This window comes from Scytonema sp. HK-05 (assembly GCF_963872035.1).
Taxonomy (GTDB): Bacteria; Cyanobacteriota; Cyanobacteriia; order Cyanobacteriales; family Nostocaceae; genus Kalymmatonema.
In genome coordinates this window covers 1-48045 of the sequence record NZ_CAWMYC010000152.1, presented here as the reverse complement: position 1 = coordinate 48045, position 48045 = coordinate 1, and the positions used below count along the sequence as shown (strand labels likewise).

54 protein-coding genes and 3 pseudogenes are annotated in these 48045 nt (G+C 45.5%); 16 read left to right on the top strand and 41 right to left on the bottom strand.

The window, feature by feature from the left end:
• From AACT52_RS35350 to AACT52_RS35310, 9 genes are all read left to right on the top strand, one after another.
• The coding region (locus tag AACT52_RS35350) for a Zn-binding domain-containing protein (RefSeq protein ID WP_143172951.1) at positions 1 to 1273 on the top strand (1273 nt) is incomplete at its 5' end.
• 90 nt (positions 1274 to 1363) lie between these two features.
• Entirely contained in the window at positions 1364 to 2143 is a 780-nt protein-coding gene (locus tag AACT52_RS35345) for a hypothetical protein (RefSeq protein ID WP_339375021.1), read from the top strand.
• A gap of 110 nt (positions 2144 to 2253) precedes the next feature.
• Positions 2254 to 3147 carry a bifunctional DNA primase/polymerase gene (locus tag AACT52_RS35340; protein ID WP_233154152.1) on the top strand — a complete coding sequence of 298 codons (894 nt, stop codon included), beginning with the start codon at positions 2254 to 2256 and terminating at the stop codon, positions 3145 to 3147.
• A 59-nt stretch (positions 3148 to 3206) separates the two neighbouring features.
• A complete protein-coding gene (locus AACT52_RS35335) occupies positions 3207 to 3512 on the top strand; it encodes a hypothetical protein (RefSeq protein ID WP_233154151.1) in 306 nt (101 codons plus the stop codon).
• 138 nt (positions 3513 to 3650) lie between these two features.
• The gene (locus AACT52_RS35330) at positions 3651 to 4433 is read left to right on the top strand and encodes a hypothetical protein (RefSeq protein WP_233154150.1); all 783 of its coding nucleotides are present in this window, start codon (positions 3651 to 3653) and stop codon (positions 4431 to 4433) included.
• A gap of 47 nt (positions 4434 to 4480) precedes the next feature.
• A complete protein-coding gene (locus AACT52_RS35325) occupies positions 4481 to 5683 on the top strand; it encodes an RNA-guided endonuclease InsQ/TnpB family protein (protein WP_073635087.1) in 1203 nt (400 codons plus the stop codon).
• A gap of 254 nt (positions 5684 to 5937) precedes the next feature.
• Positions 5938 to 6627 (top strand): hypothetical protein, encoded by a 690-nt coding sequence (locus AACT52_RS35320; protein WP_073635086.1) that lies wholly within the window; start codon positions 5938 to 5940, stop codon positions 6625 to 6627.
• A complete protein-coding gene (locus AACT52_RS35315) occupies positions 6624 to 6944 on the top strand; it encodes a hypothetical protein (RefSeq protein ID WP_073635085.1) in 321 nt (106 codons plus the stop codon). Before AACT52_RS35320 ends, AACT52_RS35315 begins: the two co-directional genes overlap by 4 nt.
• Positions 6925 to 7995, top strand: coding sequence for a methyltransferase (locus AACT52_RS35310; RefSeq protein WP_073635084.1), 1071 nt, complete (start codon positions 6925 to 6927; stop codon positions 7993 to 7995). The genes AACT52_RS35315 and AACT52_RS35310 overlap by 20 nt, the downstream gene beginning before the upstream one ends.
• Here AACT52_RS35310 and AACT52_RS35305 read toward each other — a convergent pair.
• Positions 7987 to 8550 (bottom strand): transposase, encoded by a 564-nt coding sequence (locus AACT52_RS35305; protein WP_073635083.1) that lies wholly within the window; start codon positions 8548 to 8550, stop codon positions 7987 to 7989. The genes AACT52_RS35310 and AACT52_RS35305 overlap by 9 nt on opposite strands.
• Positions 8551 to 8590: 40 nt before the next feature.
• Complete coding sequence (locus tag AACT52_RS35300; RefSeq protein ID WP_143172950.1) at positions 8591 to 8932, bottom strand: helix-turn-helix domain-containing protein; 342 nt, start codon at positions 8930 to 8932, stop codon at positions 8591 to 8593.
• 270 nt (positions 8933 to 9202) lie between these two features.
• Between AACT52_RS35300 and AACT52_RS35295 the strand changes: the two genes are divergently transcribed.
• The gene (locus AACT52_RS35295; protein ID WP_073635082.1) at positions 9203 to 9670 is read left to right on the top strand and encodes a hypothetical protein; all 468 of its coding nucleotides are present in this window, start codon (positions 9203 to 9205) and stop codon (positions 9668 to 9670) included.
• A gap of 412 nt (positions 9671 to 10082) precedes the next feature.
• Here the strand turns inward: AACT52_RS35295 and AACT52_RS35290 are convergent, their stop codons facing one another.
• Both AACT52_RS35290 and AACT52_RS35285 read right to left on the bottom strand, forming a co-directional pair.
• Positions 10083 to 11051 carry a zinc-dependent alcohol dehydrogenase family protein gene (locus AACT52_RS35290; RefSeq protein WP_073635081.1) on the bottom strand — a complete coding sequence of 323 codons (969 nt, stop codon included), beginning with the start codon at positions 11049 to 11051 and terminating at the stop codon, positions 10083 to 10085.
• Between the two features lie 77 nt (positions 11052 to 11128).
• Positions 11129 to 11344, bottom strand: coding sequence for a nuclear transport factor 2 family protein (locus AACT52_RS35285; protein WP_198941052.1), 216 nt, complete (start codon positions 11342 to 11344; stop codon positions 11129 to 11131).
• A 16-nt stretch (positions 11345 to 11360) separates the two neighbouring features.
• Here AACT52_RS35285 and AACT52_RS35280 point away from each other — a divergent pair, with 16 nt between their 5' ends.
• Positions 11361 to 11594, top strand: coding sequence for a hypothetical protein (locus AACT52_RS35280; protein ID WP_198941051.1), 234 nt, complete (start codon positions 11361 to 11363; stop codon positions 11592 to 11594).
• Between the two features lie 55 nt (positions 11595 to 11649).
• On the opposite strand, the gene AACT52_RS35275 is transcribed toward AACT52_RS35280, so the two are convergent.
• The 18 genes and pseudogenes from AACT52_RS35275 to AACT52_RS35190 all read right to left on the bottom strand — a co-directional run bounded on the left by AACT52_RS35275 (position 11650) and on the right by AACT52_RS35190 (position 23093).
• The gene (locus tag AACT52_RS35275) at positions 11650 to 11973 is read right to left on the bottom strand and encodes a putative quinol monooxygenase (RefSeq protein ID WP_073635080.1); all 324 of its coding nucleotides are present in this window, start codon (positions 11971 to 11973) and stop codon (positions 11650 to 11652) included.
• A 90-nt stretch (positions 11974 to 12063) separates the two neighbouring features.
• On the bottom strand, positions 12064 to 12816 hold the full coding sequence (locus AACT52_RS35270) for an SDR family oxidoreductase (protein ID WP_073635079.1): 753 nt from the start codon (positions 12814 to 12816) through the stop codon (positions 12064 to 12066).
• 49 nt (positions 12817 to 12865) lie between these two features.
• Positions 12866 to 13033, bottom strand: a complete 168-nt coding sequence (locus AACT52_RS35265) for an SDR family oxidoreductase (protein WP_083630726.1) — start codon at positions 13031 to 13033, stop codon at positions 12866 to 12868.
• Positions 13034 to 13081: 48 nt separating this feature from the next.
• Positions 13082 to 13861: an SDR family oxidoreductase gene (locus AACT52_RS35260; RefSeq protein ID WP_073635078.1), complete on the bottom strand. Its 780-nt coding sequence runs from the start codon at positions 13859 to 13861 to the stop codon at positions 13082 to 13084.
• Positions 13862 to 14073: 212 nt separating this feature from the next.
• Positions 14074 to 14655 carry an ester cyclase gene (locus tag AACT52_RS35255; RefSeq protein ID WP_073635077.1) on the bottom strand — a complete coding sequence of 194 codons (582 nt, stop codon included), beginning with the start codon at positions 14653 to 14655 and terminating at the stop codon, positions 14074 to 14076.
• 96 nt (positions 14656 to 14751) lie between these two features.
• Positions 14752 to 14970: pseudogene (locus AACT52_RS35250) on the bottom strand (oxidoreductase); the annotation flags it as partial.
• A gap of 122 nt (positions 14971 to 15092) precedes the next feature.
• Positions 15093 to 15470, bottom strand: coding sequence for a hypothetical protein (locus AACT52_RS35245; RefSeq protein ID WP_073635075.1), 378 nt, complete (start codon positions 15468 to 15470; stop codon positions 15093 to 15095).
• Positions 15471 to 15487: 17 nt separating this feature from the next.
• On the bottom strand, positions 15488 to 15775 hold the full coding sequence (locus AACT52_RS35240) for a hypothetical protein (RefSeq protein ID WP_073635074.1): 288 nt from the start codon (positions 15773 to 15775) through the stop codon (positions 15488 to 15490).
• 12 nt (positions 15776 to 15787) lie between these two features.
• Positions 15788 to 16825, bottom strand: coding sequence for an NAD(P)-dependent oxidoreductase (locus tag AACT52_RS35235; RefSeq protein ID WP_073635073.1), 1038 nt, complete (start codon positions 16823 to 16825; stop codon positions 15788 to 15790).
• A gap of 150 nt (positions 16826 to 16975) precedes the next feature.
• Complete coding sequence (locus tag AACT52_RS35230) at positions 16976 to 17098, bottom strand: SDR family oxidoreductase (protein ID WP_233154148.1); 123 nt, start codon at positions 17096 to 17098, stop codon at positions 16976 to 16978.
• Between the two features lie 33 nt (positions 17099 to 17131).
• On the bottom strand, positions 17132 to 17305 hold the full coding sequence (locus AACT52_RS35225; RefSeq protein WP_198941050.1) for a hypothetical protein: 174 nt from the start codon (positions 17303 to 17305) through the stop codon (positions 17132 to 17134).
• 32 nt (positions 17306 to 17337) lie between these two features.
• Entirely contained in the window at positions 17338 to 17775 is a 438-nt protein-coding gene (locus AACT52_RS35220; RefSeq protein ID WP_073635072.1) for a salicylate esterase, read from the bottom strand.
• Positions 17753 to 19291, bottom strand: a complete 1539-nt coding sequence (locus AACT52_RS35215; protein ID WP_073635089.1) for a GMC family oxidoreductase — start codon at positions 19289 to 19291, stop codon at positions 17753 to 17755. Before AACT52_RS35215 ends, AACT52_RS35220 begins: the two co-directional genes overlap by 23 nt.
• Positions 19292 to 19490: 199 nt before the next feature.
• Entirely contained in the window at positions 19491 to 20216 is a 726-nt protein-coding gene (locus tag AACT52_RS35210; RefSeq protein ID WP_073635071.1) for an alpha/beta fold hydrolase, read from the bottom strand.
• Between the two features lie 95 nt (positions 20217 to 20311).
• Entirely contained in the window at positions 20312 to 21172 is an 861-nt protein-coding gene (locus tag AACT52_RS35205; protein ID WP_073635070.1) for an oxidoreductase, read from the bottom strand.
• Positions 21173 to 21429: 257 nt separating this feature from the next.
• A complete protein-coding gene (locus AACT52_RS35200; protein ID WP_073635069.1) occupies positions 21430 to 22320 on the bottom strand; it encodes a CPBP family intramembrane glutamic endopeptidase in 891 nt (296 codons plus the stop codon).
• 29 nt (positions 22321 to 22349) lie between these two features.
• Positions 22350 to 22727 carry a nuclear transport factor 2 family protein gene (locus AACT52_RS35195; protein ID WP_073635068.1) on the bottom strand — a complete coding sequence of 126 codons (378 nt, stop codon included), beginning with the start codon at positions 22725 to 22727 and terminating at the stop codon, positions 22350 to 22352.
• A gap of 72 nt (positions 22728 to 22799) precedes the next feature.
• A complete protein-coding gene (locus tag AACT52_RS35190) occupies positions 22800 to 23093 on the bottom strand; it encodes a hypothetical protein (protein ID WP_073635067.1) in 294 nt (97 codons plus the stop codon).
• A gap of 79 nt (positions 23094 to 23172) precedes the next feature.
• On the opposite strand from AACT52_RS35190, the pseudogene AACT52_RS35185 reads away from it, so the two are divergent.
• Positions 23173 to 24439, top strand: a pseudogene (locus AACT52_RS35185) (IS701 family transposase).
• Positions 24440 to 24730: 291 nt separating this feature from the next.
• Here the strand turns inward: AACT52_RS35185 and AACT52_RS35180 are convergent.
• The 15 genes from AACT52_RS35180 to AACT52_RS35110 all read right to left on the bottom strand — a co-directional run bounded on the left by AACT52_RS35180 (position 24731) and on the right by AACT52_RS35110 (position 35240).
• Positions 24731 to 25306, bottom strand: coding sequence for a TMEM175 family protein (locus AACT52_RS35180; RefSeq protein WP_073635066.1), 576 nt, complete (start codon positions 25304 to 25306; stop codon positions 24731 to 24733).
• 169 nt (positions 25307 to 25475) lie between these two features.
• On the bottom strand, positions 25476 to 26417 hold the full coding sequence (locus AACT52_RS35175) for a DUF5996 family protein (RefSeq protein ID WP_073635065.1): 942 nt from the start codon (positions 26415 to 26417) through the stop codon (positions 25476 to 25478).
• Positions 26418 to 26487: 70 nt separating this feature from the next.
• Positions 26488 to 26763, bottom strand: coding sequence for a UBP-type zinc finger domain-containing protein (locus AACT52_RS35170; protein ID WP_073635064.1), 276 nt, complete (start codon positions 26761 to 26763; stop codon positions 26488 to 26490).
• A 157-nt stretch (positions 26764 to 26920) separates the two neighbouring features.
• Positions 26921 to 27322 carry a RidA family protein gene (locus AACT52_RS35165; protein WP_073635063.1) on the bottom strand — a complete coding sequence of 134 codons (402 nt, stop codon included), beginning with the start codon at positions 27320 to 27322 and terminating at the stop codon, positions 26921 to 26923.
• Positions 27323 to 27356: 34 nt separating this feature from the next.
• The gene (locus AACT52_RS35160; RefSeq protein ID WP_073635062.1) at positions 27357 to 27947 is read right to left on the bottom strand and encodes an ester cyclase; all 591 of its coding nucleotides are present in this window, start codon (positions 27945 to 27947) and stop codon (positions 27357 to 27359) included.
• Between the two features lie 76 nt (positions 27948 to 28023).
• Complete coding sequence (locus AACT52_RS35155) at positions 28024 to 28179, bottom strand: hypothetical protein (protein ID WP_176727097.1); 156 nt, start codon at positions 28177 to 28179, stop codon at positions 28024 to 28026.
• A 17-nt stretch (positions 28180 to 28196) separates the two neighbouring features.
• Positions 28197 to 28586: a cupin domain-containing protein gene (locus tag AACT52_RS35150; RefSeq protein ID WP_073635061.1), complete on the bottom strand. Its 390-nt coding sequence runs from the start codon at positions 28584 to 28586 to the stop codon at positions 28197 to 28199.
• A 58-nt stretch (positions 28587 to 28644) separates the two neighbouring features.
• Positions 28645 to 29058: a hypothetical protein gene (locus tag AACT52_RS35145; protein ID WP_073635060.1), complete on the bottom strand. Its 414-nt coding sequence runs from the start codon at positions 29056 to 29058 to the stop codon at positions 28645 to 28647.
• On the bottom strand, positions 29051 to 29944 hold the full coding sequence (locus AACT52_RS35140) for a pirin family protein (protein WP_073635059.1): 894 nt from the start codon (positions 29942 to 29944) through the stop codon (positions 29051 to 29053). The genes AACT52_RS35145 and AACT52_RS35140 overlap by 8 nt, the downstream gene beginning before the upstream one ends.
• A gap of 347 nt (positions 29945 to 30291) precedes the next feature.
• Positions 30292 to 30780, bottom strand: a complete 489-nt coding sequence (locus AACT52_RS35135) for a lipocalin-like domain-containing protein (RefSeq protein ID WP_073635058.1) — start codon at positions 30778 to 30780, stop codon at positions 30292 to 30294.
• A gap of 30 nt (positions 30781 to 30810) precedes the next feature.
• A complete protein-coding gene (locus AACT52_RS35130; RefSeq protein WP_073635057.1) occupies positions 30811 to 31674 on the bottom strand; it encodes a dioxygenase family protein in 864 nt (287 codons plus the stop codon).
• A 146-nt stretch (positions 31675 to 31820) separates the two neighbouring features.
• Positions 31821 to 32576, bottom strand: a complete 756-nt coding sequence (locus AACT52_RS35125; protein WP_073635056.1) for an SDR family oxidoreductase — start codon at positions 32574 to 32576, stop codon at positions 31821 to 31823.
• Between the two features lie 381 nt (positions 32577 to 32957).
• Positions 32958 to 33515, bottom strand: a complete 558-nt coding sequence (locus AACT52_RS35120; protein ID WP_073635055.1) for a DsbA family protein — start codon at positions 33513 to 33515, stop codon at positions 32958 to 32960.
• 422 nt (positions 33516 to 33937) lie between these two features.
• On the bottom strand, positions 33938 to 34354 hold the full coding sequence (locus AACT52_RS35115) for a hypothetical protein (protein WP_073635054.1): 417 nt from the start codon (positions 34352 to 34354) through the stop codon (positions 33938 to 33940).
• Positions 34347 to 35240 carry a pirin family protein gene (locus tag AACT52_RS35110; RefSeq protein ID WP_073635053.1) on the bottom strand — a complete coding sequence of 298 codons (894 nt, stop codon included), beginning with the start codon at positions 35238 to 35240 and terminating at the stop codon, positions 34347 to 34349. Before AACT52_RS35110 ends, AACT52_RS35115 begins: the two co-directional genes overlap by 8 nt.
• 124 nt (positions 35241 to 35364) lie before the next feature.
• Between AACT52_RS35110 and AACT52_RS35105 the strand changes: the two genes are divergently transcribed.
• The gene (locus AACT52_RS35105) at positions 35365 to 35919 is read left to right on the top strand and encodes a PadR family transcriptional regulator (RefSeq protein WP_073635052.1); all 555 of its coding nucleotides are present in this window, start codon (positions 35365 to 35367) and stop codon (positions 35917 to 35919) included.
• A 198-nt stretch (positions 35920 to 36117) separates the two neighbouring features.
• Here AACT52_RS35105 and AACT52_RS35100 read toward each other — a convergent pair whose 3' ends face one another.
• From AACT52_RS35100 to AACT52_RS35090, 3 genes are all read right to left on the bottom strand, one after another.
• A complete protein-coding gene (locus AACT52_RS35100) occupies positions 36118 to 36753 on the bottom strand; it encodes an isochorismatase family protein (RefSeq protein WP_198941049.1) in 636 nt (211 codons plus the stop codon).
• 285 nt (positions 36754 to 37038) lie between these two features.
• Positions 37039 to 37668, bottom strand: coding sequence for a response regulator (locus tag AACT52_RS35095; RefSeq protein ID WP_073635050.1), 630 nt, complete (start codon positions 37666 to 37668; stop codon positions 37039 to 37041).
• A gap of 7 nt (positions 37669 to 37675) precedes the next feature.
• Complete coding sequence (locus tag AACT52_RS35090; protein ID WP_073635049.1) at positions 37676 to 44005, bottom strand: PAS domain S-box protein; 6330 nt, start codon at positions 44003 to 44005, stop codon at positions 37676 to 37678.
• A 468-nt stretch (positions 44006 to 44473) separates the two neighbouring features.
• On the opposite strand from AACT52_RS35090, the pseudogene AACT52_RS35085 reads away from it, so the two are divergent.
• The 3 genes and pseudogenes from AACT52_RS35085 to AACT52_RS35075 all read left to right on the top strand — a co-directional run.
• Positions 44474 to 44756: pseudogene (locus tag AACT52_RS35085) on the top strand (transposase); the annotation flags it as partial.
• Positions 44757 to 45857 (top strand): RNA-guided endonuclease InsQ/TnpB family protein, encoded by a 1101-nt coding sequence (locus AACT52_RS35080; protein ID WP_233154147.1) that lies wholly within the window; start codon positions 44757 to 44759, stop codon positions 45855 to 45857.
• A 152-nt stretch (positions 45858 to 46009) separates the two neighbouring features.
• Entirely contained in the window at positions 46010 to 46255 is a 246-nt protein-coding gene (locus AACT52_RS35075) for a hypothetical protein (protein WP_073635047.1), read from the top strand.
• A 122-nt stretch (positions 46256 to 46377) separates the two neighbouring features.
• On the opposite strand, the gene AACT52_RS35070 is transcribed toward AACT52_RS35075, so the two are convergent.
• Complete coding sequence (locus AACT52_RS35070) at positions 46378 to 46824, bottom strand: hypothetical protein (protein WP_143172949.1); 447 nt, start codon at positions 46822 to 46824, stop codon at positions 46378 to 46380.
• Positions 46825 to 48045: the final 1221 nt, after the last annotated feature.

The window sequence follows — 48045 nt, the reverse complement described above, 5'->3', positions numbered from 1 at the left end:
TTCTACTGACAGGATACCGTTACGTGGGCTTTCTTACTTTTCAGACATCCTCTTAGCCTGCTGTAAGGAATCACGCCCGACAATCAATCAAATTATCAGGCATTTCGGGCAATCAGGACTTGCGATAGCGCAAGCGCTGACTTGTCAGTTCGCAAACCAACTCATAAATGAAAATAAGCTGGTATACAGCTTCAACAGCAAGCTGGCGTGTGCCCGCCATCTGGGTTATATACACGGCGATATCAAAATTAGGGGGAGTAGGAACAACAACATCAACTACATAAATACCTCAAACGGAGAGGAATTTGAACAAAGTGCAATCAACACTGCCTTAAGAGAGGTATACCCTGATGCAATTTATATAGCCCAAGATTTTGATGGCAACCCTGTTTGGTATAAATCATCAGAGTTAAAAATCAAAGAGGGACAAGCTTTCCTCAAGCCTATCGGACAAACAAACCTATTCACGCGCCCTCAAGGAGTCATTAGATTTGAGGAGGTTAAAACTACTAGCGAAGCAAAGTCTATCAAACTACCGAGGGGAGTGATAGAACTCACACCTAAAATATGTAAAATATCTGAGTCGGTAATCGGATACAAAATATACAATCGGGAGTCAAGATGGACTTGTCCAAATCGAGATTGTAGAAACCACAATCAATCTCTAGCAAGTAAGTTAGAAAACTGTCTCATATGCAACAGTCAAATCACAGAAAGAGACATAATCCAGCTAGTAGAAGAAGTGGTACATAAGGAAGCTTTTACTATTAGTTATTCTACGAGTTTTCTGCAAGTTACAATCGACCGAAAAGCAAAAAGTTTCTTCAAATCAAAAGTAGACAAGTTTCGGTCAAAAATCAAGAATCAGAAGTACGTCTCCAGGGAGAAAAGAGAGTTATTTGAATACAACGAAACCGACATTTGCATCCACAGTCTAGCACATCAACTTATGCTAGCATTACCACTAGTCGAACATGGAGCCAGCAGTAAGGATATCGACTTTATACTCCATGAAGAACCAACCCAACCTAACTCATTCGGCTACTTCTTTGATACAGTTGAAGGAGGAACCGGAATGTGCGATACGCTGTTTCAATATTTGGAAAAAGCTGTATCCAGGGCAAGATTCTTAGTGGAACATTGCCCATGCAAGCATGGATGTTCTAATTGTACTATTATCTACAGATGTCCAGATGACAATACAGCCATCTCTAAACAAGTTGGATTATCTATACTCCAAGATTTAATCCAAGAACAGGTACAAACTCTCTAAAAAACAGTCCTGCCTTATTTATAAGGTAGGACTAGTGATAATAAATCTAATACTAACCAATATAAATCAAACCACTACTAGTAACTAACGTTGACTAAAACCAAAAGTATTTTGGTTAGTGTTATGTACGTAGAATTAGTTCCTGACTGCGAGCAATCACCTCAAAAATTCCAAATTGTTCATGCACCGACATATTTACTTTTAGAGACAAATTATCAGTTAGGCGATTATATCCCTGCATCAGAAGTTTATCTAATAGTTAATCATGCAGTCAGTTTAGGGTATCAAGTTAAAATATGTCCGATTTTAAAGAAAGAGAAGATTCAATATCCTTTACCTGCTATCAGCGATGAACTAGCTGATTTAATGATTGATTATCCATCAGATTTAAAAATGCGAACAAATGGAATGGTTTTTGAGCAAAGAGCATATTTAATGTCTAAAGTTCAGCATGAAGTATGCCAAACCATCGAATCAAAAATTCTTTTAAAAGAAGCCGAGTATTGGCTGGTAAATTATGCCCGAGAAGTTATGACCCAAGAGTGTAATTACCTGCCAGACATACTTACCAAGCTTGATAATCCCGTTGTTCGGTCAATGGCAATAAATACTCTTATGATCTGGCAACCTAACTGGAAAAAAGCTATCTCTCAGCACGCAGGAAGCAAGTTTGAAGCAGGTAACAATGAGTTCGAGGTCATCAGCTACTATCACAATCAAGAGAAAAAGGGGAGGGAAGGAGTCATGGTACTGTGCAGGGTTACAAAAACCATGAATAACTACCCTGAATTCCCTATATTCCCCCTCTATGCAAACTGCACTCTTGGAACTTATCAAGTGGAAAATGCTCTTAATCAAAGATTAGCTTAAAACATAGGGCAGGTAGTTATAACTACTTGCCCTAACACTATAAAATTAACCACTATCAAAAGCTTATGCATCTAGCTAGCGAAGTTAAGTAGTAAAAATCGAATGAAATCATGCATGTCCAGGCACGTAAAATCATCTCGTCCCTGGAAACACTACCCGACATATGGCGAATTGTACCCACCTTCGGCAAACGCCCTCTGGGAGGAAAACAATGGCAACATAAAACTTATTCCCCCAAACAGCTGCAAACCGAACTCATTCGTACTAGATGCAAGATTTGGTCGGGGAAAAGGTATACACGCGTCACTGGGGTTGCTATTGTCTGTGGCGATAACCAACCCCAAGGACATATTATCGCAATCGACTGCGACGGTCCACGTGCCTGGGGTCAAATACTCATCCTCACTGAAAAGCTAGAAGAGGACGAAATAAAAGAGATTCCTCCCCAAAAATTATGCGATCGCGCACTCACGTATCTGCCACCTACAGTCGCCTTCACCTCTGGAGGCAGTTACAAATGCCAGTTTCTCTATCTAGTACCCCGACATAAACCAATTATTTCCAGCAAAATATCGAATCTGGAGTTTAGGGGCAAAAACCACGCCTCAGTTCTACCTCCTTCCTACCACCCAGAAGGAAGATACTACCAGTGGGTTTCTGGTTGCAGTCCTCAAGAAAAGCAAGTTGCGATCGCACCAGATTGGGTAATAGCCCAAATGCTATTAAAGCAGGAGAAAGCAAGGTTAATCAGCTTTCCACAAGAAAAATACAACCGCAGAGATAAGGTAGACAGGTACATCAAGTTATACCCAAACATCGAAACCAATATTCAAGCTGCACTCACATTCTTAGAAGTTATCCATCCCCGATTCGCTTCGGACTACACAACCTGGATTCAAGTTGGAATGGCACTCAAGTCAGTCAGCCCTATCTTACTTGATGCCTGGGACAGATGGAGTCAGCTGTCACCCAAATACAAACCAGGAGAGTGTGCTTACAAATAGCAGTCTTTCCGCAGAACAGGCATTACCATTCGTACCCTCGTAAAATTTGCCAACCTTTCATGAACAATCAAAACCAAGAAAGTGTAACTAACTCCGAAGCTAGTTACAGTAGTGATTTTAATCCTAATAACAATAATAATTTAGAAGAAAATGATGAAATTCATGAACAGGGCGATAGTAACAACTTTCCAAAAACCAAAACTTATCTGATAACCATCCAAATTCATCCAGAAGAAGGACAAGCCATCCTATCAATTGGTATTAGAAACGCACCACCTGTCATCAAAACTATCGACTATCAGGAAATAACTTCACAACCAGCCATCAAAGACTGCATCCGAGAGTTGGAAGAAGTACTACCCTAAATCATAGAAACTGCTGAAAATGCAATAAATACTACCAGCAATTCTCACCAAACAAGACAAGTACAACAGCGAGAATTACCCAAAAATTATCAAAAAGCCGAATCTAACAAAAAACAACTTTCACTTTTCTAAATAATTATGAATTACATCGCTATCATTGAAGGGCAGCAAGTAGCTATCCCAGAGGAAACAGCAATCAGTGACGAAAAGCTAAAATTAGCAATCACTACCTATTTCCCAGAGTACGCGAATGCCGAAATCACCAGACAGATTAAAGGAGATACAACCGAAATAAGGCTAATTAAACGCGCTGGAACTAAGGGCAATTGCATCACCGAACTCAAGTTAGCACCCGAACAAATTAACCCGGCATTTGAATTAGCCTGGGATTTGAGACTTCTAGAAATCAAAAATCAACTAACCCTGGAAGTTTTGATTGATATGCAGGGAAAAATAAACCAAACAATCAAAACAGGAGAAAGTTGGGAAACATACATCGACAAAGTTTTTAGCTCTCTCAGGCAACAACCCCCTGCACCTAGCAACTGGCTTGCAGCTAATGGAGTCTATGCGCGATCGCACCGCCCAGAACTTGAAATCTGCCTGCAAATCGCTCATACCCAGATACCAGGATTGACACAAATACAACCCTATTTCAAATTCAATGTACCGAAAGTGCCAGCAAGCACCATTGCAGACATTATCAATGCTGCACAAGTTAATCCCCATCAAGAAATCCTCTTTTACCTGGGAGTTGAGAATAATATTTGGTGGTATCATACTCCACTGCAAGAAGCATCCCCAACCCATGTGCGATCGCTCTTAACAATAAATTTCAACGGATTCGCGGGAGTCCCCAGCCTCCGCGAAGCAGGGTGGGCGAGGTTGCCGGGTTGCCGGAAGAACGGAGGCAACCAATAGTTTTGGACGCATAACAAATAGTTCTTGTATTGAGATATAATTAGGCTATGAAGCAAGTCCTGACTGTATCCTGCAAGCTCCAAGTCACACCTGAACAAGTTGTCAAAATTGACGAGTTGTTGCAGGCGTTTGCTGATGCTTGCGAATATACGAACAGGATGGTTAAACCAGGGTTGACTAACGAGCAGGCAATGCAGTCGTTGATCTACAACGATGTGAGAGCCAGGTTTGGACTGTCTTCCCAGTTGGCAATTCAGGCAGTTAGACGGGTTGCTGGTAATCGCAAGACTGCCAAACAAAAGGGTAAACCTGTACGCAAGTTTGCGCCAACCAGCGCGGCTTACGACGAACGAGTATTTAGTTTTCGGGAACACGACTGGACTGTTAGCCTGAGACTGCTTGGTAGTCGGGAAAGATTTAAACTCGCCATTGGCAACTATCAACGAGGACTGTTGAAGGGACAAACACCTAAAACGGCAACATTGCTGAAGCGGCAGAATGGCACGTACTACATAAATATTCAGTTGGAGTCGCAGCCACCAGTAATAGAGACTACAGATAAGGTTCTGGGTTGCGACTTGGGTAGAACAGACATTGTTGTGACCTCGGAGGGGGACAAACATAGCGGGAAAGACATCACAGAAATTCGCGACCATTACAGTCATCTGAGAGCAAAGCTCCAACAAAAAGCATCGATTGGCACGCGCAGTTCTCGTCGTCGTTGCCGAGAATTGCTGAAACGGTTGTCGGGCAAGGAGCGAAGGTTTCAGACACACCAAAATCACGTCATTAGCTATCAACTGGTACAAAAGGCTAAAACTAATAACCAAGTAATTGCCCTGGAAGACCTGACAGGCATCCGCGAACGCACTAACGAGTTGCCTAGAACTAAGGTAGAACGGCGCAGAAGTAACTCTTGGAGCTTCTACCAGTTGCGGCAATTCTTGACCTATAAGTGCATTAAGTTTGGCGTGAAACTGGTGCTGGTAAACCCGGCATACACATCCAAAACGTGCCACAACTGCTTGCACATCCATCCGGTGCAATGGTTATCTTATCGTAGTGGCAAGTCTTTTCGGTGTGGTCATTGTGATTGGTCTGGTGATGCCGATCTGAACGGGGCAATAAATATTTCTGTTTTGGGGCAACTTATAAACTTGCCTGGAGGTTCGGGTGCATTGTCTTGTTCACTGCAAGACCATGTACTCAGGGCTGCTGAAAACCCTAACCTCAGCCGTCAGGCAGGTTAGGGTAGTTTATATACTGAATTACCAAACTCTATTCATAAACCGCATGACATCAGCTATCGCATCTCAATACCTTCTAGAATTAACACTAATAGGAAAAATAACCAAGTTTGCTAGCTATTTCAACCTAATTACTATGTCCTGTCGCAGCATCCAAACCACAATTACAAACCTTGGGAAATATCATCTTGTCTAAATAAAAACAACCACAATTAACACATATCTGTCCTGAAAAATACTCAGGACAGATTTTTATTATGAACAGATTCAATCCAAGCCTATTAGAAAAACTTGAGTGGGAAAACAAAAACTCATCCAAAAACAACATACGCACAACACCAATTAGCCAAGGCGAAAAACTCGGCGGTGAGTTTCACCTCATCATGCAGCAGATTGGATTGGGACTACCTGTAGAACTCTTTTTAAAAGCATACCCTCAAATAGACAAGTGGGTAGAAGCAGCCAAACCCTTTCTAGATATTCCTGGCAGTAAACAATGGAACGCCGAGGCACAATATCTCTATAAATCACAGTTAGTATATGCTAACTATGATCTAATCATTCATCAAGAAAAACAGATAATTGGACTAGATTGGACTATCCAAAAGCCATCAAATTTTCAGTTACTAGAAAATTCATTCTACACCCAACTCAGGTTATTCTTGCTCCATGAGAGAACCCAATTATCAGCAGAAGACATTAGTTTAGTGTATCTGTTCGTTAACACGGGTGATGTTTACCAATTTACCTATTCCCAAGAAAAACACCTGGCTTTCAAAGAAAGGTTAGAAGCCACACTTCTAGCATTTCTAGCCGAGGTAGAAGATTTCCCGAAAGAAACATCTTCATCCTATACTTTAACTCCTCAAGAAGCACATGATAAATGGTTCGCAAAAGAAATATCAACTGAAGAATATTTAGCAGCAATTCCCGAAGTCGAATTATGAACTCGCCCGAAATTAAAGTCAAAAAAGTTGAACTTACATCAGATGGTTGGACGCTTAATATCCTATCTCCAAGAGTCGCCACCATTACTAGTCCTACAGGAGTGAGGAAAACTACTTATTTTGGGTTTGACTCAAAAGAAAAAGCCGAAACCTTTCAATACTGGGTAACCCGTAAGGACAAATGCTCCAAGGCTATAGTTCGCCCAAGCGAACGACTTCCTACGTTATGGGAAGTTAAAACTTGGGAGACGGAAGAATCTCTCATCGTTCAATGTGCGCTTAAGGATTTGAAAGAAAATGCAGCTATCACTTTTTAAAGTAACTTCACAACACACAACCTCTGACAGCTTCTATACCTTCAATTTTAACACTCCTAACCCGAAGCAAGCCGCAAAACTGCGAGAACTTGCTGCCTCAATGCAACAATCAATTAACAGTAAGCTCAATCCCGCCATAAACAAACAACGGGCAACCAAACGCCGCAAAACAATAGCCCAAGAAATTATTGCCGAAGGGGTGGAACTACAGACAATCCAGTCTTGGTTGCTTGCAATAGCCGAAATGTGGTTCTTCGGAAATGTTCCCGAAGTGCTGCGCGGCATCTCTCAAAAGTCCCAAGTAGAAGCCTTGTACAAAATCTCTCAAAGAGCAAAGACTCTCGAAGAAGTCAAGGAAGTTTTTAACAATGAATCTTATCAAGATAGGGTAAAGTCTCTCAACCGTGCAAGTATCTACACCGCAGGCGAGATTATGTCTGCAATAGCTGAAATTCAGAAAGTTGTTAAACTTGAAGAGGTTGATACCACCCAACAAGAGTTAAACCGACTGGAATTAGAAATCATCGGAATGAAGTCAGGAGACTTCTTCCCCACCCCTTGTTCTGTTTGCGATCGCCTAATTCAACTAGCAGAAATTAATGAAAATTCTCGCATACTTGAACCCAGTGCTGGTTCTGGCTGCATTGCTGAATCCATATTCAAAAAACATCCTCAAGCCAATTTAGAAGTCGTAGAAATTAATCCAACTCTACGTAAAATACTTGAATTGAAAAGATTCAATTTAGTAGGTAGAGATTTTCTAGATTACACAACTGATAATCTCTACTCACATATCATTATGAACCCTCCCTTTTCTCAATTAATTGAGCAGATATACCATGCGTGGAAGTTAATGAAATCAGGAGGAATACTAATAGCAATAATTCCAGAGTCAGTATTCTTCAATCGTAAATACCAAGATTTTAAAGCATGGTTAGATAGCCGAGATACATACAAAGAATCTCTACCCAAAGATGCCTTTATCCAATCAAACAACCCCACAGGTGTAGTTACCCGGATCATCAAAATAAATAATATCAATTTACATTGAAGCCGCATAGAAAAGAGCTTCAAGAATATAGTCATAAGAAGTCAAAGAAATAACACGCTCTGAGGTTAGATTACTGAGAACCTCATGGAGGCGATCGCGAAGTTCCAGAACGTGTGTTGAATACCTGACCCTTAATGTAAGATTTAACAATCTACATAATCTTTCAATGGGGTTGAGTTGTGGACAATAGGCAGGTTGGCAGATGGGAATAATATTTTCAGGCCATTTCAAGTTATAAGACAAATGCGCTGCGGCTTGGTCAATTTGAAGGAGTGCAATATCATCTCCCAATTGTGATGAGACCGTATCCAAAAACTCTTGAAAATGTTGGGCAGAAAGCTTTGGATACTCCAAACAAAAATGCCATCCAGTCATTGGTTCAACAACACCATACAGCCAAAAACTTTGCCGCTTCCATGCGACACGAACCATTGGTTGGACACCACGAGTTGTTACAATGCGTCTTGGTTCAGTTTTAAGTCCCATCCGGCTCTCATCTTGAAATAGATAACGCAACCGTTTGCCTTGACCAAGTAATTCTTGTAACGCTAACAATGCTCGTGGAATGTTTTTTTAAATGTTGCGATCGCCGTGACTAGTCCTGATTTGTACTGTATGGTCGCGGCACTTTCAGTTTCGCTTGGAGTTTGTACCGAACTAAGTAATGAACCATTCGGTAGCTGACGTTTAATCCATAATTCTCAAAAAGCCAGTTGACTATTTCCCCGTAACTGCCAAAACCTTGCGGTGAGTCTAATCTTGCTTTGAGCGACTCAAGTACAACTCCATTAATTGTCGGCGGTTGTCCGGGCGGTTGTTTCATTTCTAGCAAACCGCTCAGTCCTTGTTTGCGATATTTCTGCAACCAACGGGTGATCGTTGAGGGGTCCCGTGCCAATCTTTGCGCTAGATTTTGATGCGATACGCGAAGCGTCAAGCCTTCGGCTTATCGCACTTGCCCTGTTTTTAGCCACCAAAGCATTTGCAGTCGTTCTTTTTGGCTAGCACTCAAGAGTGTGTTTTAGTGTTTTTTCTAAATAGTCTGAGCTTTCTGTTATTTCCAGTTCTAGCTTACGTGCCATTTTTGTGCTATCTAATTTCCCCTTGCCCTCTATTATATGCAAGCTCAATGTAAATTGATATAATAACATAAAGTACCACTCTAGCTATGCTCCTTTCCCCCTGAACAAACGCATGGTAATTAATTATGTGGTTTAGATTTAATAGCAATATTGGGTGGAAAGAATTACTCGAACTCAGGCTTGAAGATTTAGGATGGACGCTATACAAATTAGCCAAGAAATATGCAGAGATTACTGGAGAAGAAAATAGCCCAGCAACAAGATATCATTCAGCAATTGGCAAATTTTTTGAAGAACCTGAAAGGTCTAAGTTAAAAACAGTCGAAAATGTTATCAAAGCGCTAGGTGGGGAAATAATCATTATATGGGACAATACTGACATTGAAAGTATTAAAGAGAGAATGTTTAAGTTAAGAAAATGTACAACAAATCAACTTATTAAAGAAATATCTAGACGGGCTGAAGAAATGTGTCCTCCAGAATTAATTAAACCCACATATCCTAATTGCCTTAAAAATAAACACAAGTTTAATGCCGAAGATATCGCGGGTTTATTGAACAACATATCAACTAAAAAATACAAAGATGGTTAATATACTACACTGGCAAAATCACGCTTAAGCTCACTGAAAATTTAGTTGACACTCAGGCAGTTTTACAATCGCGCTCCGCGAAACTGAATGGCCGTTTGTCAGATTCTTATGGTGTTACTGTGCGATTGAAAACAAGCACTCCGCTCCAGTCTCGCGAATAAGAGCAGCAGTTTCTTCCCCTTCTACATCGGGTTTGTCGCAGAAGACCATTTTGCGCTCGCAGCACCAAAAGCGCGCTGCTCCGCAGATACCGCAAGGGTGGCGGTTGCTCTGCCAGTTCCTGATGTTCCTCTAGCAACTAGCCACTTTGTCTTGCAGTATCATCCTGTTTCTCCTGTTCCAATCAATGTTGACCTTCAGCACACAATCAAACTCCGATCCGTTTAGCAATTACCAACGCCGTAAAGCTGGTCTAATTTTCTGTAAACTTCAGCACAATTTTGCCCCGTGTTCCTCCCTGCTCTAGACGCTGATGTGCCAGAACGACCTGATCCCAAGACAATACTGAATCAATCACTGGGCGAAGCTGATGACGCTCGATGAGTTTTGTCAAAGCCTCTAATTTTGCTCGGTACTGGGGTGAAAGAACAAAATGAATCGTCAGATTCTTGCCCCATGCTTCAAGAAGCGATTGCGGTATTGCAATGTCTACAATGCTTGTAAGCCTACCGAAGGGACGAATGATTTCTAGACTACGCTGAATTGTTTCTCCGCCGATCGTATCTAGAACTAAATCCACACCCAGTCCATTTGTTTCTTGACGAATGACTTCTACGTAATCTTCATTTTTGTAATCAATCACTCGATCTGCGCCCAGTTCTGTCACGAAATCTCGGTTTCTAGAACTACACGTTGCAAAAACGTATGCCCCTATTGCTTTGGCGAGTTGAACTGCGATCGAACCCACTCCACCCGCACCCGCATGGATGAGAACTGTTTCACCAACTTGTAGATTGCCCCTAGTCACTAGACAATCCCAAGCAGTTCCGCCTGCAAGCGGAAAAGAAGCTGCTTCAATGTGCGATAGATTTACAGGCTTCAATGCAACAATCGCTGCATCAGCCACATGATACTGAGCGTAGCTACCGAATTCTCCAAAAACTTGCGGCGAGTAATACACGTTGTCTCCCACCTTGAAATCAGTCACAGCTTCGCCAATTGCCTCAATCACCCCTGAAACATCGACTCCAAGGATAGCGGGTAATCGAACCAGTTCCTTGTAATCACCACGACGAGTTTGGTAGTCGATCGGGTTAATCGAGGTTGCACAAACTCTGACTAACACCTGATTCGCCTTCAGTGTTGGTGTGGGAACAGTTTGAATCTCAAACTTCTCAGCATCACCAAACGCAGTTAATACGGCTGCTTTCATAGATTCCATCTGTGCCAAATCTCCTTGATTTAGAATAAACAGTGCCGTTGTACAAACCGGGCTTCACACTACCAGCACTCGACTGTTCAGAACATCGTGTTATCGTTAGCCGACGCTTCCGGGATGGTCTGAAGCACGTCCCAATGCTCGACTATCTTGCCTTTATCATCCAGGCGGAAGATGTCGATGCCTGCCCAGTCGTTGTCGCCCGGCCATTGCTGGTAGCAATGCAAGACTACATAATTGCCTTCAGCGAAGACGCGCTTAAACTGGACGCACTTGCCCGGATATTCTTTCGCCATCCTCTCGAAATATTCGATGAAAGCCTGCTTCCCGTCGGCCACCGCTTTCTTTGTGCTGGATGTACACATCGCCGACATATTTCTCGATGGCTTCTGCGGGCTGACACTGATTGAACATCAGGTCATAAAACGCCGTGACCGTCTGTTTGTTGTGCTCAAGTTTATCCGTCATCCGTTCCACACCTCACATTACCCGAAACGCCCAACGGCTCAAATCAGCGGCGGCAAAGAAACTCGAACGCAGCACTAGCGGCTTGAGACCGTCTGCTGCATTGTTAGGTGACCGCTCTGGACACAGCACCCATTTAGATTGACGTGAGGACGAGAACTGCTCGCGGAGCTGCGTAGAATGGTTCGCTGCGTTCCAGGTACCGCTGGTAGAAGGGCAGTTGCAGGATCTCGTTCAGGTACTCGTTTCCGTTACGCCAGCGCTCGGACAGCACAAACATCCCAGGCTGATCGGCGACTTCACCGACCTCAAGTGAGATGCACGCTTCCAAACGGCGGGCTTGAGGCAGGATCTCCCGGAGTTCCATCAAGAACTCCTCGCGGTACTCAGGCTGAATCATGAGCGTGTTACTCATCATCAGTTCTTTGTTAGAGACTTGTGGCATCTTTTCCTGTGGCATGTGTGTTTTTCCTTCGACTCTGTTCGATGGGAAGTTTATAGATGGACTTTTACACGCGATCGCGAAGTGCTTTTTAACTAGGAAGCGATTTTAGATTTGTGCCATGCCACCATCGACGAATAGCTCAATGCCGTTTACAAAGCTGCTGTCATCTGAAGCAAGAAAGACAACGGCTTTGGCGATCTCGTCGGGCGTGCCAACTCGTCCCAATGGGATATTGTTGACATCGCTCTTCACAAATTCTTTCACCTGCTCTTCACTGAGTCCGAAGAGATTGTAACCGGGAGTCGGAATGGTACCAGGGCTGACCGCATTCACTCGAATCTGGCGGTCTTTGAGGTCGAGTGTCCAGTTGCGGGCAAACGATCGCACGGCAGCTTTAGTCGCGCCATACACGCTGAAGGCTGGGATGCTTCTGATGGAAGCAGTTGAGGCATTCAGGATGATGGAAGCGCCCTCTGGTATGAGCGGCAGTGCCTTCTGCACAGTGAAAAGTAGAACCTTGACATTGGTGTTGAATGTTTTGTCAAAGTGTTCTTCGGTGATCGATCCGAGCGGGATAGGTTCGCCACTGCCAGCATTAGCAAAGATCACATCCAAGTGACCTTGCTCTTGCTTGATCGTGGCGTAAAGACGATCGAGGTCTGCCAGATTTGAGACATCGCCCTGAATGCCCATGACGTTATTACCAATCTCGTTTACAGCCGCATCAAGTTCAGTCTGACGACGACCCGTGATAAAGACATAGGCACCTTCGGCAACGAATTGCTTGGCAGTGGCAAGCCGAATACCGCTGGTGCCACCCGTAACGAGGGCGACTTTACCTGAGAGTTTTTGTGACATCATGCTTTCCTGGTTGAGTTTGGGGATGACAAATTTGATTACGTCTCGTTCAAGCGGCAAAGCCGCCATCAATTTTGAGGCTCGCGCCCGTGACAAAAGCGGCTTCAGGGCTGGCGAGATAAGAGACCATGCCAGCCACCTCGCTGTCCTGTCCATAGCGACCAAGGGCAATCATCTTGATCATGACTGCGGCAAGGTCTCCATCTGCGGAATTCATATCGGTGTTGATCGCTACTTGGTCGCAACGTTTCGCACTGCCGATCGACTACTGCGCTACATACCCACCATCTACCATCAACGTTTCACCTGTTACGAACGATGCCATGTCAGATGATAAAAACAGGACTGCATTTGCAACTTCAAGCGGTGTTCCAATTCGTCCGATCGGATGAAGTCCTGTCATGTAAGCTTTGGCTTCATCCTGCCCACCTGTAGCTGCTTCAAACATATCTGTTTCGATTACCGCTGGTGCAACGACGTTAATGCGAATACCTGCTTTGGCATATTGGAGCGCAGCAGCTTTTGTTAAGCCTACTACCGCATGTTTACTCGCGGTGTAGAGGGGTACGCTAGGAAGTGCAACTACTCCATTCGCAGATGCCGTATTGACGATGCACATAGTGCCGCCAGAGGCGAACGAACCACTTCCCTGTTTCAACATCTGAGCGATTTCATATTTCATCGACAACCAAATGCCTTTGACATTGACGTTCATAGTGCGATCGTATTCCGCTTCTGTTTGCTCAATCAATGAGGGATTTTCGCCGACAGTTCCTGCATTATTAAAGGCAATATCTAACCGACCAAAAACGCCAACTGCTTTATCAACCATTGCTTCAACATCGGCTTCTTTCGTGACATCTGCTTGCACAAAAATAGCCTCTCCGCCAGCTTCCTTAATCAATCGAACAGTTTCTTCACCTTCATCCATTCGACGACCCACCACCACCACCTTTGCTTGTTGTTGGGCATAAGCGATCGCAGTAGCTCTACCAATGCCCGATGTCCCTCCCGTCACTAAAGCAACCTTGTCTTTAAGCATCATGATAGTTACCTCTTGTTGTGAATGGTTATGTTACTTGCGTCAAAAACTCAATGGGCAGCAATACGTGTAGGAGCCGGGTTTGAGCATTGCTCTAATTCACACGATGAATTCGATGCCGTACTTGGGTGCTACTGCCAAAATTCGCTCGATCGCTTCGGGAGTAGCTGGGCGGGATGGCGGGTTTGGGTATTGATGTTTGCTGGCTCCTACACTTAGTCGTGCTCGATTAGTGTGTTTGAAGGTAAGTTGGGATCGATCGCCTTACGCGCACTGTCAACGCCCACGACGGGAAGTGTACCCGGATCGAGCAAGCCGACTTGAACCAATACACTTGCCTGATCCCAGTAAATGTGTTCGTGGGCTAGTTTGCCGTCACGGAACTGAACGATCGCTACTACTGGCACTTCCACCCGTTTTCCGGTGGGAGCAACGCCGGGTAATATCCATTCCATCCAAACAGTATGAGTGAACTTAGCCACCATTTCATCCACGAGTTGATCTGTCCCGATCGTGCGCGAGATTGGGGTCAACTCCATGTCCGGCGGCATCTGTGGAATCAAGTATTTGGAATAAAACTCGCGCAGTGCTGGTTTCCCGACTCCCCCAGTCATTACCGGGATGTGGTTAACGTAAGCATCTTCAACCATCGTAGCGAGGGCATCTTCAGTACTGTGAGTGCCAAACTCGTACTGTAAATGCTCTTCCCAAAGTGCTTGCAAAGACTTCTGGGCTGGTGTCAAATTGGTAGTTGCTTGTAAATTTGCTTGTCCGTCTACAGTTTGCTCTTTGACCATGATTAAATACTCCTGGTTCTATCTATCTAAAGTGTCTTGAGTTCCAATGATTGACTGCTTCCAGATTCTTGTGATGTTAGTGAACTTGTTTCAATGGACGTATAAGCATTCAGCGCCTGTTTCGCGAATCAGTTGGGCGGTTTTTTCACCTTCTGCGTCGCGTCTGCCTGAGAATACTACCTTTGCTCCAGCAGCACCGAAGGCGATAACTTCGTTAAGCTTTCCTTCGGAACGCTGCGCGAACGCTAACGCTGTTGCTCTGCCAATTCCCGATGTGCCACCAGTGACTAACGCCACTTTATCTTGAAGTATCATTGTGCTTCTCCTAGCATTAATTTCGTTGCATTGATCTAAAGCGTACTAAGTTCCAATGCTTGATTTCTTCCAGATTCTTATGGTGAAGAGCAAGTGCGTTTCGGCAGCATCCGATTTAGATACTAATGTTCAGAATTCACTTGCCATGTCATCACAATGATTTCTGCAAACACTAAGACAACTAATAGCCTCGAAAACGCTCGTAAAATGGCTTCCATCGTCCAGTTCTGACTCTGAACATCCCAGATCATCCAAACAATGTTTACTCCAATCACCAACCAGGGTAGAATTACCGCTGAATTCCGTCTGCGATAGAAGCGGATCGTCGTCTCCCGCCAAAATGGGAAGGTGCTGAGGAGACAAACAATGTAGGAGGCTCCTGCACTGACGAACAAGCTTGTTTGAAGACTCGAAGGCAGGTTTGGGTATCCAAGTGCGATCGCTGTCAGACAAACTCCCAGCGCGAGATACAGGAAAGTAAACAAGGTAAATCGTTTCATTCTTTCTCCAATAGAGCTTATTCTCTGTACCAGACACGCACACATTGAAAGCAATTGATTGTCACGCCTTGACTGATCGTCACTGGGTGGAAACTATTACTGACCGTCAATCCGTAGTCACCATCACTTGTGCCTTCTATCCGATCGGGTAAAACGACAGTTTCAACATTGATCACCTGTGTCGTTGTATTTTCGATCCACTGATTGACAGTACTCACAACCTCAGAGAAAGATTCATACTCGGAAGCTCCGCCGAAGGGTCCCCGTTCAGTGATCCGAGGCGCAAAATCTTTGCATTTAATCATTTTTCCACCACCTTAAAACTGTAGAGTTGACTTAGAGTCTTCGTAGATAGTCGCTCCCGCACTGCGGAGTTCATTCAGAAACCATTCGGTATCCGAGAGCAGTTCGGGTAGGTAAAGCCCAGGGCGGGCAGGAGCGCGGTCGTTCAGTCCCAATACCGACACGAGAGAAAGAACGACGCTCAGACCCGTTAGTGAGGCTGCGCCATGCTTGAACTCCAGCATCGATCGCGAACGCAGCGTTCGACCATCGGCTTCGCCCTCAATCTCGACGACGATCTCGGTCGCTGCCTCACCGCCCCGGTGGCGACTGGATGATTCGTCAGTCACTAGGTCGAAACGTACATTCGGTGCCCCAGTGGCAGCATGGAGGCTAGCGATATCGAATGTGGAAAATGCGGTGGCATTAAGTAATCGACCGTCAATTGATTCGATCTTGCCCTTTGCTGCGTCGCCGGACAGCCATACGCGCCGCCCACCCTCAAATACCATTGCGGGGGGAGCAGCCCCGTGTACCCGTTCCATATCTTCGAGCGACGCTGGACCTGCTGGATCATTCTCGTCGAGGATTGCTCCGATCTCGATGGAGTGGATGACCTCGAAGCCTTTGACACTGTTGAGTGCCAAAAACACAGCCGCACCAGCCATCCAGTGACTGGCGAGCACGACGGGTGCTGCGGTCGCACGATGTGCGAACATCGCCAACTCAGGTCCGATTTCGGTGAGGGCAGCGTTGATGTTCAGGTAAGGGATGCCCAAGTCCTGCGCGTAGCTCAGTCCTTTGAGTCCGGCTTCGGGAGCCAACATGACTACAGCAGCTACTGTGACATCATCACCGAGACCCAAGCGGGGCTTATCGAGATCTATGGCAACAGCTTCGGCAGCGCCCACCTCCTGGGCGACTTCACCTGCCGATTGCAGGTTCCGTCCTCCGACGAGCACTCGAACGCTGGGGTGCCTCTCGCGGAACCACCTGACGGCAGTGCGCCCCACGAAGCCCGATCCTCCGGCAAAAAGTACCTGTCCTAAAGCCACCTTATTTTTAAGTATCATGATTTTTACCTCTTGTTATGAAACCAGTTGCATTTACTTGAGTGTGATGACTTCCAACACTCAGTTTCTTTCAGATTCTGATGGTGCTTCTTTCAGCAATAGTGAATCTGTGTCGAGGTCATTCCAGCAAATCGCTTAGAAACCACCTATTCAGAACTGCGATCGCAAAAAGATATCTGAAGGCAGATCGCGATTTAGCCTGCTGTATATCCACCATTGATCGCGCTTGGGTTGCCCAGTGATATAGCTAGCAGCATCAGAGCAGAGAAACACAACCGCTTGAGCAATTTCCGTTGAGTTTACGGGTTATTCGCTACTCGCTGATACAGGTTCCATATACAAGCGTGCCCACTTGATCTGATCCGCTTGTACACCAACAATACTCACGCCGCGCATACCAAACTGCGTACCATCACGATGGGTGCCGAACCAGTACCACTCAGCCCAAGCCGTGTCACCCTCTACTGCCGAACGGAGCAACTCGTTTATTTTGTTATGAAGCCATCATGTTGCTAGTCCCGTCCTGCCACAATAATCTTTTCTGCTAAACCAACCGGGTTAGAAAACATCACCTCATGGCTACCGGGCATTTGCACGAACCGAAATTGCCCTAAGCGGTTAGACATCCTGGGATGCCATCCCCACTCGCCTTGAGGTAAAGCAGTGTCTTCTGTACAGTAGAGGTAACTTTTAGGAATGGGCAGCGAGTAAAACTGCCTCAAGTCCAGCTTGTCAATCCACGGTTGATACGGTTCAGGGGATAGTTGTGCGTAACTCGATCGAGCCAAATCGAGGTCAGCGTCGTTGAGAAATGCTTCTCGCCAAATCTCAAACGGCATCACCATCGTATGATCGTCCGATTCTCTAGCTAGAGAGTCAAATAACGCTTGATAGTGCGGCGGAAGGCTATCTCTGAGGCTTTCACCATCATTGAGGCAATTTTGTTCCAACTTTTATCAAATCGGCAGCCTTTTCTCCAATCATAATTGCCGATGCATTTGTGTTTCCTGTGATCATAGTTGGCATAATCGATGCATCAACAACTCGTAACCCTTCAATCCCCCGTACCTTGAGTTGAGGATGGACAACCGCCATTTGATCAATACCCATTTTGCACGTCCCAACAGGATGCCATCCCGTACCGCACGTTTGCCGAATATAATCTTCGATTGCTTTGTCGCTATGCACGGAACTCCCTGGAGCAATTTCCTCGCCCCGAAACTCATTAAACGCATCGGAGTACACAATTCGACGCAAAATTTTAAGTCCTTCAACCATCAGTTGCATGTCAGATTCTTTCTGAAGATAGTTGACCCGAATCAACGGTGGGTCGAAGGGGGAGGAGGAACGTAGTCTTACGCTACCACGACTTTCGGGATGGGTGATGTAAAAGGGAAGGGTGAATGCCGGACCTTCACGTGCATAGGCAGGATCGACATATAAAACCGGAACAATTGTAAATTGCAAATTAGGCGCCGCATCTAAATTATTGTTGGTATGCAGAAATAACCCAGCCTCTCCCCCATTACTACTTGGCGCAAGGGGCACGTCCTGAGTAGACTGGTAGGCAATAACAGCAAGTGGGTGATCTTGAAGATTCTGGCCGACACCCGGCAAATCAAAAACTACAGGAATGCCGGAAGCCCGCAGATGTTCAGCTGGTCCAATTCCAGAAAGCATTAGCAGTTTAGGAGAATCGAAGGCGCCAGCACTCAAAATCACTTCGGAGTTAACCCTAACTTGATACTCCGTTCCATTTTGAAAATACACTACCCCTACCGCGCGCTTTCCCTCAAAGAGTAAACGAGTCACCAATGCTCCTGTTTGAATAGTCAAGTTGGGGCGATCTTTAATCGGACGCAGAAATGCCACTGCTGTACTTTGGCGCTTACCATCTTTCACGGTCACTTGGTAAAGTCCTGCACCTTCCTGCTGTACCCCATTAAAGTCGGGATTTTGCTCATAGCCCTGTGCGATCGCGGCTTCCACAAAGCGTTGCGACACTTTTGCAGGAGAGAGTGGATCTGTGATGCTAAGTGGTCCATCAACCCCGTGAAATAACGATGCTCCTCGCTGCTGGTTTTCCGATTTCTTGAAGTAAGGCAAGACATCCTGATAACTCCAACCAATATTACCTAATGCTTGCCAGCTATTGTAGTCACGTTCATTGCCTCGTATATAAATCATGCCATTAATCGAACTGCTGCCGCCCAAGACTTTACCGCGTGAAGATAAAATTTTGCGGTTATTTAAGTAAGGTTCCCCTTCAGTTAAGTATGCCCAGTCCACTTCCGAGCCTAAGAGTGTAGTAGGCCACACTGAGGGAACTTGAAGTTCTGGCTTGGTATCAGGACCACCCGCTTCGAGCAGCAATACTTTAGTATTAGGGTCTTCTGTAAGACGGTTGGCAACAACGCAGCCTGCTGAACCGGCGCCAATCACAATATAATCAAAAATTGCTTGCATTGGTGTATTAAGATTTGATACTTCAACTGGTAGCTGATTCGTTATATTACTCACACTTACTCCAGAGCCTTGAAGCAGTGCTGCGAGATCGTTGAAAGCAGCACTGTGACGGTATGTAGTTGTCATGATTTCTCATTTTCAGGTCATTGTTTGTTAAATGACGGCGACATTAGTGGGTTGGCGATTGCAAATTCTGCTGCTAGTCGCGCCCTGCCACAATAATCTTTTCTGCTAAACCGATCGGGTTAGAAAACATTACCTCGTGACTACCGGGCATTTGCACGAACCGAAATTGCCCTAAGCGGTTAGACATCCTGGGATGCCATCCCCACTCGCCTTGAGGTAAAGCAGTGTCTTCTGTACAGTAGAGGTAACTTTTAGGAATGGGCAGCGAGTAAAACTGCCTCAAGTCCAGCTTGTCAATCCACGGTTGATACGGTTCAGGGGATAGTTGTGCGTAACTCGATCGAGCCAAATCGAGGTCAGCATCGTTGAGAAACGCTTCTCGCCAAATCTCAAACGGCATCATCACTGTGTTATCGTCCGATTCGCTCGCTAGAGAGTCGATTAACGCTTGATAATGCGGTGGAACGTTATCGTTGAGGCTCTCACCATCATTTAGGACAAAGGCATCGAAGAAGATGAGCCGTCGAATGTGATCGGGAATCGCTTCAGCAACTTTCGCAATGATTGTTCCGGCAAAACTATGACCTAAGAGAACAATATCGGTTAAGTCTTTGCTCACAATGTAATCAATGATCGATTGCGTACATTGAGCATGGTTAACGTTTTTGTTCACACCTTTTCCATGTCCAGCAATCGTAGGAGCAAAAGCCTGATGACCTCTCGTTTCTAGATGTTGGGTAACCGCGTTCCAAGCAGAACCATCGTGCCATGAGCCGTGAACCAAAACAAACGTTGACATAGCATAGCTCCTTTAGATGTGGGATGAAAATCAAGTTCGTATCTGTTGAAACGGGTGCAGTGGGTCTTCTGTCGATTCATGATTTGGAAAGGAGGCTACCCCACACTCGCTTTTACTTCTTCAAACGCTGTGTTCATCGACACGTCTTTCCATGCCTCTAATTCAGCTTTCATCGATTCGAGTTTTTGAGTAATCAAATTCACCGAATCTTTGCCTAATGCTAAGCGCAAGGGTGGATTGTCACTCTCAACCACTTGAATCATTGCTGCTGCTGCCTTCGCCGGATCATTAGGTTGTTTGCCATCCCTCTCCTGAAGCCGTTGGACTATTTTGCCACTCGTTTGAGCATAGTCATTAATTTGATGGGATAGTGTGGAAAGCGCTCGACTACTAAAATTCGTTCGAGAGGAGCCAGGTTCAATAATTGTGACTTTAATCCCCAACGGCTTCACTTCTTGTGCCAGCGCTTCAGAAATTGCTTCTAAAGCAAATTTTGTTGCACTATAAATTCCCACTCCTGCAAACGCGCTAATCCCATTCGCCGAAGAAATGTTGAGGATATGACCGCTTCGCTGTTCACGCAGGGTTGGCAAAACTGCACGAGTCACATTGATTGCACCAAATAGGTTGGTGTCAAACTGCCGTCTGATATCATCGTCGTTCACTTCTTCGATCGCGCCTACTGTACCGTAACCCGCATTGTTGACGAGTACATCAATGCGATTGTAAGCGTTCAATGCAGCTTCTATAGCTTGCTGAATCGATTGAGCATTAGTGACATCAAGCGCAATCGTCGTGATCCGATCCGGATAGCGATCGTTCAGTTCTTTTAATTGTTCAGGCTGACGGGCAGTGGCAACTAAATGATATCCACGCTCTAGCACGGCTTGCGCCAAAGCACGCCCCAATCCTGTGGAACTTCCAGTAATCAACCAAACTTTATCAGTATTGTTCATTTGCTTCTTTCTCGTTGATAACTTGTAATTCAGATCTACACCGCTCTAAACTATGGTCTATACTCCAAGGTCAAGCGTTGCTGTGGTTCAGGAATGCGATCGCAAGGAGATATGTGGCAGTTGCTCTACCAATGCCCGATGTGCCTCTAGTAACTAACGCCACTTTTTCTTGCAGTATCATTTTGTTTCTCCTATTTCAATCAAGATTGACCTTCAGCAACGAACTGACGAGATCACCGACGACCAATCCGATCGCTCTAGGAAACGGGTTCGGATGCCTCGTTGCGTTTGAACACCTTGTAGGCAATCGCCAGGAATATGGGTATTGCAACCAGCACCGATAGCGCCCCGTAGGTGGCGTGATATTCGCTGATTGTAAACGGAGCCGGTGTGGTCACGGCGCTTCCAGTGATGTTGAACAGGAGTATGCCAATGATGTTGTTCGCGAAGTGTGCGCCGATGGCGAGTTCAGTGGTTCCGTCAATCAACGAGACCACGGTCCACAACAGACCCGGAACGAGGAAGTAGTTGGAGAAGACCGTGAGCCAGCCGCCTGCGCTCACCTCCGGGTTTAAGAGGTGCGGCAGGGTGAATACCACGGCCGCCACGAGCGCCAGAAAAACGCGGTTGGCCGAGATCATGCTCGCACCCTGCACAATGTATCCGCGAAAGAAAAGCTCTTCGGTGGTCGTCTGGATCGCGGTGAAGACCAGTGCCAGTGGCACGAAGAGCGCGAACGTCGCCAGGTCGAAGTTGAAGGAAAAGGTGTCGGGGTAGAAGAGGTACTGTCCCAGCCCGCCTATCAGAAACGCTGGAACGGACCACGCCACAAACCCCTGACCGATGCGACGCCAATCGATCCGCTCCCGCGCCGTAATGAGCGTCCGGGGGTAGCGGCGGTGGATAAGGGTAACGGCGATGAGAACCCCCGCGAGGAAGAACGGGAAACCCGCCATAACAAACAAGAACTTCCCGAAAGGACCAAGTACGGAGTAATCCGGCTGGCCGCTGAGCGCGAACGCGACGAGTACGCTGGCACCAGTCCCGACCACCAGCCACGCAAAGAGGATGATCACCAGTCCCAAAACATACCGCCACCCCCGATACTTACCCCACCGAGCAGCCTCTACATAAGTTGCGTTTTTCATGAGAATACATCCTGACTTTTGCAGATGATTTACGCGGCATTGCTAGTTTCAGCCTTGACTTCGGCTGGGATTACGAAAGCTCTTAATTCGACCATCTTGTCGCCACGAAAGCGCCAGATGTCGCAGTACGAGTAATGAGCCGCCTTCCCGTCTTCGTCCTTGATTCTGAGGTCGCCGAGTGCCGTGACGAAATCCCCCTCAGCGATCAAGTTCGCAACGATATTCAAAGGTGGTTCCACATACTCCGTTGCCATCCATTGGCGAACGGCTGCTTTTCCTTTCAGGGTTCTGTCGCCGACAAATGTCCATTCCGTGTCGTCGGTGCAGAACGACAAGAATCCTTCATAGTTGCCTTGGGCGATCGCCGCGTTTGCCGCTTCTAAAATTGCTTTATTGTTCTCTGACATCTAAATCTCTCCTCTGTTCAAAGCAACAAAGTGGTATGAGTTGTTATGCTGTTGCCCCTCACTGGTTTACTTCTAGGGACTGGTAAACGGCTTACATTGAATCGCCTTCACATTTCGCAGATAGTTCAACTGTGGCTCGAAGTCAGTCGGACAGAAGACATAAACATTGTCCTGAGATCGGCTAATGACTAAACGGTAGCTAGGTGGAATCCCTTCAGAACTTTCGATCACTTCGATTCTAGGAATCACTTGTGAACTGACTTGAGCCAGGGATGGAAAATTGAACAGTAGAAGTACGCCAAACAGAATTGTGATTGCGATTGTGGTTGTAGTTGTGATTTTGGTTGAAAGAATCTTTCGGTTCATTAGCGGGACTTAAACAAAAAAAGAAAGAAAAACAGGGTAGAATACATGACGAGCATAGGTTTCACGTCAAAAGAATCCCATGAAAGAGACAACCCCCGCAGCCATGCCACCGTGTTTTGAAAAATGGTGTCAAAGGTTTGATGAGGCTTTTAGTCATAAAGCTCAAAAAAAAGGATTTAGGGATTATTTGGGGGGATTATTGGGGGAAAGTGAGAGAAAAAATCTATCTCAAATCGCTGGTAACGCTATAGGAGTCGAATACCATCAATTACACCACTTTTTAACTGAAGCACCATGGTCTGACGCTAAGGTGAATGAACTAAGGTTAGAGATCATGAACAAGTGTAGTCAAACTAGAATTAATAGAGGATTTAGCTTGATAATTGATGATTCGGGTCATAGAAAAAGCGGTAATTTTACTGATGGAATAGGAAGACAGTACATTGGAGAGATTGGCAAAACAGATAATGGAATAGTAGTTGTAACAACGCATTTATATGATGGACGAAAAAGTCTGCCATTAGATATAGAGTTATATCAGCACGCTGATTCTTTACCAGAAGGTAAACAAGACCAAGAGTTTAAGAAAAAAACTGAACTGGCAATCAAGTTAATAGACAAAACTTTAGAGAGAAAATATTAACCGGGGATTGTACTTATAGATGCTGGCTATGGCAACAATACATCGTTCTTGTTGGAATTAGAGAGGAAAGAATTAAAGTACTTGGGGGGATTAGCCAAAAATCGAAAAATAACTATTAGCACATCAGAAAATATTCAACAAACAATTAGGCTAGACGAATTAGCACAAGGTTTGTCTGAAGAGGCTTTCACAGAAATTGAACTCAACCTAGATAAACCTAAAACCCTATGGGTAGTAACTAGAGAAGTAGAGATATCACAACTGAAGGGGAAGCGCAATATTGCTATCGTTATGAATGCTGCGACTTTCACAGATGCCACAGATGTTGACTACTTTATCACCAATGTCTCGACAGAGATTGTTTCACCAGAATGGATAGTTAAGACCTATGGAGAAAGAAATTGGGTCGAAGTTTTTTATAGAGAAGCCAAAGGATGGTTAGGGCTAAAAGAATACCAAGTTCGAGAAAAAAGAAGTCTACTTCGGCATTTTATTCTGGTTTTTTGTGCCTATACTTTTATTCTTTGGCATCAGATGACTGGGGGCTTGAGGCGAAGGTGGGCAAACAAACCTTTAAACACTTTTACTGAAGCTTTAGAGGCATTTAGAACAGCTATGTATGAGTCGATTTTTTGACTGGTTGACCCATAATCGGGACGTATTTGTCGCTTACAAAGCCAGTTTAGGCTACATTTGGGCTTAATTTTTGTTTAAGTCCCGTTAGAAATCTTCTGTGGCTTGTGGTTGTGTAATGTTCTGTTGTTTCCAGGGAAGCGGGGATCGATAGGGGTTTTCGTGCATATCTAGGACTTCCCAGGTGGTTGGATTCCCCGCCCCTTGGAGCGTAAAATGCCAGGATGAGTGAGTACATCCATAAGCGGCATAACGTTCCCGCTCACCGGACGCAGATCACCTTTGTCTGTGACCAACAACCTATATTCGTTCTGGTGCAGAGGGTTTGTTAGCTGGTTTTTGTTGCATCGAACATGGAACTTTATGAGTTCAACGTCTTTTCAATACGGCGATCGGGAATGAGCCACAGGACTGCAACCAGAACGTATAATGCACATGCAAGCCAAGAGGCTGCAAAAGCAAGTGGAATTGTAACTGCATAAATCAATACTGATAACTTGCCTTTAGAATCCCGACCAAGAGCGTTCGCAAGTGTGGAATCTTGACCGTGGTGAAAAATAAGTGTGCGGGTCAGAGTGAAGTAGGCGATCGCAGCCAACAATAAAACCACACCATAAAGCGCCACAGGCAACGCAGCAAAGTGATTTTCACCCATCCATGCGGTGACAAAGGGAAATAATGATAACCAGAACAACAAATGTAGGTTTGCCCACAAAGTTGAACCATTCACTTGTCGGACTGCCTGAAACAGGTGATGGTGATTGTTCCAGTAGATACCAACATGCACGAAACTCAACACATAGCTTAGAAAGGTTGGAATCAGCGGACGTAGTGCAGCTAAATCTGACTCATGAGGTGTTTTTAACTCCAGCACCATAATGGTGATAATAATAGCAATTACCCCATCACTGAATGCTTCTAACCTACCTTTAACCATTTTTGGATATGCTCCTTAGTTTGCTTACCGCGTTGTATAACTGCCGTTTGCAAATTGGTTGTCCGGTTATCCACTATCCATTCAGTATCTCTAAGTGGCAGCAGCTCGCCTCAAACTTTGTATCAAGGTCGCTAGTCCATCCGCTTCAGCAATTTGCAATTTGTTAGCCTTACACGGTTGGGGAACGCTCCAGCGCAACTCGATCCCAATGTCCTAAATTGGCTGCTGCTTCATAGGTGCTTTGGAAAAAAGCAAGGAGCATTGCATCTGGATCGTCAGCTTGTCTCACAGCTTCATAGGGTAGGATAAATTCTTGCATCTCTGAGCTGTAAAAAGCTTCTGTGGGTTGGATCGGGTAATCTCGAAACCCTTCCGGCATAGGGTAAGCGTAAGCGTAAAAAACAGGCTCCACCACTGACCCACCCCCTGGCCAAAAACCACAGCTACTGACTTCGTGTGAATAGGCTTCTCGTGTGACCCAATCTGCCATATTCGGAACTCCCCCTGGGTGTTCTGGCGCACGACGACCAGAGAAACGAGTCACAGCAAGATCAAAGCTGCCCCAAAAAAAATGTACAGGGCTGGATTTACCAGTAAACTGGGAACGGAATAAGGTCATGACCCGATCGACTTGCACAAGAATTCGCCAGAACCGTTGTGCATATTCCGGATCATAAGCTGCGTGTTGATAGTCCTGATCGAACGGGATTGGTTCTGACACTTCTTGCGGCATCGTCCAGATTCGGACTTCGATGCCGATGTTGCTCAATGTAGTTAGCACCATTTGGTAAAAATCTGCAACAGAGCGAGGAGACAGTGCAATTCTTTTAGCGATGCCGTCGCTAGTGTCGATTTGTAGTTGATGGTCGAGAAAATCAAAGCTAATTTGAAAGTTACGAGTTCCGCAAGGGATTGAAGCAGTTGTTAGTCCACGCGGTGTGACATAAAGAGTAGATTGCCACCAGTGATTAAGTTTAGGTGCCAGTGCCAACCGGATTTTACCGATGACTTGCGTCCATAGATGGAGAGTTGCATAGGTATCCTGCCAAGCTGCTAAGGGCAAACTGGGCCAAACGATGTCAATGGAAGTACTTTGATTAGAAACAGCCATGAAAATCACCCACATGAGGAGAACATGTTGAACAAATGAGAAGGAAATCTAGATGAAATCAGAATCGCTATCAATAGTCTTTTCCCTGTTCATCTGCAAAACACCATAACCACTGCTCCCCCAATTCAGCCGAACTAACCACTGCATGATTGGTTGCTTCATAATGACGACGAGCATGTTGATGCTTAGAAGAATCGCAGCACAGCATTTTGCCACAGGTTTGGCAAATCCGGAGGTGTACCCAGCGGCTATTTATTTTAATGCACTCTTCACAACGAAATATGGGATAGGCTGCTTTAGAAATCAGGTTTTCCACAATTAGATTGTTGAGATGTTCGCAGGTCATAGTTTTTTGGTATCCCTGGTAGAAGACAACGGTGAACAGAATGATTGAGGCTAATTGTTCAAGTGGATGCTTTAACGGAGCGAGGGCAGTTTCTCTATTGGCGCGTTCTTCTCTTCAGCGTAGTCGCCGAATCATCCCGTTGCCGCTTGTGCAAAATTCACGGAACAATGGCAGTCACGCGGATTTCAATCCGCATTGTTGGAAGTGCAAGCGCCGCGACACCTAGCGCTGTCCAAATTGGGGCGCGATCGGGCATGTAATGACGAAATAGCTTGACCATCACATCTTTAACCTCCGGGGGGAACCCGCCAACATGGTAAGAATTGACGTGGATAACATGCTCCCAACCTGCACCAGCAGTCGCTAAGGTTCGCTCTATGTTCCGAAATGCCTGAGCAATCTCGTCCGCGATCGATTCGGGAATTTGCAGATTGTCATCCCAGCCGCCTTGACCTGATATCTCTACTCGATCGTCAATTCTCACCGCTTGCGAGTAATGCAATGTATTCAGCATGTATTCCCCATAACCAGGGGTGACAAAAAACTCTGGCTTTTTCATGGTGTTCCTATTGATGAAAAGCTTGCTTTAACATTTAGTTACTATGACTAGCACGTTCGATCAGTGCGTTTGAGGGCAAGCTCGGATTGAGTACCTTGCGCGCACTGTCAGCCCCTACAACGGGCAGCGTGTTCGGATCGAGCATGCCGAGTTGAACCAATACACTCGCCTGATCCCAATAGAGGTGTTCGTGGGCTAGCTTGCCATCACGGAACTGGACAATCGCTACCACTGCCACTTCAACCCGTTTCCCGGTCGGAGCAATGCCAGGTAGCATCCACTCCATCTGGATGGTATGAGTGAACTTAGCCAGCATTTCATCGACGAGTCGATCCGTCCCGATCGTGCGCGAAATCGGAACTAGCTCGAGGTCTGGCGGAATCTGGGGAATGAAGTATTTGGAATAAAACTCACCCAATGCTGCTTTTCCGACTCCCCTAGTCATCACTGGAATATGATTCACATAAGCGTCCTCAACCATGGTAGCGAGAGCATCTTCAGGGCTGTGAGTACCAAACTCGTGCCCGATATGCTCTTCCCAGACCGATTGCAAGGCTTCCTGAGCGGGTGTCAGGCTTGGAGTTGCCTGTACTGCCTGTTTGTCTGCTGTTTGCTCTGTGACCATGTTGAATTCTCCTAAGTTCTATCTAAACTGTATTGATTCCAATGCTTGACTTCTTTCAGAATCTGACAATGATTCGTCAGATTCTTACGAGTTGCGCGTCTATCCGACACATCACACCCAGGGTGCCTGTCCGCTGGATGCGGTGAGTCCAAGACGCTACGCGATGGTGATGGAAAGTACGGATTGCGGACTCGTCAGCAGTAGTAGTGGTTTGTGCTGTTTGTGAATTCATAGTTTTGAGCGATCGAATTAGAGTGATGCGGTTGCCTCAATTTCAGGTGCATAAATCGTTTCGTCTTCTTTGCGCCAAGCTGGATCAACTAGACAAACGAAAACAATAGGTTCGTTGCCGTAGTTGTGAAGGAACTGGATTGCATTTGGAGGAATGTAAACCGCATCGCCTGGTTCAATGCGACGAACTTCACTGTCGATCAACATTTCTCCAACACCGCTAATGATGTAATAAACCTCAGAAGTCTTTAGAGAATGGGGAATCGAAGTTTTGCCAACAGGCAAGATCGCATACGCCAAGCTGTAACGCAAGTTGATGTCTTGTTTGTCAGGATGAAGCAGTTCGCGCAGAACAGTTCCATCTCCAGCGATAATTTCTTCACAGTCGTTTAGTTTTTGGATCAGCATAAGTTTAGGCTTGCAATTACACAATCGGAGCAAGTTCAGAATCTGTGAATTTTGGAGGTTAAATACTGTCAGAGGTCAGCAACATCATGACATCTGCATGAGCTAACACGACATCGGGGTGGTGTTGAAGCGTCATGTTATACTTCATGGCAAACTCATCGCCCGATTCATCGGGGCTGAGCAGTGTCCGAATGTCACTGTCGATCGCTTCAATTGCCTCTGATGTAACAGATTCATTGGCATGAAGCAACTCATCGATTTGGATAATCAATTCTGAGAGTCGATGCAACCAGGCAAACTGCTCATGACTAATCACCAGTTGTAGCAATTCACCTCTAGAAACTTGCCCTCGAACTTGCTCATAGGTAAGACGCTCAGTATCTAGTAAAAGCTTGTGCAGATGCAGTAGTTTGATTCGTAACTCACTCAAGTGTTGATGTTGACTAATCTGGTATTGAGATGTGTTAAGCACCAATCCGTCCCATCCTTCCTTCTTGGTAGTCGTTGATCGCCTGGGTAATTTCAGCTTCAGTGTTCATTACAAACAGACCGTAGCGCACGACTGGTTCGTTAAGGGGTACACCTGCAATCAGCAGAAGATCTAGAGGACGCTGAGCATCAGCAGGGTTGGAGATCACTACATCTTCTCCATCTTGAGAAAAGAGCACCATCTGCCCATCATCACCAGGCGCTGGCTCTGTCCCAAACAACCCAGACCCCTCCAGTACATAGACAAAGGCGTTGTACTCTTTTGGTACAGGCTGGATCATCGTTGCCCCCGGTTGCAGTGTGAAGTGGAGGTAAGTTATCGGCGTGCGCGTCTGAATTACGGCTTTTGCCCCTAACGCTTCTCCCGCAATCACCCGCACCCTCACAGATCTATCTTCGGTTTGAGCGACCGGAATGTGATCTGCTGGAATTTCCTGATAGCGGGGCGGCATCATTTTGTCTCGTTGTGGCAGATTGACCCATAGTTGAATGCCGTGGAGCCGTCCACCAGTTTGGGTAAACATTGACTCCGGCATCTCGGAATGCACGACCCCGGCACCTGCTGTCATCCACTGGACATCACCCGGATTTAGTAGCCCGGCGTGCCCCGCAGAATCTTTGTGTTCTAACCGTCCATCCAAGACATAGCTGACGGTTTCAAAGCCCCGGTGCGGATGATCGGGTGCACCTTTTGCCTGACCCGGCTTTAGATTAATCGGACCCAACTCGTCGAGGAGGAGAAACGGGTCAAATTCAGAGAAGCTACTTTTGGGAAAGGGCCGACGTACAAGAAATCCGGCCCCTTCGAGTGTTTCAATGCTGTTGATTACTCCGGCAACGGTTCGAGACGTTTGAGTGGGGACAGTCATAGAATTGCCTCTTCAGAACTAGACAAATATGTGTATCATTTGAGCCTGACTCAACGGGGTGAATCACAGAGTTTTTTCACAAGCCCGAAATGCAGCAGATCACTGATTATTCCTGCTGAAGAAAGTCCAGCAACAGGGGATTGATCTGATCGGCGTGAGTCCAGTTGATGGCGTGCGGCCCGCCGGGAATGACAACCAGCCTGAGTGTTGATCGCCCAGCGCAGAATGACGAACAGGTAGGGAGCGGCAATCGATCGTTCGCCAGTGAGCCAGTTTCGTCCGTCGAGATAACCGAGGATAGCGACGTTTTCAGTGAGTGAAAAGTGATCGTACTTGCCTCTACTTCGTTATCGACAACGAACTCCCCTTGCTATAATGCGTTCCCACAGCAGCTCAAAAACCGCTTCAACACCATCACTCAAGACTGGCGGCGTCACGAGCGTTAGTCGGCTCTCATTAAGAGTAAAGGTGCGAACTAACGTTGTACCAACGCGATTAGGAATTGATGCAATTTTGATCTGGTGAGTTACTGTGTTGCCACTCAACGTATAAGTTCCAGCGTAAGCATTGAATGTTGTAAATGCTTGAGCAAGCTCTTCCACGGGTAAAGATTGCATCTGGGGAGTCAGCGGTGATCTGACCTCCTGACTCAGCGGTGAGCGATCGCTCCTAGAAAACATCACCATCATGTGACCATCTGATGTGTAAGTGATGTAGCCAACCGGATGAGTTCCATACACCTCTGGAGTCACTGTTCCATCAGCGTAAATGGCAGTTGCAGAAATTAACTTCCAAATGCCAATTAGCAGATTGTTCTGGATTGATGGTGTAGACATAATGTGCAACCATTGCTTGATGATTCTCCGCTAGAGAGTAGCGGGTTTCAACACAAAATCAAACTCAGTCGTGTAAAACGGTTTACTTTGATTGTGTGCCTTGAGTTTGTCTAGTGCTTCGTGCTTTTGCAATTGAACGATCGCTGATTGAACTGCAAAGGTTGTATCTGAATCCAGGTGAGGATCGCCAGCAATAAAAATTTGTGTTGTCAGCGAAGTATACTCCGGAGCACTGAGTTTGAAATGGATGTGAGCCGCCCGCCAAGGATGCCGTCCCAAGAGTCGCAGCAATTCGCCAGATGGACCACTGCTTGGCACTTTGTAACCTAGTGGCACGACGGTTTCAAACATACACTTTCCACTCTTGTTCGTTTTGAAACGTCCGCGAAAATTCCCCAACGGCTGAGATGGCTCTTGGACATCATATAATCCTTTGGAATTGGGTTGCCAAACATCAATCAGAGCATTGGCGATCGGTTGACCGTTCAAATCTAAAACCCTGCCTGACAGGAAAAGCGAATCTCCTTCTGTATCAATACCCAAGCGATCGCCCATCTGCCGTTCTGGTGCATTCGGCACATACAATGGTCCTTCTAAATTGCTTTCTGTACCGCGATGCTTATCGTGCAGCAATTCTACCAACTCTGAGATCCCTAATAGATCCGTCAACATATGGATCTCTCCAGTGGGAATCTCTTGAGTGTGATGACTTGCCTGGTTGAGAAAATTACGTCCCTGCTGCAATTCTGATTCTGTCAGATTCACCTCACGCACAAAGTCATGCAAATGTCGAACCAAGCTCGTGTAAATTTCATAGAGTCGCGGGTGAGATTTGCCGCGATCGCCATGATTAATGACGGCTTCAGTGATAGTGTCAAGTGTAATTTTCTGCACGATCAAACTCCTTTTTAGTTACGTGATTAATGATGGTTGTTTTACGGCGACTATCTTGACTTATAGTCTGTGTCCTAATCTAATTGGCTACAGCTATACCAGTGCAACTTTGCCTGCAAGTGTTGTCATCTCGCACTGTCGTTCGACTACTGCGCTACATACCCACCATCTACCATCAACGTTGCACCTGTTGTGAACGATGCCATCTCAGATGATAAAAACAGGACTGCATTTGCAACTTCAAGCGGTGTTCCAATTCGCCCGATCGGGTGAAGTCCTGCCATGTAAGCTCTAACTTCATCCTGTCCACCTGTCGCTGCTTCAAACATATCTGTTTCGATTACCGCTGGTGCAACGACATTGATGCGAATCCCCGCTTTGGCATATTGAAGCGCAGCCGCTTTTGTCAAGCCTATTACTGCACTTTTACTCGCGGTGTAGAGGGGGAAGGTAGGAAATGCAACGACTCCATTCGCAGATGCCGTATTGACGATTGAACCACTTCCCTGTTTCAACATCTGAGCGATTTCATATTTCATCGACAACCAAATGCCTTTGACATTGACGTTCATCGTGCGATCGTATTCCGCTTCTGTTTGCTCAATCAGTGAAGGATTTTCGCCGATCGTTCCTGCATTGTTAGAAGCAATATCTAACCGACCAAAAACGTCAACCGCTTTATCAACCATTGCTTGAACATCGGCTTCTTTCGTGACATCTGCTTGCACAAAAATAGCCTCTCCGCCAGCTTCCTTGATCAATCGAACAGTTTCTTCACCTTCATCCATTCGACGACCAACTACCACCACCTTTGCTTGTTGTTGGGCATAAGCGATCGCTGTTGCTCTGCCAATTCCCGATGTGCCTCCGGTGACTAACGCCACTTTACCTTTCAGTATCATTCTATTTCTCCTGTTTTAATTTCATCAGTTTGTATCGGGTAAATTTGTCTCAGCAACTCAGTGACTTCTCGCGCGATCGCAATCAGGGCATGATTAACTGAGGAGTCCTGAAGAGAATCAGTCTGAGGTATACCTTCATACCCAGAATCATTCTTGCCTTATACTAGTAAATGCGTTATAGAATTATCCTCAATGAAATACTGATTTGTAATTGACTAAATTAATACGTAGGAATTCAGTTGTTGGCATGGTAACTGTTGTCATGGTTCAAAAAACGGCAATTTTGTTCAGTGAAACAGGCAAAATCTAGCCATCGAAATTAGATAGCTTACAGCACTTACAGGTAAGTCAGACATGAATTGGGAGCAAAGATCGGGGAACTTAATGACTTGCAGCAATCATGGCTGCCATAAACTCCGTCGTGTTCCAGTGCCCGGTATACCGAATTCCATTGATAAACAGAGCTGGGGTAGTCGTCACTCCACTCTCTATTCCGCCTTCGATATCTTCATTGATGCGATCAACATGCACTTGTTTAGACAACTCTTTGAGAAATTGAGGAATGTCAAGCCCTAAATCATTGGCGTACTCGACAAGATAACCGTTCTCCAACCTTTGTTGATGGTCAAATAAAGTATCGCTCATTAACCAAAACTTTCCTTGGGCAGCGGCGGCAACGGCTGCTTGGGCTGCCCGTTGTGCCTGGGGATGAATCTGGATCTGTGGAAAATGGCGGAAGATAAAACATAAATAATCCTCTCCAAAAGCAGCACTAAGCTCTCGTTTGATCGCTTTAATCATCTTGTAAACGTTCGCACTTCTAGAGCATTGATACTCTCCATACATCACCAGCACTACCTTGGCACTCAACACACCTTGAATATGATCTTGGGCTGAAGGCGGTACAAGTAAGGAACTGCGGCTACGATCGTCGTTCATCTTTCTAAATCTGCATCAAGCATGGAACTTTGCAATTAACTTGCTCAATTCATTGCCTGGATGACTGTTTGCATAAATTCAATATAGGAGATCGCTTTCAAGCCGTCATCTATAGCGAGTTAAATTTTTTACAGTACAAATTGATAGAGTAACCATTCCATCGTGGAGTAGAAAGCTAGCTATAACTTAAGTTAGAATCGGGCGCATCAATTCGTTTAGGAAATACATCAATTCGCAGATTAACTGTCAGAGTAGGCAGTATCGTTCGTCAAACGTTCCTTTCCTAATAGGGCGGATTCCCAAATTGCTGAATTAGGAAATCAATAAACACCTGAACACGCCGCGAATGCTTACGATTTGGTAAATACAATGCATAAAAGCAGTTCGTCCAGGTTAAAATTAATCTGGACGAACTGCTCAATTTATAGTTGAACTTTAGTGGCTAGCAGTGTGACCACATCAGCATGAGCTAACACCACATCAGGGTTACGCTGAAACGCCATATCATACTTCACAGCAAAGCCATTTCCAACTTCATCAGGTGTAAGTAGAATCCGAACATCAGCAATGAGAGCAGCGATCGCCTCGGAGGTGATAGGCTCATCAGAGTGGATTAACTCATCAATTTGCACAATCAATTCTGAGAGGCGATGCAACCAGGCAAATTGATCGTGACTGATCACCAGTTGCAGCAATTCACTGTTAGAGACCCGTCCGCGCACCTGTTCGTAATGAATACGCTCTGTATCCAACAACAGTTTATGCAAATGCAATAACTTGATGCGTATATTGGTCAGAAGTTGATGTTGGGTAATGCGGTTTTGAAGCGTGTTAAGCATGAATGTGTCCCATCCTTCCATTTCGGTAATCGTCGATCGCTTGCAAGATTTCGGCTTCAGTGTTCATCACAAAGGGACCATAGCGTACCACAGGTTCATTCAGCGGCACTCCAGCAATCAGCAGTAGATCAAGGGGTTGGGTGGCATCCGCAGGATTGGCGATCGCCACTTCCTCACCATCAGGTGCAAAAATCACCATTTGCCCATCCTCACCCCGTTCCTGCTCAGTGCCAAACAAACCAGACCCATCGAGGACATAGGTAAAGGCGTTGTACTCTTTCGGTATCTGTTGAACAATGCTTGCTCCCGGTTGTAGCGTGAAGTGCAGGTAGATAATCGGAGTGCGGGTTTCAATCACCGCTTTCGCCCCCAACGCTTCTCCCGCAATCACGCGCACCGTCACGGACCCATCTTTGGTCTGAGTCACCGGAATCTGCGCTGATGGAATTTCCTGATAGCGAGGAGCAATCATCTTGTCCCGCTGCGGCAAGTTGACCCACAGTTGAATGCCGTGCAGTCGCCCACCCGTGCGGGTAAACTCAGCTTCTGGCATTTCGGAATGCACTACGCCTGCCCCAGCGGTCATCCACTGCACATCACCGGGATTGAGCAGTCCGGCATGACCGACCGAGTCCTTGTGTTCCAGCCGTCCATCCAGGACGTAGCTGACGGTTTCAAAGCCGCGATGGGGATGATCCGGTGCGCCCTTTGCTTGACCGGACTTCAGATTCACGGGACCCAATTCATCGAGGAGGAGAAAGGGGTCAAACTCGGAAAAGCTACTCTTGGGAAAGGGACGACGCACCAAGAAGCCTGCTCCTTCGAGCGTTTCTACACTATTAATGATTCCAGCAACGGTTCGGAGTGTTTGAGTTTGAGTTGTCATACAGTTGCCTCCAATCAAACAGTTTATAAGAATTATCTTATATGTGATTAATCATATACTAGCATAGAAGGATATAAATTCTATGGGTAGGGCTTGTCCTCCCTGTTCATTCGGTAAACCGCCTATGTCTCTTGCCCATGTGATTCTGGGTCTGCTCCAGCAACAGGAGCGGACCGGCTACGACCTCAAAACCGAGTGCTTTGACGATTGCATTTCCCATCTGTGGCCAGCAGATCAGGCACAGATTTATCGGACTTTAGACAAACTGGAGTCACAGGGGTGGATTACCTGTACCGTCGAGATTCAGCACGATCGCCCCAATCGCAAGGTTTACCGAATTACCAAAGCAGGTGAAACAGAGTTAACCCAATGGCTTCAGACGCATCATCCGTTGCCCGTGTTGCGAGAGCCGTTGCTGGTGCAACTCTATTTTGCAGCTCAGTTGCCTAACGAGGCTATCGTGGATTTGCTAAAGCAGGAACTGGAAGCACGGCAAGAAAAGCTAGCCCAGTGTGAGGTGATCGAGGCTCTATCTTTGAGTAATCCGACTGCATCGCGTGAACAAGAACTGCATCGACTGATTTTGGACTTAGTGAAGCAACGGGAACAGACTTATTTAGATTGGTTGGAAAAAGCGATACGTGCTATGCACACGCTGCGCGACCGCAACAATTCGTAGCCAATCAACGTAAATTCCTTCTTCTAAGTTAAAATCCGAACTCGATCGAAAGTACACCCTACAAACTGACAATGCCGATTAGCCTGCTTGTTGGGGCGTTACGGACACTCTTATCGGAAATGCGAGGCGAGGAACTGATAAGCAACTCCTCGCCTTCACTTTTTTTATTTTGCGCGTGCGCGTTGCAATTAGGTGCTTTTACACAGGTGCCATTTGCCGGTCGAGCTTGGTCTCCCGTCCATCTCGTTGCACAGATTGAGCTTTGTCATAGCTCTCCATCAGGGCGCGGTAAATCGGCATGAGGTCAACCATGACAGTGGCAAACTCCATTGCGTCCGGACGGTTCCACGTGTTCATGAGTTCGCCGATTACTGCGTAAGTGCCGATGGGCATGGCTCCCGCTTGGACGACGCGGGCCAGAGTGAGGTCGGTCGCCATCTGGCTCCAGTTGCCGGAAGCGTCAATGATCGTGAAGACCTTGTAACCAGCGGCCAGTGCGCTCAGCGTCGGAAACGCCATGCAGACGCTGGTGAGAGTTCCAGCGATGAGAAGAGTCTTTCGCCCAGTCTTCTCGATCACGTCTACCCAAGCCGGGTTATCCCAGGCGTTAATCTGGCCTGTGCGCGGAATGTAAACCGCCTCAGGATTGTGCTGGTGGATTTCGGGAATCAGGGGACCATTGGGACCATCGGGTACCGAAGCAGTCGTGAAGGTCGGAATCTTGGCGAGTCGCGAGATCTTGGCGAGCGCCGTAACATTGGAGCGGAGGACTGAGAGTTCGATGTCACGTACAAGTTGGAAGAGTCCGCTCTGATGATCAATCAGCAGCAGCACGGCGTCGTTGGGATCGATACATAGTGTCGATGGTGTTGCTCATGGGTTTGTCTCCTTTTTCATTCAAATTCAATCAATGTCATTTTTTCCTAGCTATCTGGGGCGTGTCCAGTTCTAGTACTCAGCTTCTTTCGGAATAAGTTCAATATAGGAGATCGCTTTCAAGCCGTCGTCTACAGCAAGTTAAAATTTTTACAGTACAAATTGATAGAGTAACCGTGCCATCGCGGAGTAGAAGGCTAGCTATAACTTAAGTTAGAATCCGAACTCGATCGAAAGTACACCCTACAAACTGACAATGCCGCGTTTAACGGCAACAATCACCGCTTGAGTACGATCGCTCACATCTAACTTATTCAAAATCCGATTAACATGGGATTTAACAGTACCTTCACCAATACTCAAAGCAGTCGCAATATCCGCATTACTCATTCCCTGCGCCAGTGAGCGGAGTACTTCTAGTTCTCTTTCACTCAGTTCTGGATTGCTGAGGCGCTGTACCAACTTTGCTCCTACATCGGGCGGAATATACCTCTGACCCCGATGAACGGTACGAATAGCATTCAGAAGCTCGTCAGGTTCAGTTTCTTTCAACAGATATCCTTTTGCTCCTGCCTGCAATCCCCGATAAATATCTTCGTCACTATCATACGTGGTCAGTACAATAATCCGAGCAGATTTAACGATCGCACAAATTGCACCAATGGCGGCAACTCCTTCCACTTCAGGCATTCGCAGATCCATTAGCGTTACATCTGGTTGGTGTTCCCCAAATAGAGCGATCGCTTGTTCCCCATTTTCGGCTTGGGCAATCACCTGCATATCCGGGTCACGGTCAATAATCGTGGCTAATCCTTGCCGAAAAATAGCATGGTCGTCCGCAATCAAAACCCGAATAGTCGTGGCTTGGCTCATCGTGATGCTACTCCCGATTGACGGTGACAATAATGTCTGTTCCTTGTCCAGGTTGACTCCTAATGGTTAGTTGTGCGCCGATGCGCTCTGCTCGTTCGCTCATGCCTAGTAAGCCAAAACCCTCAGAGGCTGAAATACTTCCAACTCCAAAGCCCTGTCCATTGTCTTGCACGCGCAAGCAAACCTGATCGCGATCATAGATTAGCTCCACTCGAATTTCATCAGCATTGGCGTGTCGAATCGCATTGGTTAAGGCTTCCTGCCCCATCCGCAATAGATTACTCTCGACTTCAGTCGGTAGAGAATACACTATACCCTCAGTCTCATAGTATAAAGTGGTATCCATTGCGGCAGTTCTGATTTGAGCGATGAGACGATGTAGAGCGCTCTGTAAACTGCCCTCCTCCAAAAGCTGAGGACGGAGCGCTACTACCGATCGCCGCGCTTCAGACAGTCCGGTTCGCGCCAATTCTTTGATCAGGTTTAGATGTGCCTGAGTTGCTTCTACATCATCCGTTAGTACCTGGTTTGCAGCACCTACCTGAGCCAGAATACCTGTAAACGCCTGAGCGAGTGTATCGTGAATTTCGCGTGCTATGCGGTTGCGCTCCTCTAAAATTGAGGCTTCTTCTGCTTGCTTCAGCGCCGTAATATCTCGCGCCAGCCAAATCACCTGATCGTGGCTGATTGGGGCAATGCGAGCCGAAAACCAGGCTTCTCGTCCATTTAGAAACGCACCGTACTCGACTGTGAGGATTTGTTGGGTTCTCAGCACCTGCTGAATATAATTTAGAAATTCATCGGCTTGTTCCTTTCCGAGTTGATGCATGGTTTGACCAATCATCTCCTCAAAGGGTTGCCATAGCAGATTTGGTTCCAGTACCATTATTTCAAGAAGTCGCCCTTCAGCAGACAGTACAAACAATGGATCGGGAATTGCCTCAATTAGAGTCCGTAGCTTTGTCTCTGAGGCTTGTAGGGCTTCTTCTGCTTGCTTGCGTTCGTGTAGCGCAGCTTGCTGTTTGCTAATATCTGCAATCACACCTTCGATGCATTCATCGGCTGCATTCAGACGAGTAGAGCAAAGTCCCCAAAATAGCGTGCCATCTCGTTTTTGCAGTTGCACTTCAAAGTTTTGCAGTTCACCATCACGCTTCAGCAATTCAATAGCTTGCTGGCGATCGCTGGGATTCACATAACAGTCTGTAGTGTGTTTCAGCCCAATCACCTCCTCTGGTGAATCAAAGCCAAACAGATCGGCAAAGCGTTGATTGGCTTCGAGAATTAATCCATCACAGAGGCGAGTGCGGTAGATGCCAACCTGCGAGTTTTCAAAAATAGTTCGGAACTTAGCTTCACTGCGTTGTAAAGCCTCTTCTGCTTGTTTACGCTGGGTGGTGTCATTGCCAACCGATAAGATTTCAACGACATCTCCCTGTTCATTGAAGATGGCTTGATTTGACCAGGTCATCCAAACTCGCCGACCGTCTCGACACAGGTTTTCACCCTCGCCTTGCGGGTACAATTGAGGATTACGAAGTAAATCGTGAACAAATGGTTTGACATCACGTCCAGAGGTTTCGATGTCTGGAATGATTGTTTCAAATAAGGTTCGCCCTAAAATCTGATGTCCTTCATAGCCAAGAAGCTTTACCCCATAATCGTTGATGTATCGAATCCGTCCTTGCGGATCATAGCGAATGATGACTGAATTCGCGGTCTGTAGCAGGTTGCGATAATTTGCTTCACTTTGTCTCAATGCGGCTTCGGTTTGTTGACGTTCAGCGATCTCCTGCTGCAAGGCTTGAGTTCGCTCTTCTACTTTCCTTTCCAGTGTTTCGGCATAGTCTTCTAGCTGTTCATACAGCCGAGCATTTTCTAATGAAATTGCTGCCTGAGCAATCAACAGTTTAAGGACTTGCAAGCGATCTCTGGTAAACACTCCTGCGCTGAGATTGTTCTCCAGATAAAGTATGCCAATCAGCTGATTTTGCTTGAGAATGGGCATACACAGGAGCGATCGCGTCTGTTGCTTTTGAATGTAAGGATCAGTTGAAAAAGGAGGTTCGCTGACTGCATCATCAAGCACCAAAGTTTCTTGAGTACGTTCTACCGAGCGAATGACGGAGACAGGAATCGTTGCACAGTCAGCAACAGCAAGCTTTTCTAGGTCACACTGTCTACTTCCGCTGCATTGAGCCATCACAGTGGGTTGATCCTCTTCCAGGAGAACCAGAGCGCCAGTTTCGGCTCCTGCATTTTCGATTACCACCTGCATCAACGTGGCAATTAATCGATCGAGATGGATTATTTCTGAGAGAGCTTGAGCCGCTTTCATCACCGCCGCCAAATCGATCGCCGCAGTCGGATGACGGATCGTTTCATTGGTCACGATTGAATGTGATTGCCGAACTAGGTTGGTGTTGAGGAGTTGTGGATAGCGTTTTTCTAAATCTTTAACTTTAGCGGTTGCGCCCCAGCGATCGTAGCAATAGTGCGCTTCTTTCATGTAAGTCTGAGCAATCTTTTCCCGATCTCGCGCTAGATAATGTTTAGCCGCTAATTCATAAGCTAATGCTTCTTCCTGGATATACTCATTTTCAGCAGCACCTGCGATCGCTCGTTCATAAAGTTCCTCAGCCTCAAAGAATTGCCCTGAGACTCGCGCTTTCTCTGCTTCGACTAAATAAAATTTATGGAGATAATTCATTGGGGCATAACTCGCCCATTTTTGCATCTTTTCTTGGTTGGAGCTAACACAACTTAGCCAAGCTGCTTTTTCAGAGTTTGAAGCCTCAAGCGATAGGCTCAAAAGCGCCAGAGAATGATAGAAACAGAATATAGGTAGAACCGTTATTGCTGTGACATCTTCAAAATGTTGCCTTGCCAAAATAGCAGTCTGTTCAGCTTGATGGTGTTCTTCAAATAGATAACACAACATGACTTTGTGCAAATAGAGTATCTGGATTGCAGTTCCATCTTTAACTGCAATAGCGTGTGATAACGCCTGTTCTTCATTATGTAGCCTACTAACTAAGCGGCTGGAATTCTCAGGCCTATCTTGCAAATTAAGAATAGTCTGCCGCAATATTGCCAGCCAATTCGAGGGACTTTCTCGTCTAATTTGGTCAATCGACTTGCTGTAAACTGCTGTTTTTTGTTTTAGTTGGGTAAGTTCCTCTCCAGCAAAAAATGAGTTATAGCACACGTAATATGCAGCATAACCAGCAGTTTCAAAGTCTCCAGTTTCCACTCCATTTTGATAGGCATCAGCCAGCATGGGTATTGTGTTCCTAAAATGCACCTTCCAGTGCATGATATGGACATTTGAAAACATTAAGGTTCTAGCATTTCCTCTGGCATTCAATCGTTCTGCCAAACCCAGAGCCAATTTGCCGAACTCATAACCGAATTCAATGTCTTGAACAACTCCACATAGAACAAACCCGTAGCCAGCATAAAACAGTGATGACCAGATAGCATTCCCGTAGTTGATTGATAAATTTACCGTTTTGAACGTAATCAGTATCCACAGGGGTGGTAACGTTATAAATGCAACAGACCTCATACTCGCTAGGATTGACATTGCTGCCAGCGGTTCTGGTGCAGTCATCTCTGGTAAATTAATCAAGTCTTTGATTTCTCGTTGGGCGAGTAGTGTAGCCGTTGACTCCAATTCCCTTTGAATATCTGCCTGACTTGGATTTTCTATTAAATCTATTCCCAAGAGCTTTAACGCTTGCGATCCAGTTTTTAGTGCTTCTTTCAGGTCGCCCTGTGATAAATATCCTTGAATTTTGCTATCGTAAACCTGCACTTTGTCGATCGCTGTTTTGGCGCGATTGAGTACCACTTCTACCAACTGTTCCATCTCATCAAAGCGACCCTGGAGATACGCCGCTTCTGCTGCTTCTGAATACAGCGCTAAGGTCAGGTCATACTCACTCTGCCAACTCTCTGTATCGAGAAGTTGAAGACCTGTAGTGAAATACTTAAAAGCGGCTTCATAAGCCGTTGCACCTTTTGCTTTCTGACCTGCCGTTAAATTCAATCTGGCAATTTCAGTTCGTTCTGGTTGAGCAGTGACAAGCTCCGTTCCTTGATCGAGATGATCCACAATAGTAAACAGTCGATCCAATCGTTGCTCCGGTGAAGTTTTTTCGAGTAAATTGCGACCGATTTGGAGATGAACCACTTGTTTGCACGACTCATCAATTAGGGCATAAGCCGCTTGCTGCACGCGATCGTGCGAAAACTTATACTCTTGAACCAACAAGTCTTCGTCCAAGTCAGACAAAGGTTGAATTAATCCAGCTTGTATTGCTTCTAATAAATCCTGAAAAATTGCTTTCGGTGATTTTTCGCAAACGATCGCCAATGTCTCTAAATCAAATTCAGCCCCAGTACAAGCGGCGATGGAGAGAATTTGTTGTGTTGCTTCCGGCAATTTCTGCAACTGACGCAGCAGCAACTCCACCACATTATCCGTGATATTTTGAGCTTCAATCTCTGCCAGGTTCCACTGCCAGCTCAACTGTTGTGCATCGAAAGTCAACAGATTTTCGCCATAGAGCATTTTCAAAAATTCACCAACGAAGAAAGGATTGCCCTCCGTTTTATGCAATACCAACTCAGCTAAGGATCGCACAGTGTCAGTATTTTGATGCAACGTCTCGGCAATCAACTGACTCAACGGCAAGAGCGTTAAGGGTGCCAGAATGATTTCTTGAAGCACTGCCCTTTGTTTCCTCAATCGCTCCAGCGTTAATGCCAGTGGATGCGCTGGATTGACTTCATTATCTCGATAGGCTCCGATCAGAAATAGAAATTGGGTTTGCTCGTCAAGCATCATTAGTTCGATTAACTTCAGCGTGGCTGAATCTGCCCACTGTAAGTCATCTAAAAAGATCACCAGAGGATGTTCTTGGGAACAAAATACTCGAATAAACTGCTGGAAAACTCGATTAAAACGATTTTGAGCTTCTGTGGCTCCCACCTCTGGGACGGGTAGCTGCCTGCCGATAATCAGTTCTACTTCGGGAATCACATCAATGATGATCTGTCCGTTACTCCCTAATGCCGTCAGCAGACGCGATCGCCACTGTTGCACTTGCTCATCCGGTTCCCCCAGAAGTTGCTGCACCAACTTTTGCAGGGCATCCACAATGGCGCTGTAGGGAATATTGCGCCTGAATTGGTCAAATTTACCAGAAATAAAATAACCGCGGTTTGCTGTGAGCGGCTTATAGAGTTCCTGCACTAATGCTGATTTCCCAATTCCCGCATAGCCAGAAACCAACATCATTTCGACTTTGAATCGAGGATTTTCTATGCCTGACTCTGGTCGGTAGGCTTCGCCAACATTCCCTCTTGGGGCTACTCTTTCAAACGCCGCCAATAATGCTGCAATCTCCGCTTCGCGTCCATACAGCTTTTGGGGAATCTGAAACTGATCCGAAACATCTTGCAGACCTAATTGAATATGAGCAATTTGACCTGTTGTTGTAAATTGCTCTGTACAGCGTTCTAAATCCGCTTTGATCCCCCAGGCACTTTGATAGCGATCCTCTGCGTTTTTCGCCATCAGTTTGAGAATGATGTCTGAAACGGGTTTAGGAATCGCTGCATTCACCTCATGTGGCGGTATAGGTGGTTTGGCAATATGACAATGGACTAGCTCCAGGATGTCGGTTGTGAGAAACGGTAACTGTCCGGTGAGCAGTTCGTAGAATGTTACGCCAAGCGAGTAAAAATCGGTGCGGTAATCGAGCAAACGGTTCATCCGCCCGGTTTGCTCTGGCGACAGATAGGCAAGCGTGCCTTCTAACACATGGGGACTTTTGAACGTCGGATTCGTGCGGTTAAAGCGGGTGGCAATACCAAAGTCAATAATTTTGACAACGCCAGTATTCGGATTAAGGACGATGTTGCTAGGATTGATATCTTTGTGAATGACTCCAGCAGCATGAATTCTGCCCAAAATATCTGTGATATCGATTGCTAATCGTAAGAAATTGGATAAAGGTATAGGACAAAAGTTTGGTTGCTGCCGCATCCATCTTTCGATGGATTCTCCACCGAAATCTTCCAAGAGAATAACGAGCGTGCGCTGATAGTCTTGCTGACTATATGCTTTGATTACTCCTTCCTCTTTGAGGGAACGGGTAATTTCATATTCCTGCCTATAGCGAATTAGTTCTTCAGGAGAGGGATAATCTTGCTTAAGTAGTTTGACGATGATTGCCCGACCATCCTGCACCCTGATACCCCGGTACACAACAGATGCTGAACTTGAATAGATTTTGCAATGGAAGGCGACTCCAGCTAGGGCAATCATTGAGTTCTCTCCCGATGAGTACCATGGGTTGTGTTGCTTTAACTGCGGTCTGACAAGCCATTGACTTGACTAAAACTTGCGAGAAGCAACCACTCCAAAAATTTGAGTTCGGAATTCTGCGGCCGCGCTAAAATATTCCCTTTAGTATAGTAACGCCTTTAACTTGCCCTTTGCAAATTATGTACATGGCTGATAATTTAAAGAATTGTTCGACGGGCAGTGTTGAACGAAGCAAACCGAATTCCAGGTTTTGTTAACCATTTGCTCAATCGATACTACGCTCCTTTGCAATCGCTCTGCGGTCGTGACCTATAATTGTTAATTTGCTCACTTTCCACAGTCGTACCATGAGACAGGTTTGACTTTCATAGGGTTGATATCAAGCCAGAACCAACATCAGAATCAGGGCTAAAAATAGTTGTTATAGCAACTTTTGGTCAAAAAGTAGAACAAACCTGCAATTGAGCTAGTGTCCGAAAACATTGGGGTATTGAAAACCAGGCTCATTGGACTCAAGGGTTGTACCTTCGCAGAAGATGCTTGTCGCATTCGTTCTTTCCACAGCCCGAAAAATTTTGCTCTTTTACGACGCATTGCTCTTAATGCTCTCAACCGTGAACAGACTTACAAACGTAGTCTCCGTCAAAAAATGAAACGCACCGCTATGGATAACAATTATATGATTCAGGTTCTCAGTTGTTGTTTCATTGACAATACATTAAATTCTTCTGATTCCTTGTGTCAAGCCTGATTGAGATGCTCTGACCCTGCTAAATTCAAGTCAATCCGGAAGTTTTCAGGGTGGACTTATCCTGCACTTTCTGGTTGGAAAGCCAATACATCGCTTAAGCATGGCAGCGTGAACCTCAACGACCTAGGTATCAAGGTAAAGATGCGAGGTCAAGCTAAGCAGTGGGGGAAGCCTACCACGCTTACCATTGTCTACAAACCAGGTTTGAAGCAATGGTTTGCATCTTTTACCGTCGAAGTCTCCGACGTTGCAGCAAAGTTTGGGTCTCAATCTGAGTTGGCATACAACTCAATTGTGGCTTTTGATCTCGGATGCGAGACAGCCATTACGACCTATAACGGAAAGGATGTTGAGCAGATATCTAATCCACGTTTTACTCAAAAGACCGAGGTCAAAATAAAACGTGCTTCCAAGGAATTACGACGCAAACAAGCTCCTAACAGAAACAAGAAAACCAAGGCGTCGCAACGTTGGAAGAAAGCAAACAAGCGTGTTGCAAGACTACAACGAAAGGCTGGGACTCAGCGTTGGGATTGGCAGCATAAGGTTACGTCAGAGATTGCAAGTCGTTATGACATCGGCGCAACTGAGCATCTCAACACGAAGGGGATGACCCGCAAAGCAAAAAAAGGTAGCAAACGTAAGAAGCAAAAAGCAGGACTCAATAAGTCTATTGTTTCTGTGGGTTTTGGCACTCTCAACAAGATGCTGACCTACAAGATTGAAGCGAAGGGCGGATTGATGATTGTGCTACCGACCAAAAATATCAAGCCATCTCAGCGTTGCCCCAAGTGTGGAATAATTCATAAGGAATGGGCAGAGCTATCAAATCGTCACCATGTATGCTCAGATTGTGGATTTGAAATACCACGTGATGCGGGTAGCGCGATAGTGATGTACAACGTTGTGACTAATCAACAACCGGGGTTGAGAACCAGCCTCGATAGTCTTGGATGTCTAAGCTCTACTTCAAAGACTAGTAAATGCAAGAATACCGGATCTATGAAGCAACGCTCGGCTTGCGAAGAGACAAAAATCCGAGCTAGTGGCGGAACCGGGAGAAACCCCGTCCGCCGGAAGCGGCGGGGTAGTTCATTATGAGAATCATGTGAATTCAAAATACTTCAATCAACCAATTCAAAACCTCAATCCCTCATGAACTGAGGAATTTTTATTTTTTCTGACCTCGCCGTCTTTTTTTTACAGCCGCTTGACGCGAAATTCTGCTGAAACAATTGGCAGGAGAAAAACCCATGTCTAAAACTTTCTACAAAATTGACAATCCTCAAACTAGAGATGCTATAGCAATTGTTGAGTCCATCCCCAGTAGCATCGCCTACGATATTGCCCGATTCTGTGGTAAAGAAATTGATCCCGATTATATCCCTTTTAGCAAGGATGACCTTCCCAAACTTCGAGATTATTATCGTCTTATTCGCACTAACAAATCAGAATTTTCCACATCTACAACCAGTTGGTCAAGTCACTTTCTGTGGTAAGGATGCCAACTATATACTCAATATCCTTACCGTTATTGGTAAAACCCTCCATACTCACGAAGTATTTGTGAATTAAACGAAACAAAGAAAAATTCCTCGCCAAAACGAGAAATTTTTCTTTTTTAGACCCTAAATCCTGCATCCCCCTCAATCGCCCCCGCAGGTATCACATCCGAATCATCATCAAAAAAGTCATCATAATTATCCTCTACCCCAGATGCGTTTTGTTGGGATAATTCTTCTTGTTGGGCAAGTGTAGCAACAGAAGAAGAAGCATTACTATTTGGTTCTTGATACGCTACAGCAGGAGAAACCACTGCTGCTGTTTGCGGACTAACCATAGGGGTAATCAGTACCAACTGTGATATCTCCTCCAATCCACACACACGCTTAATCGTCTGAATCTGGCTCTCCAATACTCCAATCGCCCATAAGGCAACCTTCCTCAGTTTTTCTCCCCTAATCCCAACTGAATGCATCGATAGGGGCAACCAAAACGCTTTGAGGGTATATACTACTGTCTCTACCAACCCCATCTCCATCGGCTTAGATATCAAGTACTTGAACATCTTCCCCGTCTCCGTATTCCCACTCCTCTTTATCTGCGGTATAACAAATTCTGTACTCATCTCCCTCCCTTTAAACCTTACTAACCACGCGCTTCACAATTGAAGTATTACAGCACGAGAATTGTATTAATAGATGATAGACAAATCGTAGAATATAAGTGCTGCTCTGTACTTGCTTATACCATAACCTCATACTGAGAAAATGTCATCTCCGACTATGCTCCTGTTTCCCTCACAATACCCCAGCATAGTAGGAGTATCCTTAGTACATACGTATTGTTTAACTCATGGTATGGTTACACATACACTAGCTATATCCCAGCATTGCAGTAGTATCCCCTCGCTACCACAGGATCGCCCTAAAAAGTCATATCCCCGCACTTAGACAAGGTATGTTTATTAGGGTCAGTAATACCTCAATTATCACAAATTCCCAATCCTACCCGTCTCGTTATGTAACACAATATAAAACACTTTGTACTAATTTTTATTTTTTAATTCTAGAATATTGTCAGTACTTTAAATAATATTTATACTTACTCTTAAATATATTTAGCTAGATAAATAACCCGCGATCGCCCGCCTTTGCAATCAGAACAATATCTCACTACACAAACATTGTAGGCATTGCAGTATTTCACGCATTCTCATAAACATACTGTGCCATTTATAACAGTCATGTGGTGACACTGGCGTACCGGGGAAATACCCCTGTTGTGCCATATTCCCGTACTTAGACAACGTATGTTAACTGGGGTCAAATATAAAGCAGCAGACTGTTTCAAGTAGTTAAATGAATTTACTCACATCTTGCACCAAGAAAAATTGATGGTACTTCGTAACTCAGTATGAAACCAAAAGTCCTTTATATAGCGAGAAAAGCCAAGAAAAATAATGTAGCTTTATCGCACATATTTTTGGTTTGTACGGGCTTATACGGTTAGGTGCAAGATGTGAGTTTATTAATTTAGATGAAAAATAATTGCAATAAAACTAATTATTGAGAATAAGGAAGATTCATTAAAAGAGTATATTTATTGGTAACAACTTTGATTAAGGCAATTTTACATAACCAAAATCAAAATAACTATAAATTGCAAACAGAAATTCAAAGTATATATAACTTTATATGACAAGCAATTCAAACACTACCAGAAAGAAATCCCTAAGAGGATGTCTGAAAAGTAAGAAAGCCCACGTAACGGTATCCTGTCAGTAGAA

What these genes read in the sequence shown, in the direction of transcription:
- AACT52_RS35340 (WP_233154152.1), top strand. Translation starts at nt 2,254, where the DNA reads ATGCATGTCCAGGCACGTAAAATCATCTCGTCCCTGGAAACACTACCC.
- AACT52_RS35335 (WP_233154151.1), top strand. Translation starts at nt 3,207, where the DNA reads ATGAACAATCAAAACCAAGAAAGTGTAACTAACTCCGAAGCTAGTTAC.
- AACT52_RS35330 (WP_233154150.1), top strand. Translation starts at nt 3,651, where the DNA reads ATGAATTACATCGCTATCATTGAAGGGCAGCAAGTAGCTATCCCAGAG.
- AACT52_RS35325 (WP_073635087.1), top strand. Translation starts at nt 4,481, where the DNA reads ATGAAGCAAGTCCTGACTGTATCCTGCAAGCTCCAAGTCACACCTGAA.
- AACT52_RS35320 (WP_073635086.1), top strand. Translation starts at nt 5,938, where the DNA reads ATGAACAGATTCAATCCAAGCCTATTAGAAAAACTTGAGTGGGAAAAC.
- AACT52_RS35315 (WP_073635085.1), top strand. Translation starts at nt 6,624, where the DNA reads ATGAACTCGCCCGAAATTAAAGTCAAAAAAGTTGAACTTACATCAGAT.
- AACT52_RS35310 (WP_073635084.1), top strand. Translation starts at nt 6,925, where the DNA reads ATGCAGCTATCACTTTTTAAAGTAACTTCACAACACACAACCTCTGAC.
- AACT52_RS35295 (WP_073635082.1), top strand. Translation starts at nt 9,203, where the DNA reads ATGTGGTTTAGATTTAATAGCAATATTGGGTGGAAAGAATTACTCGAA.
- AACT52_RS35290 (WP_073635081.1), bottom strand. Translation starts at nt 11,051, where the DNA reads ATGGAATCTATGAAAGCAGCCGTATTAACTGCGTTTGGTGATGCTGAG.
- AACT52_RS35285 (WP_198941052.1), bottom strand. Translation starts at nt 11,344, where the DNA reads ATGGCGAAAGAATATCCGGGCAAGTGCGTCCAGTTTAAGCGCGTCTTC.
- AACT52_RS35280 (WP_198941051.1), top strand. Translation starts at nt 11,361, where the DNA reads ATGAAAGCCTGCTTCCCGTCGGCCACCGCTTTCTTTGTGCTGGATGTA.
- AACT52_RS35275 (WP_073635080.1), bottom strand. Translation starts at nt 11,973, where the DNA reads ATGCCACAGGAAAAGATGCCACAAGTCTCTAACAAAGAACTGATGATG.
- AACT52_RS35270 (WP_073635079.1), bottom strand. Translation starts at nt 12,816, where the DNA reads ATGTCACAAAAACTCTCAGGTAAAGTCGCCCTCGTTACGGGTGGCACC.
- AACT52_RS35265 (WP_083630726.1), bottom strand. Translation starts at nt 13,033, where the DNA reads ATGAATTCCGCAGATGGAGACCTTGCCGCAGTCATGATCAAGATGATT.
- AACT52_RS35260 (WP_073635078.1), bottom strand. Translation starts at nt 13,861, where the DNA reads ATGATGCTTAAAGACAAGGTTGCTTTAGTGACGGGAGGGACATCGGGC.
- AACT52_RS35255 (WP_073635077.1), bottom strand. Translation starts at nt 14,655, where the DNA reads ATGGTCAAAGAGCAAACTGTAGACGGACAAGCAAATTTACAAGCAACT.
- AACT52_RS35245 (WP_073635075.1), bottom strand. Translation starts at nt 15,470, where the DNA reads ATGAAACGATTTACCTTGTTTACTTTCCTGTATCTCGCGCTGGGAGTT.
- AACT52_RS35240 (WP_073635074.1), bottom strand. Translation starts at nt 15,775, where the DNA reads ATGATTAAATGCAAAGATTTTGCGCCTCGGATCACTGAACGGGGACCC.
- AACT52_RS35235 (WP_073635073.1), bottom strand. Translation starts at nt 16,825, where the DNA reads ATGATACTTAAAAATAAGGTGGCTTTAGGACAGGTACTTTTTGCCGGA.
- AACT52_RS35215 (WP_073635089.1), bottom strand. Translation starts at nt 19,291, where the DNA reads ATGCAAGCAATTTTTGATTATATTGTGATTGGCGCCGGTTCAGCAGGC.
- AACT52_RS35210 (WP_073635071.1), bottom strand. Translation starts at nt 20,216, where the DNA reads ATGTCAACGTTTGTTTTGGTTCACGGCTCATGGCACGATGGTTCTGCT.
- AACT52_RS35205 (WP_073635070.1), bottom strand. Translation starts at nt 21,172, where the DNA reads ATGAACAATACTGATAAAGTTTGGTTGATTACTGGAAGTTCCACAGGA.
- AACT52_RS35200 (WP_073635069.1), bottom strand. Translation starts at nt 22,320, where the DNA reads ATGAAAAACGCAACTTATGTAGAGGCTGCTCGGTGGGGTAAGTATCGG.
- AACT52_RS35195 (WP_073635068.1), bottom strand. Translation starts at nt 22,727, where the DNA reads ATGTCAGAGAACAATAAAGCAATTTTAGAAGCGGCAAACGCGGCGATC.
- AACT52_RS35190 (WP_073635067.1), bottom strand. Translation starts at nt 23,093, where the DNA reads ATGAACCGAAAGATTCTTTCAACCAAAATCACAACTACAACCACAATC.
- AACT52_RS35180 (WP_073635066.1), bottom strand. Translation starts at nt 25,306, where the DNA reads ATGGTTAAAGGTAGGTTAGAAGCATTCAGTGATGGGGTAATTGCTATT.
- AACT52_RS35175 (WP_073635065.1), bottom strand. Translation starts at nt 26,417, where the DNA reads ATGGCTGTTTCTAATCAAAGTACTTCCATTGACATCGTTTGGCCCAGT.
- AACT52_RS35170 (WP_073635064.1), bottom strand. Translation starts at nt 26,763, where the DNA reads ATGACCTGCGAACATCTCAACAATCTAATTGTGGAAAACCTGATTTCT.
- AACT52_RS35165 (WP_073635063.1), bottom strand. Translation starts at nt 27,322, where the DNA reads ATGAAAAAGCCAGAGTTTTTTGTCACCCCTGGTTATGGGGAATACATG.
- AACT52_RS35160 (WP_073635062.1), bottom strand. Translation starts at nt 27,947, where the DNA reads ATGGTCACAGAGCAAACAGCAGACAAACAGGCAGTACAGGCAACTCCA.
- AACT52_RS35155 (WP_176727097.1), bottom strand. Translation starts at nt 28,179, where the DNA reads ATGAATTCACAAACAGCACAAACCACTACTACTGCTGACGAGTCCGCA.
- AACT52_RS35150 (WP_073635061.1), bottom strand. Translation starts at nt 28,586, where the DNA reads ATGCTGATCCAAAAACTAAACGACTGTGAAGAAATTATCGCTGGAGAT.
- AACT52_RS35140 (WP_073635059.1), bottom strand. Translation starts at nt 29,944, where the DNA reads ATGACTGTCCCCACTCAAACGTCTCGAACCGTTGCCGGAGTAATCAAC.
- AACT52_RS35135 (WP_073635058.1), bottom strand. Translation starts at nt 30,780, where the DNA reads ATGTCTACACCATCAATCCAGAACAATCTGCTAATTGGCATTTGGAAG.
- AACT52_RS35125 (WP_073635056.1), bottom strand. Translation starts at nt 32,576, where the DNA reads ATGATACTGAAAGGTAAAGTGGCGTTAGTCACCGGAGGCACATCGGGA.
- AACT52_RS35120 (WP_073635055.1), bottom strand. Translation starts at nt 33,515, where the DNA reads ATGAACGACGATCGTAGCCGCAGTTCCTTACTTGTACCGCCTTCAGCC.
- AACT52_RS35115 (WP_073635054.1), bottom strand. Translation starts at nt 34,354, where the DNA reads ATGCTTAACACGCTTCAAAACCGCATTACCCAACATCAACTTCTGACC.
- AACT52_RS35110 (WP_073635053.1), bottom strand. Translation starts at nt 35,240, where the DNA reads ATGACAACTCAAACTCAAACACTCCGAACCGTTGCTGGAATCATTAAT.
- AACT52_RS35105 (WP_073635052.1), top strand. Translation starts at nt 35,365, where the DNA reads ATGTCTCTTGCCCATGTGATTCTGGGTCTGCTCCAGCAACAGGAGCGG.
- AACT52_RS35095 (WP_073635050.1), bottom strand. Translation starts at nt 37,668, where the DNA reads ATGAGCCAAGCCACGACTATTCGGGTTTTGATTGCGGACGACCATGCT.
- AACT52_RS35090 (WP_073635049.1), bottom strand. Translation starts at nt 44,005, where the DNA reads ATGATTGCCCTAGCTGGAGTCGCCTTCCATTGCAAAATCTATTCAAGT.
- AACT52_RS35075 (WP_073635047.1), top strand. Translation starts at nt 46,010, where the DNA reads ATGTCTAAAACTTTCTACAAAATTGACAATCCTCAAACTAGAGATGCT.
- AACT52_RS35070 (WP_143172949.1), bottom strand. Translation starts at nt 46,824, where the DNA reads ATGTTCAAGTACTTGATATCTAAGCCGATGGAGATGGGGTTGGTAGAG.